Annotated in this window: 53 protein-coding genes and 2 pseudogenes (1 of these 55 only partly in view); 37 read left to right on the forward strand and 18 right to left on the reverse strand. The window is 74.9% G+C overall.

The window, feature by feature from the left end:
- Positions 1-96: 96 nt before the first annotated feature.
- Positions 97-747 (reverse strand): M23 family metallopeptidase, encoded by a 651-nt coding sequence (locus OF117_RS03785; RefSeq protein WP_263551471.1) that lies wholly within the window; start codon positions 745-747, stop codon positions 97-99.
- A 246-nt stretch (positions 748-993) separates the two neighbouring features.
- Complete coding sequence (locus OF117_RS03790) at positions 994-1,887, reverse strand: esterase/lipase family protein (protein WP_263551472.1); 894 nt, start codon at positions 1,885-1,887, stop codon at positions 994-996.
- A 188-nt stretch (positions 1,888-2,075) separates the two neighbouring features.
- On the opposite strand from OF117_RS03790, the gene OF117_RS03795 reads away from it, so the two are divergent.
- From OF117_RS03795 to OF117_RS03830, 8 genes are all read left to right on the forward strand, one after another.
- Positions 2,076-3,083, forward strand: a complete 1,008-nt coding sequence (locus OF117_RS03795; protein ID WP_263551473.1) for a hypothetical protein — start codon at positions 2,076-2,078, stop codon at positions 3,081-3,083.
- A 33-nt stretch (positions 3,084-3,116) separates the two neighbouring features.
- Positions 3,117-3,527, forward strand: a complete 411-nt coding sequence (locus tag OF117_RS03800) for a cobalamin B12-binding domain-containing protein (protein WP_263551474.1) — start codon at positions 3,117-3,119, stop codon at positions 3,525-3,527.
- A 118-nt stretch (positions 3,528-3,645) separates the two neighbouring features.
- Positions 3,646-4,809, forward strand: coding sequence for an ADP-forming succinate--CoA ligase subunit beta (gene sucC, locus OF117_RS03805; protein WP_263551475.1), 1,164 nt, complete (start codon positions 3,646-3,648; stop codon positions 4,807-4,809).
- A 99-nt stretch (positions 4,810-4,908) separates the two neighbouring features.
- A complete protein-coding gene (sucD, locus tag OF117_RS03810; RefSeq protein ID WP_263551476.1) occupies positions 4,909-5,790 on the forward strand; it encodes a succinate--CoA ligase subunit alpha in 882 nt (293 codons plus the stop codon).
- A 344-nt stretch (positions 5,791-6,134) separates the two neighbouring features.
- Positions 6,135-7,331, forward strand: a complete 1,197-nt coding sequence (locus OF117_RS03815) for a DUF6350 family protein (RefSeq protein ID WP_263551477.1) — start codon at positions 6,135-6,137, stop codon at positions 7,329-7,331.
- 64 nt (positions 7,332-7,395) lie between these two features.
- Entirely contained in the window at positions 7,396-8,007 is a 612-nt protein-coding gene (gene purN, locus OF117_RS03820) for a phosphoribosylglycinamide formyltransferase (protein WP_263551478.1), read from the forward strand.
- Complete coding sequence (gene purH / locus OF117_RS03825) at positions 8,004-9,572, forward strand: bifunctional phosphoribosylaminoimidazolecarboxamide formyltransferase/IMP cyclohydrolase (RefSeq protein WP_263551479.1); 1,569 nt, start codon at positions 8,004-8,006, stop codon at positions 9,570-9,572. The genes purN and purH overlap by 4 nt, the downstream gene beginning before the upstream one ends.
- Before the next feature lie 14 nt (positions 9,573-9,586).
- A complete protein-coding gene (locus OF117_RS03830) occupies positions 9,587-10,255 on the forward strand; it encodes a pentapeptide repeat-containing protein (RefSeq protein ID WP_263551480.1) in 669 nt (222 codons plus the stop codon).
- 148 nt (positions 10,256-10,403) lie between these two features.
- Here the strand turns inward: OF117_RS03830 and OF117_RS03835 are convergent, their stop codons facing one another.
- Complete coding sequence (locus OF117_RS03835; protein WP_263551481.1) at positions 10,404-10,934, reverse strand: hypothetical protein; 531 nt, start codon at positions 10,932-10,934, stop codon at positions 10,404-10,406.
- A gap of 100 nt (positions 10,935-11,034) precedes the next feature.
- On the opposite strand from OF117_RS03835, the gene OF117_RS03840 reads away from it, so the two are divergent.
- From OF117_RS03840 to OF117_RS03855, 4 genes are all read left to right on the forward strand, one after another.
- Positions 11,035-11,904, forward strand: a complete 870-nt coding sequence (locus tag OF117_RS03840) for a bifunctional methylenetetrahydrofolate dehydrogenase/methenyltetrahydrofolate cyclohydrolase (protein ID WP_263551482.1) — start codon at positions 11,035-11,037, stop codon at positions 11,902-11,904.
- 7 nt (positions 11,905-11,911) lie between these two features.
- Complete coding sequence (locus OF117_RS03845) at positions 11,912-12,256, forward strand: DUF3017 domain-containing protein (RefSeq protein ID WP_263551483.1); 345 nt, start codon at positions 11,912-11,914, stop codon at positions 12,254-12,256.
- A 43-nt stretch (positions 12,257-12,299) separates the two neighbouring features.
- A complete protein-coding gene (gene mdh, locus OF117_RS03850; RefSeq protein WP_263551484.1) occupies positions 12,300-13,253 on the forward strand; it encodes a malate dehydrogenase in 954 nt (317 codons plus the stop codon).
- Between the two features lie 79 nt (positions 13,254-13,332).
- Positions 13,333-14,547: an NADP-dependent isocitrate dehydrogenase gene (locus OF117_RS03855; protein WP_263551485.1), complete on the forward strand. Its 1,215-nt coding sequence runs from the start codon at positions 13,333-13,335 to the stop codon at positions 14,545-14,547.
- Between the two features lie 373 nt (positions 14,548-14,920).
- On the opposite strand, the gene OF117_RS03860 is transcribed toward OF117_RS03855, so the two are convergent.
- Positions 14,921-16,117: a CAP domain-containing protein gene (locus OF117_RS03860; protein ID WP_263551486.1), complete on the reverse strand. Its 1,197-nt coding sequence runs from the start codon at positions 16,115-16,117 to the stop codon at positions 14,921-14,923.
- A 354-nt stretch (positions 16,118-16,471) separates the two neighbouring features.
- Between OF117_RS03860 and OF117_RS03865 the strand changes: the two genes are divergently transcribed.
- A complete protein-coding gene (locus tag OF117_RS03865) occupies positions 16,472-17,803 on the forward strand; it encodes a hemolysin family protein (RefSeq protein ID WP_263551487.1) in 1,332 nt (443 codons plus the stop codon).
- 22 nt (positions 17,804-17,825) lie between these two features.
- Here OF117_RS03865 and galE read toward each other — a convergent pair whose 3' ends face one another.
- Entirely contained in the window at positions 17,826-18,815 is a 990-nt protein-coding gene (galE, locus tag OF117_RS03870) for a UDP-glucose 4-epimerase GalE (RefSeq protein ID WP_263551488.1), read from the reverse strand.
- A gap of 131 nt (positions 18,816-18,946) precedes the next feature.
- Here galE and hisC point away from each other — a divergent pair, with 131 nt between their 5' ends.
- The 4 genes from hisC to OF117_RS03890 all read left to right on the forward strand — a co-directional run bounded on the left by hisC (position 18,947) and on the right by OF117_RS03890 (position 22,987).
- A complete protein-coding gene (gene hisC, locus OF117_RS03875; RefSeq protein WP_263551489.1) occupies positions 18,947-20,071 on the forward strand; it encodes a histidinol-phosphate transaminase in 1,125 nt (374 codons plus the stop codon).
- Between the two features lie 72 nt (positions 20,072-20,143).
- Positions 20,144-21,172, forward strand: a complete 1,029-nt coding sequence (gene trpS, locus OF117_RS03880; RefSeq protein ID WP_263551490.1) for a tryptophan--tRNA ligase — start codon at positions 20,144-20,146, stop codon at positions 21,170-21,172.
- Positions 21,169-21,747 (forward strand): 2'-5' RNA ligase family protein, encoded by a 579-nt coding sequence (locus OF117_RS03885; protein ID WP_263551491.1) that lies wholly within the window; start codon positions 21,169-21,171, stop codon positions 21,745-21,747. The genes trpS and OF117_RS03885 overlap by 4 nt, the downstream gene beginning before the upstream one ends.
- A 64-nt stretch (positions 21,748-21,811) precedes the next feature.
- A complete protein-coding gene (locus tag OF117_RS03890; protein ID WP_263551492.1) occupies positions 21,812-22,987 on the forward strand; it encodes a YihY/virulence factor BrkB family protein in 1,176 nt (391 codons plus the stop codon).
- On the opposite strand, the gene OF117_RS03895 is transcribed toward OF117_RS03890, so the two are convergent.
- Positions 22,956-24,350 carry a D-alanyl-D-alanine carboxypeptidase family protein gene (locus tag OF117_RS03895; protein ID WP_263551493.1) on the reverse strand — a complete coding sequence of 465 codons (1,395 nt, stop codon included), beginning with the start codon at positions 24,348-24,350 and terminating at the stop codon, positions 22,956-22,958. The two genes, OF117_RS03890 and OF117_RS03895, sit on opposite strands and share 32 nt — an antisense overlap.
- 357 nt (positions 24,351-24,707) lie before the next feature.
- Between OF117_RS03895 and OF117_RS03900 the strand changes: the two genes are divergently transcribed.
- From OF117_RS03900 to OF117_RS03945, 10 genes are all read left to right on the forward strand, one after another.
- Positions 24,708-25,748 carry a BMP family protein gene (locus OF117_RS03900; RefSeq protein ID WP_263551494.1) on the forward strand — a complete coding sequence of 347 codons (1,041 nt, stop codon included), beginning with the start codon at positions 24,708-24,710 and terminating at the stop codon, positions 25,746-25,748.
- A 279-nt stretch (positions 25,749-26,027) separates the two neighbouring features.
- Positions 26,028-27,578 carry an ABC transporter ATP-binding protein gene (locus OF117_RS03905; RefSeq protein WP_263551495.1) on the forward strand — a complete coding sequence of 517 codons (1,551 nt, stop codon included), beginning with the start codon at positions 26,028-26,030 and terminating at the stop codon, positions 27,576-27,578.
- Positions 27,575-28,765 (forward strand): ABC transporter permease, encoded by a 1,191-nt coding sequence (locus tag OF117_RS03910; RefSeq protein WP_263551496.1) that lies wholly within the window; start codon positions 27,575-27,577, stop codon positions 28,763-28,765. The genes OF117_RS03905 and OF117_RS03910 overlap by 4 nt, the downstream gene beginning before the upstream one ends.
- Entirely contained in the window at positions 28,762-30,042 is a 1,281-nt protein-coding gene (locus OF117_RS03915) for an ABC transporter permease (protein ID WP_263551497.1), read from the forward strand. The genes OF117_RS03910 and OF117_RS03915 overlap by 4 nt, the downstream gene beginning before the upstream one ends.
- The gene (locus OF117_RS03920; protein ID WP_263551498.1) at positions 30,042-30,476 is read left to right on the forward strand and encodes a cytidine deaminase; all 435 of its coding nucleotides are present in this window, start codon (positions 30,042-30,044) and stop codon (positions 30,474-30,476) included. The genes OF117_RS03915 and OF117_RS03920 overlap by 1 nt, the downstream gene beginning before the upstream one ends.
- A 3-nt stretch (positions 30,477-30,479) precedes the next feature.
- Positions 30,480-31,772 carry a thymidine phosphorylase gene (locus OF117_RS03925; RefSeq protein WP_263551499.1) on the forward strand — a complete coding sequence of 431 codons (1,293 nt, stop codon included), beginning with the start codon at positions 30,480-30,482 and terminating at the stop codon, positions 31,770-31,772.
- A 105-nt stretch (positions 31,773-31,877) separates the two neighbouring features.
- Positions 31,878-32,834 carry an ABC transporter ATP-binding protein gene (locus tag OF117_RS03930; RefSeq protein ID WP_263551500.1) on the forward strand — a complete coding sequence of 319 codons (957 nt, stop codon included), beginning with the start codon at positions 31,878-31,880 and terminating at the stop codon, positions 32,832-32,834.
- Positions 32,828-33,649 (forward strand): ABC transporter permease, encoded by an 822-nt coding sequence (locus OF117_RS03935; RefSeq protein WP_263551501.1) that lies wholly within the window; start codon positions 32,828-32,830, stop codon positions 33,647-33,649. Before OF117_RS03930 ends, OF117_RS03935 begins: the two co-directional genes overlap by 7 nt.
- Positions 33,650-33,812: 163 nt before the next feature.
- Positions 33,813-34,886 carry an adenosine deaminase gene (locus OF117_RS03940; protein ID WP_263551502.1) on the forward strand — a complete coding sequence of 358 codons (1,074 nt, stop codon included), beginning with the start codon at positions 33,813-33,815 and terminating at the stop codon, positions 34,884-34,886.
- Positions 34,887-35,147: 261 nt separating this feature from the next.
- On the forward strand, positions 35,148-36,824 hold the full coding sequence (locus tag OF117_RS03945; RefSeq protein ID WP_263551503.1) for a DEAD/DEAH box helicase: 1,677 nt from the start codon (positions 35,148-35,150) through the stop codon (positions 36,822-36,824).
- 121 nt (positions 36,825-36,945) lie between these two features.
- Here the strand turns inward: OF117_RS03945 and OF117_RS03950 are convergent, their stop codons facing one another.
- The 4 genes from OF117_RS03950 to OF117_RS03965 all read right to left on the reverse strand — a co-directional run bounded on the left by OF117_RS03950 (position 36,946) and on the right by OF117_RS03965 (position 41,036).
- The gene (locus tag OF117_RS03950; protein WP_263551504.1) at positions 36,946-38,448 is read right to left on the reverse strand and encodes a hypothetical protein; all 1,503 of its coding nucleotides are present in this window, start codon (positions 38,446-38,448) and stop codon (positions 36,946-36,948) included.
- 98 nt (positions 38,449-38,546) lie between these two features.
- A complete protein-coding gene (locus OF117_RS03955; RefSeq protein ID WP_263551505.1) occupies positions 38,547-39,026 on the reverse strand; it encodes a universal stress protein in 480 nt (159 codons plus the stop codon).
- 1 nt (position 39,027) lies between these two features.
- On the reverse strand, positions 39,028-40,452 hold the full coding sequence (locus OF117_RS03960; RefSeq protein WP_263551506.1) for an APC family permease: 1,425 nt from the start codon (positions 40,450-40,452) through the stop codon (positions 39,028-39,030).
- Positions 40,453-40,538: 86 nt separating this feature from the next.
- Positions 40,539-41,036 carry a TOPRIM nucleotidyl transferase/hydrolase domain-containing protein gene (locus OF117_RS03965; protein WP_263551507.1) on the reverse strand — a complete coding sequence of 166 codons (498 nt, stop codon included), beginning with the start codon at positions 41,034-41,036 and terminating at the stop codon, positions 40,539-40,541.
- A 308-nt stretch (positions 41,037-41,344) separates the two neighbouring features.
- Between OF117_RS03965 and OF117_RS03970 the strand changes: the two genes are divergently transcribed.
- Together OF117_RS03970 and OF117_RS03975 are read left to right on the forward strand one after the other, a co-directional pair.
- On the forward strand, positions 41,345-41,857 hold the full coding sequence (locus OF117_RS03970) for a GAP family protein (RefSeq protein ID WP_263551976.1): 513 nt from the start codon (positions 41,345-41,347) through the stop codon (positions 41,855-41,857).
- An 82-nt stretch (positions 41,858-41,939) separates the two neighbouring features.
- Positions 41,940-43,478 carry an MFS transporter gene (locus tag OF117_RS03975; protein ID WP_263551508.1) on the forward strand — a complete coding sequence of 513 codons (1,539 nt, stop codon included), beginning with the start codon at positions 41,940-41,942 and terminating at the stop codon, positions 43,476-43,478.
- Positions 43,479-43,580: 102 nt separating this feature from the next.
- Here the strand turns inward: OF117_RS03975 and OF117_RS03980 are convergent, their stop codons facing one another.
- Positions 43,581-44,366 carry an alpha/beta fold hydrolase gene (locus OF117_RS03980; RefSeq protein WP_263551509.1) on the reverse strand — a complete coding sequence of 262 codons (786 nt, stop codon included), beginning with the start codon at positions 44,364-44,366 and terminating at the stop codon, positions 43,581-43,583.
- A gap of 134 nt (positions 44,367-44,500) precedes the next feature.
- Between OF117_RS03980 and OF117_RS03985 the strand changes: the two genes are divergently transcribed.
- Positions 44,501-45,088, forward strand: coding sequence for an SRPBCC family protein (locus OF117_RS03985; protein ID WP_263551510.1), 588 nt, complete (start codon positions 44,501-44,503; stop codon positions 45,086-45,088).
- On the opposite strand, the gene OF117_RS03990 is transcribed toward OF117_RS03985, so the two are convergent.
- Positions 45,028-45,465 carry a VOC family protein gene (locus OF117_RS03990; protein WP_263551511.1) on the reverse strand — a complete coding sequence of 146 codons (438 nt, stop codon included), beginning with the start codon at positions 45,463-45,465 and terminating at the stop codon, positions 45,028-45,030. The genes OF117_RS03985 and OF117_RS03990 overlap by 61 nt on opposite strands.
- Before the next feature lie 187 nt (positions 45,466-45,652).
- Positions 45,653-45,982, reverse strand: a pseudogene (locus OF117_RS22220) (monooxygenase family protein); the annotation flags it as partial.
- On the opposite strand from OF117_RS22220, the gene OF117_RS03995 reads away from it, so the two are divergent.
- Positions 45,906-46,088, forward strand: a complete 183-nt coding sequence (locus tag OF117_RS03995; protein ID WP_263551512.1) for a hypothetical protein — start codon at positions 45,906-45,908, stop codon at positions 46,086-46,088. The pseudogene OF117_RS22220 and the gene OF117_RS03995 overlap by 77 nt on opposite strands.
- A gap of 53 nt (positions 46,089-46,141) precedes the next feature.
- Positions 46,142-46,630 (forward strand): annotated as a pseudogene (locus OF117_RS04000) (SDR family NAD(P)-dependent oxidoreductase); the annotation flags it as partial.
- Between the two features lie 323 nt (positions 46,631-46,953).
- Here OF117_RS04000 and OF117_RS04005 read toward each other — a convergent pair.
- The 3 genes from OF117_RS04005 to deoC are packed head-to-tail and all read right to left on the reverse strand — an operon-like array spanning position 46,954 to position 50,294.
- Positions 46,954-47,820 carry an aldehyde dehydrogenase family protein gene (locus tag OF117_RS04005; protein ID WP_263551513.1) on the reverse strand — a complete coding sequence of 289 codons (867 nt, stop codon included), beginning with the start codon at positions 47,818-47,820 and terminating at the stop codon, positions 46,954-46,956.
- Positions 47,817-49,292: an aldehyde dehydrogenase family protein gene (locus OF117_RS04010; protein WP_263551514.1), complete on the reverse strand. Its 1,476-nt coding sequence runs from the start codon at positions 49,290-49,292 to the stop codon at positions 47,817-47,819. The genes OF117_RS04005 and OF117_RS04010 overlap by 4 nt, the downstream gene beginning before the upstream one ends.
- Positions 49,293-49,298: 6 nt before the next feature.
- On the reverse strand, positions 49,299-50,294 hold the full coding sequence (gene deoC, locus OF117_RS04015) for a deoxyribose-phosphate aldolase (protein ID WP_263551515.1): 996 nt from the start codon (positions 50,292-50,294) through the stop codon (positions 49,299-49,301).
- A 204-nt stretch (positions 50,295-50,498) separates the two neighbouring features.
- Between deoC and OF117_RS04020 the strand changes: the two genes are divergently transcribed.
- From OF117_RS04020 to OF117_RS04040, 5 genes are all read left to right on the forward strand, one after another.
- Positions 50,499-51,725 carry an HNH endonuclease signature motif containing protein gene (locus OF117_RS04020; protein ID WP_263551516.1) on the forward strand — a complete coding sequence of 409 codons (1,227 nt, stop codon included), beginning with the start codon at positions 50,499-50,501 and terminating at the stop codon, positions 51,723-51,725.
- Positions 51,726-51,912: 187 nt separating this feature from the next.
- A complete protein-coding gene (upp, locus tag OF117_RS04025) occupies positions 51,913-52,536 on the forward strand; it encodes a uracil phosphoribosyltransferase (protein WP_263551517.1) in 624 nt (207 codons plus the stop codon).
- 33 nt (positions 52,537-52,569) lie between these two features.
- Positions 52,570-53,460, forward strand: coding sequence for a Gfo/Idh/MocA family protein (locus OF117_RS04030; protein ID WP_263551518.1), 891 nt, complete (start codon positions 52,570-52,572; stop codon positions 53,458-53,460).
- A 117-nt stretch (positions 53,461-53,577) separates the two neighbouring features.
- Positions 53,578-54,255 carry a DUF805 domain-containing protein gene (locus OF117_RS04035; RefSeq protein ID WP_263551519.1) on the forward strand — a complete coding sequence of 226 codons (678 nt, stop codon included), beginning with the start codon at positions 53,578-53,580 and terminating at the stop codon, positions 54,253-54,255.
- 116 nt (positions 54,256-54,371) lie between these two features.
- Positions 54,372-54,773 carry a DUF805 domain-containing protein gene (locus OF117_RS04040; RefSeq protein ID WP_263551520.1) on the forward strand — a complete coding sequence of 134 codons (402 nt, stop codon included), beginning with the start codon at positions 54,372-54,374 and terminating at the stop codon, positions 54,771-54,773.
- Between the two features lie 47 nt (positions 54,774-54,820).
- Here OF117_RS04040 and OF117_RS04045 read toward each other — a convergent pair whose 3' ends face one another.
- Positions 54,821-56,452: a phospho-sugar mutase gene (locus OF117_RS04045; protein WP_263551521.1), complete on the reverse strand. Its 1,632-nt coding sequence runs from the start codon at positions 56,450-56,452 to the stop codon at positions 54,821-54,823.
- A protein-coding gene (locus OF117_RS04050) for an NAD-dependent epimerase/dehydratase family protein (RefSeq protein ID WP_263551522.1) crosses the window boundary here: on the reverse strand, positions 56,449-56,575 show its end. It continues 713 nt past the right edge of the window; only the last 127 of its 840 coding nucleotides appear in the window; its start codon lies beyond the right edge, outside the window; its stop codon occupies positions 56,449-56,451. Before OF117_RS04050 ends, OF117_RS04045 begins: the two co-directional genes overlap by 4 nt.

The following is a 56,575-nucleotide window of genomic DNA, read 5'->3' on the forward strand; positions in this document are numbered from 1 at the left end:
ACCCTCCGGGCCCCGCTCCTCGCAGCACATCGCACGCGGCTCGCCTCGTGCCGTCCCCCGGCCGGGCGGAGCCCTGCCTGCCGCTCGTCGGGAGAGCTAGACGGCCAGCCCGCGCTCGTTGAGCCACTTCTCGGGGTCGAGCGGGCGTCCGTCCTCACCGCCGCTGTGGACCTCCCAGTGCAGGTGCGGACCGGTCGAGAAGCCCTCGTTGCCGACCTTGGCGATCTCCTCGCCGGCCCGGACGACCTGCCCCGCCTCGACGGAGTAGAAGCGCATGTGCCCGTAGACGTGCACGTTGCCGTCCGGGTCCTGGATGTAGATGGCGTTGCCGTAGCCGCGCGCGCGGCCGGCACGCAGGACGACGCCGTCGCTGGCGGAGACGATGCGGGTGCCGAGCGGTGCGGCCAGGTCCAGGCCGTAGTGCATCTGACCCCACCGCATGCAGAAGCAGGTGGTCAGCCGGCCCTGCACCGGCAGCGCGGTCTTCGGCTCGCGGGCCGCCCGGGAGGCGGCCAGCTCGCCGAGGCGGGCCGCGGCCTCCGCCTCGGTGATCCCGCGCCGGACACCGGCGTCGTCGAGACCGTCGTTGACGCTGTACTCGGGAGCCATCCCGAGCCCGTAGTCCGAGGCGTCGACCGCCGCGTCGGCCGGGGGGGTGCCCAGCACGGTGGGGGAGGCCGCCACCAGCGCGCCGGCCACCAGGGCGGCGAGCCACAGCGGACCGCGCCGGCCGGGCGGGAGCGGCATGCGCCGACGGCGGGCGGCACGGACCGGGGCGCCGCCGTCCGCCCCGGACGGGACCGCGGGCGTCGCTGCCGCGGACTTCCGGGAACGGGACACGGGGCGCACCCTCTCGGTCACGGCCGGACGGCTGGACCGGCCTCGTGAGCGGACCGTAACGATGCGTCAGCGCGTCGCCGGGTAGGCGACTGCTCGTGTTGTGACTGGTGCGCTACGTGAGGAAGAGTGGGCGAGCTGCCCGGCCGGCCCGGGTCAGGCTGCCGCGGCACCGTCCATGACGGGGGGCGCACCGCGGCGCCCGGCCAGCGTCACGGCCACCTCGTCGACGACGGCCCGGTGGATCGGCAGCGACAGGTGCCCGACGCCGCGCACCAGCACGTTGCGGACGGCGAGGTCCGGGTGCTCGCAGCGGCCGGCGCTCGTCGGCAGCACCATCTGGTCGAGGTCGCTGTAGATCGCGGTGACCGGCGTCCGGCACCCCGGCGCAGGCTCCTCGAGCTCCCGGAGCACGGGGGAACCGGGCCGCAGCTGGCGCACCAGCGGGGTGGGCATCATGTGGGCCCACAGCGAGCCACGGTGCGGCGTCCCCAGGGTGACCAGCGACTCCACGCGGCGGTCACCGCCGCGGCGCTGCACGTAGTAGCGGGCGATCAACCCGCCCAGGCTGTGCCCCACCACGTGGATCCGCTCGTGGCCGGTCCTCTCGCAGACCCGCTCGACGTGCCGGCCGAGGTCGTCGGCCCCCCTCGCGACGTCGGTGAGCAGCGGGCTGTAGTTCCACGAGCACACCGACGCGAACCCGCGGCGGCGGAGGCTGTGCCGCATCACCGCGAACACCGAGCGGTTGTCGATCATCCCGTGCACCAGCAGCACCGGAGTCCGTGCGGCGAGCGGATCGGCGGCGAACAACGCCCGGACCGCGGGCCGCTGGGGGCCCGGACGGAACCGGCCGTCGACGGGCAGCGGCTCGGTCCGCGTGCCCAACGGGTAGAGCAGTGCGTGCGCGCCGGCCCAGGCCAGCTCGGTCAGCCCACCGGTCAGCGTGGCCGCCGTGAAGAGGGCGCGCAGCCCGCCCCGTGGCGGACCGTCCGGCAGGGCCTCGGTGTGCGAGGCTGGAGCCGAGCACGAGCCACTGACTGGGCGCATCGCCGGCGTTCCTCTCCGTCCGTCGGGCCGGTGGAGCGAGGGAAGAGGGTCCCCGCCGCCGGCGGCTGCACCCGGTCGTGCTCCGTTGACGTGACGGTAATGCCCTGTTGTGGCGTGGTTCACACGGACGACACCGGGCCGGTCGCAGATCGACACACGACCGTGACTTTCCGGATGGAGGAGGACGGGTGCCCGCGCGCGACCGAGGCGCCGGACCGGCCGGGCGGCGCACCGCCGGTGCGGGGATCGGCGACGACGGACTCGTCATCGGCACCGTCCCGGCCACCGCCCGGCTGACCGGGGCCCTGCTCGTGCTCGCCGGGCTGGCCGGTGGAGTCGCGCCCGTGCCGACCTACCTGGTCGTCGGCGGCGAGGAGCTCTCCCTGGCCACCGGCGCGACCGGGCTGCTCGCCGCGCTGCTCGTCCCGCTCGCGAGCGCCGCCGTCGGTTTCCTGCTGCTCCGCGCGGCCGTGCCGAAGTTCGGGCTGGCCTACGCCGCCGTCGCCGGCGCGCTGGCGGTCGGCCAGCTGCTCATCGAGTTCTACCGGGGCGACAGCTCCACGATCCGTCCGGGCGTGGAGGTGCTCGCCGGCGAGCTGGTGGTGACCAGCAGCGTGTCCGTCGGCGCCGGCTGGCTGCTGACCGTGGTCGCCCTGTGCCTGCTGGTGCTCGCCGGCGCCGTCGCCGCCGCGTCCTGGTCGCGCACGGTGATGGACGACGACGGCCGCGTCGACCCCCTCCGCCCGCTGCTGACCGGGCTCGCGGTCCTGCTCGGCGTCACCGCCGTGCTGGCGCTGGCGCTGCCGGCCGCCGACGTGCCCGACCAGCTGGTCACCGATCCGGTCACCGGCCTGCAGACCGTGGTCACCCGGGAGGGGCCGCAGGCACTGCTCGAGCGCCCCGGGCTGGCGCTGCTCGGTGGCCTCCTGCTGGCCGGCTCCGTCGTGCTCTGCGCGGTGGTCGCGCCCTCGCTGCGACCGCGCCTGGCGGCGGTCGGCGGCCTGCTGGCGCTGGCCGTGACCGTGCTCGCGGCCGGGGCGGCCGGCCTGCGCGACGCGCTGTCCTCCGCGGAGCTGTCCTGGACCGTGCCCGGCGGTGGCTCGCTGCTGGCGGGGGCCGGGTTCGCCGTCCTGACCGTCGTGGCCTGGCGGGCCCGCCGGACCCCGCCAGGGGAGGGGCCCGGACCGCGGGAGTGACCCGCGCCACCGACGGCTCATAAGCTGGCCGCCGTGGTGGACGAACGCATCCGGGTCGTGATCGCCAAGCCGGGGCTCGACGGGCACGACCGCGGCGCCAAGGTGGTGGCCCGCGCGCTGCGCGACGCGGGCATGGAGGTCGTCTACACCGGTCTGCACCAGACGCCCGAGCAGATCGTCGAGACCGTCGTCCAGGAGGACGCCGACGCGGTCGGGCTGTCCGTGCTCTCCGGGGCGCACATGACCCTGTTCGCCCGGCTGGCGGAGCTCATGCGCGAACGCGGCATCGACGACGTCGTCGTCTTCGGCGGCGGCATCATCCCGGACGCCGACATCCCGGAGCTCGAGCGGCTCGGCGTCGCCCGGATCTTCACCCCGGGCGCCACCACGACGGAGATCGTCGACTGGGTGCGCGAGCACGTCGGGACGCCCGCCGGCACCTGAACGACGGCCCTCCCGCCCCCACCCCCCTCGCACGCTCGGGGAGGGGCCAGGCAGGGGGCCACCGTCGGGGTCCGCCCGGCGCGAGTGCCCGTCCGAGCGGACGCTACGGTGCCTGCTCGTGGATCTCTTCGAGTACCAGGCCCGTGACCTCCTGGCCTCACACGGCGTGCCCGTGCTCCCCGGCGGTGTCGCGGAGACGCCGGAGCAGGCCGAGGCCATCGCCCGTGAGATCGGCGGTCGGGTGGTCGTCAAGGCGCAGGTGAAGACCGGCGGTCGCGGCAAGGCCGGCGGCGTCAAGCTCGCCGACGATCCGGAGAGCACCCGGGCCCGCGCCCAGGACATCCTCGGCTTGGACATCAAGGGCCACATCACCCACCGCGTGCTCGTGGCGCAGGCCAGCGAGATCGCGGAGGAGTACTACTTCTCCTACCTGCTCGACCGGGCGAACCGGACCTTCCTGGCCATGGCCTCGGTCGAGGGCGGCATGGAGATCGAGGAGATCGCGGTCAGCAAGCCCGAGGCGCTGGCCCGCATCCCGGTCGACGCCACCGTCGGCGTCGACACCGCGAGGGCCACCGAGATCGTCGACGCGGCCGGCTTCCCCGCCGAGGTGCGCGACCAGGTGATCGCCATCGCCGTCCAGCTGTGGGACGTCTTCAGCAAGGAGGACGCCACCCTGGTCGAGGTCAACCCGCTGGCCAAGACGCCCGACGGCACGGTGCTCGCCCTGGACGCCAAGGTCACCCTCGACGGCAACGCCGACTTCCGGCACGCCGAGACGCGCGCCGCGCTCGAGGACGCCGCCTCGGCCAACCCGCTGGAGGCAGCGGCCAAGGAGAAGGGCCTCAACTACGTCAAGCTCGACGGCGAGGTCGGCATCATCGGCAACGGCGCCGGGCTGGTCATGAGCACCCTGGACGTCGTCGCCTACGCCGGTGAGGAGTTCGGCGGCGTCCGGCCGGCCAACTTCCTCGACATCGGCGGGGGCGCCTCCGCCCAGGTCATGGCCGACGGGCTGCACATCATCCTGTCCGACCCTGGGGTCAAGAGCGTCTTCGTCAACGTCTTCGGGGGGATCACCGCCTGCGACGCCGTGGCCGACGGCATCGTCAAGGCCCTGGAGATCCTCGGTGACGAGGCGACCAAGCCGCTCGTCGTCCGGCTCGACGGCAACGCCGTGGAGGAGGGCCGGCGGATCCTCGCCGAGGCGAACCACCCGCTGGTGACCGTCGTCGACACGATGGACGGCGCCGCCCGCCGGGCCGCCGAGCTCGCCGCCTGAAGAAGGACCCCGTCCTGCTCACCCCCGCAGGCCCGGGGTGAACCTCCGGACGGGGCCACCGCAGCCCCGCCGCTCTTCTCCCGAACGGACTCACACGAGATGTCGATCTTCCTCACCGAGAACAGCAAAGTCATCGTCCAGGGCATGACCGGCTCCGAGGGCCGCAAGCACACCCAGCGCATGCTCGCCTCGGGCACGGCCGTCGTCGGCGGCGTCAACCCCAGCAAGGCCGGCCAGAGCGTCGACTTCGACGGCGCGACGGTGCCCGTCTTCGGCAGCGTGGCCGAGGCCATGAAGGACACCGGCGCCGACGTCAGCGTCGTGTTCGTCCCGCCGCGGTTCGCCAAGGACGCCGTCCTCGAGGCGGTCGACGCCGAGCTAGGCATGTGCGTGGTCATCACCGAGGGCATCCCGGTGCACGACTCGCTCTACTTCTGGTCGCACGCCCAAGGCGGCTCGACCCGGCTGATCGGCCCCAACTGCCCCGGTCTCATCAGCCCCGGGCGGTCGAACGTCGGCATCATCCCCGCGACGATCGCGCCCAACCCGGGCCGGATCGGCCTGGTCAGCAAGTCGGGCACGCTGACCTACCAGATGATGTACGAGCTGCGGGACATCGGTTTCACCACGTCGGTCGGCATCGGTGGCGACCCGGTCGTCGGGACGTCGCACATCGACTGCCTGCAGGCCTTCCAGGACGACCCGGAGACCGAGGCCATCGTCATGATCGGCGAGATCGGTGGCGACGCCGAGGAGCGGGCCGCGGCCTTCATCAGCGACAACGTGACCAAGCCCGTCGTGGGGTACGTCGCGGGCTTCACCGCGCCCGAGGGCAAGACGATGGGCCACGCCGGCGCGATCGTGTCCGGCTCGTCCGGCACCGCGCAGGCCAAGAAGGAGGCCCTCGAGGCGGCCGGCGTGCGGGTCGGGAAGACCCCGTCGGAGACGGCGCGGCTCATGCGCGAGGTCGTCGGCGGCTGAGGAAGGACCCCCCTCCTCCCCACCCTTCGCAGGCTCGGGGCGGGCCCCGGGAAGGGGGCCGGCGGAGCGGGGGCGGAAGTCGCCGGGTGGGCAGGGCCGCAGAGGAAGGACCCCCTTCCTCCCCACCCTTCGCAGGCTCAGGGCGGGCCCCGGGAAGGGGGCCGGCGGAGCGGGGGCAGAAGCCGCCGGGTGGGCAGGGCCGCTGACGCCGCCGGGCCAGCACCGCCGCTGAGGGGTACGCGGCGTCGAGAGCTGGTCGACGCCGCGTCACCGCCGGCGCGGATTCCGGTCCCGACCGGCGCGTACGACCGGGTTCGGCGCGTCGGCGTTGCGACAGTGGGGCCGTGGTCGCCCTGCTCGGACAGCTCATCCGCCCGGACGGCGACGGCCCGGACCGGTCGCGGGCCACGCTCCCGCTCCTCCTCGCCGCGCTCGCCGCGCTCGCCGTCACCGCGGCCGGGCTGACCGGGCTCGCCGTCGCGGTCGTCGTCGTCCAGACGCTCGACCCGGCCGGGGGCCCGTCGCCCGGTGGGGCCGCCGCCGTCGCCGGGCGGCTGTGGCTGCTCGCCCAGGGCGGGTCGCTCGACCTGCCGTCCGGGCCGCTGGTGCTCGCCCCGCTGCTGCTGACGCTCGGCATCGCCGCGGGTCTGGCGCGGGCCGGCCGATGGGTGGTGCGCGCCGCCGCGGACCCGTCCGCCCGCGTCACCGCCGGTGCAGCCGGCGTCCTGGCCGGCGTGCACGTCGGACTGACCGCGCTGCTCGGTGCGGCCCTCGACGCCGCCGGGGGCGGGGTGGGCGTGCTGCGGGCGGTCCTGGGCGCGGCGGTGCTCGTCGCGTTGTGCGCCGGCTGGGGCGTCGGCCGGGAGACCGGTCTGGTGGACGCCGCGTCCCGCCGGCTCCCCGGCGCGGTGCGGCCGTTGCTGCGGGGGGTGCTGGCCGGCCTGCTCACCGCCCTGGCGCTGTGCACCGCGGTGGTCGGGGTCGCGGTGGCCGCCGACGCGTCCGGCTACGCGGGGACGTCCGGATCGCTGGGCGGGGCGGGGGCCGGCGCGGTCGGGCTGCTCGCGCTCTGCGTCCTGCTGCTGCCCAACGCCGCCGCCGCCGTGCTGGGTCTGGCCGCCGGACCCGGCTTCCTCGTCGGCGAGGCCACGGTGGTGTCGGTGCACGGGGTGACCCTCGGCGGGGTGCCGGCGCTGCCGCTGCTCGCCGGCCTGCCCGACACCCAGGCCGTGCCGCTGGCGGCCATCGCGGCACAGGTGATCCCCGCGGTGGCCGCCCTCGTCGCCGGCAGCACACTCGGCCGGTGGCTCTCCGACGGCGACGGCGGATCCGTCGTCGCCGGCCTGTGGGGTGCCGCGACGGGCGCCGTGCTCGGCGTGGCCGCCGGTGCCGTGGCCTGGGTCGCCGGGGGGTCCCTCGGCGACGGTGCGCTCTCCGTCGTCGGGGCGCCGCCGCTGGCCACCGGCCTCGCCGTCGCCGCCCAGGGTGCCGTCCTGGCCGCACCCGCCGCGGCCATCGCGCGCTGGCGGGCCCGCGGCTGACCGCCCGTCGAGGCGGATCGGGGCTCGTTCCGACGTCCGTCGGGGCACCGATACTGTCCGGGACGTGCCCGCAGCCGAGCCGAGTGCGCGGGCGAGGGTCGTCGTCCTGCTCTCGGGCACCGGGTCGCTGTGCGCCGCGCTCCTCGCCGCGACCGACGACCCCGCCTACCCCGCGGAGGTCGTCGCCGTCGGCGCCGACCGGCCGGCGCCCGGCCTCGAGCACGCCCGCAGCCGCGGCATCCCGACGTTCGTGGAGGCGCTGGGCGACCACCCCGACCGGGCCGCCTGGGACCGGGCGCTGGCCGCCGACCTGGCCGCGCACCGGCCCGACCTGGTCGTGTCCGCCGGCTTTCTCAAGCTGGTCGGACCGGCCGTGCTCGACGCCTTCGGTGGGCGGCTGGTCAACACCCACCCGTCCCTGCTGCCGGCGTTCCCCGGCGCGCACGCCGTCCGCGACGCGCTCGCGGCCGGGGCACGGCTGACCGGCGCGACCGTGCACCTCGTCGACGCCGGCCTGGACACCGGGCCGGTGATCGCCCAGCGGGAGGTGCCGGTCCGGCCCGGGGACGACGAGTCGCGGCTGCACGAGCGCATCAAGACCGTGGAGCGCGAGCTCCTCGTGCAGACGGTGGCCGCGCTGGTCACCGGCGACCCGGTGAGGGAGACCCAGCCATGACCGAGGCCACCCCGACCGACCGCCTGCCGCTGCGCCGGGCGCTGCTCGGCGTCTACGACAAGACCGGCATCGAGGACCTGGCCCGCGGCCTGGCCGCGGCCGGCGTCGAGCTGGTGAGCACGGGCGCGACTGCGCGGCGGATCGCCGACGCGGGCGTCCCCGTCACCCCGGTCGAGGAGGTGACCGGCTTCCCCGAGTGCCTCGACGGGCGGGTCAAGACGCTGCACCCCGCCGTGCACGCGGGCATCCTGGCCGACCGCCGCCGACCCGAGCACGTCGCCCAGCTCGACGAGCTGGGCATCGCGCCGTTCGACCTGGTGGTGGTCAACCTCTACCCGTTCACCGAGACGGTCGCCTCCGGCGCGAGCCCCGACGAGTGCGTCGAGCAGATCGACATCGGCGGGCCCGCCATGGTGCGTGCGGCGGCGAAGAACCACCCGTCGGTGGCGGTCGTGGTCGATCCGGCGCGGTACGCGGACGTGCTCGAGGCCGCCGCGGCCGGCGGGTTCACGCTCACCGAGCGGCAGCGGCTGGCCGCCGCCGCCTTCCGGCACACCGCCACGTACGACATCGCGGTCGCCTCGTGGCTGGGCAACGTGCTCGCCCCCGACGACGACGGCAGCGGCTTCCCCGGCTGGGTCGCCGGCAGCTGGGAGCGGGCGGACGTGCTCCGCTACGGCGAGAACCCGCACCAGCGCGCCGCGCTCTACCGCGGCACGACGCCGGGCCTGGCGCACGCCGAGCAGTTGCACGGCAAGCAGATGTCCTACAACAACTACGTCGACACCGATGCCGCCTGGCGGGCCGCGCACGACCACGGCGACCCGTGCGTGGCGATCATCAAGCACGCGAACCCCTGCGGCATCGCCGTCGCCGCCGACATCGCCTCCGCCCACCGCAAGGCGCACGCCTGCGACCCGGTGTCGGCCTTCGGCGGGGTGATCGCCGCCAACCGCGAGGTCGACCTCAGCACCGCCGAGCAGATCGCCGACGTCTTCACCGAGGTGGTCGTCGCGCCGTCCTTCACCGACGACGCCCTCGCCGTGCTGACGCAGAAGAAGAACATCCGGCTGCTGCGCCTGCCCCACCTGCCCGGCGCCGGCGCGGAGCTGCGCCCGGTGAGCGGCGGGCTGCTGCTGCAGACCGGCGACCGGATCGACGCCCCGGGCGACGATCCGACGACGTGGACGCTGGCCTGCGGGTCGCCGCTGGACGCCGCCGGCCTCGACGACCTCGTCTTCGCCTGGCGCGGCGTGCGGGCGGTGCGCTCGAACGCCATCCTGCTCGCCCACGACAAGGCGACCGTCGGCGTCGGCATGGGGCAGGTCAACCGGGTGGACGCCGCCCGGCTCGCCGTCTCACGGGCCGGTGACCGGGCCGCCGGTGCCGTGGCCGCCTCCGACGCCTTCTTCCCGTTCGCCGACGGACTGCAGGTGCTGCTCGACGCCGGCGTCCGGGCGGTGGTGCAGCCGGGCGGCTCGGTGCGCGACGAGGAGGTGGTCGCCGCGGCGTCGGCGGCCGGGGTGCCGCTGTACCTCACCGGGACGCGGCACTTCGCCCACTGAGGGGAGAGGACCCCATGCCGCCCAACGCTCGCAGGCCCCCGCCGGGTCGCAGCACGGGGCCGCGCCCGCAGGTCGGCCCGCCGGAGCACGGGGCGACCGTCGAGGACGCCGACTTCGCCCGGGTCGACTGGGACTGGGCCGAGCTGGAGGGGACCACGTTCGTCCGCTGCCGCTTCCAGGACGCGCACCTGGCCGAGCTGGTGACCCGCCGGTGCGTCTTCGAGTCGTGCGTGCTCACCGGGGTGCGCATGGCCGGCGCCCGCCACACCGGCACGGCATTCCTGTCCTGCCGGTTCGACCGGGCTCGGCTGTCCAGCAGCGTCTTCGACGGCTGCAAGCTCACCGGCTCGCAGTTCCCCGGTGCCGAGCTGCGGCCGGTCACGGCGACCGGTTGCGACTGGAGCTGGACGTCGCTGCGCGGGGTGGACCTGTCGGGCACCGACCTGTCCGGTCAGCGGTTCGCCGAGGCCGACCTCACGGACGCCGACCTGCGCGAGTGCGACCTGCGGGGCGCCGACCTGACCAACGCCCGGGTGCAGCACACGAAGCTGCGCGGCAGCGACCTGCGCGAGGCGACGACCGACGGCGTCGACTGGCGCCAGGTCGCGCTGACGGGCGTCCGTCTCGACCTGCTGCAGGCGGTGCAGGTCGCCCGCGTCCACGGCGCCCTCGTATCGGACTAGGGCGCAGCCCTGTCGTGCCGAGTGGGCCACCGGAGTGGGGCTGCGCAGGCGGGCCGCAGCGGCCGAACGGGGGTCGGGGACGGCGCCTGGCCGCGGTGCGGTCCGGAGGACCGCGATGTCACGCGGTGCGGTCCGGAGGACCGCGATGTCATCCGTAGCTCCTGCCCGTGAGCAGCGCCTTCAACGCGCCGAGCAGGCCCAGACCGGCGACGGCGAGCGCGAGCCAGAAGCCGGTGCCGAAGCCGCTCAGCGACCACCCGGCACCGCCCAGCGGCACCAGTACCGCGACGGCGACGACGGCGGTCACGAGCAGGGCGAGCGCGCCCAGGAAGCGGTGCGCGCGGGCGGGGACGAACACGAGCAGGCCGAGCAGGAACAGGGCCGCACCGCCGCCGGCCACGGCGAGGGGTTGCCAGAAGCCGCTGTCGACGAGGTCGGCCGGGCTCGCGGTCAGCTCGTCGACGCCGCGCCGCACGAGATCGAGCCCGGTGACGTCGTCGTCGGCCAGCCAGCGCAGCAGCAGGCCGGCCCCGGCGGCGAGGCCGGCCAGCACCAGGAGCAGCCCGGCCAGCGGATCGGCGCGGCGGCGGGCCACCGGCGCGGTCGGGTCCTGCGGCGCGGCCGGCCAGGGCTGCGCCGTCCCGAACGGGAGGGGATCGGTGGTGTGCCGCTCGCTCATCTGCTCCTCCGGCCGGTGGGTGGGGCGGCGGGACACCCGCTGCGACCGAGCCTAGGACCGTGCCGCCGTCCGCGGTCTCCCCTCGGGCAGACTGTCCGGCGTGCCCGCGACGATCCTGGACGGCAAGGCCACGGCGGCCGCGATCCGCGCCGAGCTGACCGAGCGGGTGGCGGCCCTGGCCGCGGCCGGACGGCGCCCGGGCCTGGGCACCCTCCTCGTCGGCGACGACGCGGCCAGCCGCTGGTACGTGTCGGCCAAGCACGAGGACTGCGCCCAAGTCGGCATCGCCAGCATCCAGCGTGAGCTGCCGGCCACGGCGACGCAGGAGGACGTCCTCGCCGTCGTCGCCGAGCTCAACGCCGACCCGGCCTGCACCGGCTACATCGTCCAGCTGCCGCTGCCGCGCCAGGTCGACGAGCCCGCCGTCCTCGAGGCGATGGACCCGGCGAAGGACGCCGACGGCCTGCACCCGGTCAACCTCGGCCGGCTGGTGCTCAACGTGCCGGGGCCGCTGCCCTGCACCCCGCTCGGCATCGTCGAGCTGCTCCGCCGGTACGACGTGCCGATCGCCGGCGCCGAGGTCGTCGTCGTCGGCCGCGGCATCACCGTGGGCCGGCCGCTGGGCCTGCTGCTCACCCGGCGCTCGGAGAACGCGACGGTCACCCTCTGCCACACCGGCACGCGCGACCTGCCCGCGCACCTCCGCGCCGCCGACGTCGTCGTCGCCGCGGCAGGGGTCCCGCGCCTGGTCACCGGCGCCATGGTCAAGCCGGGCGCCGCCGTCCTGGACGTCGGCGTGAGCCGGGTGGAGGGGAGGATCGCCGGTGACGTGGCGCCCGACGTCCGCGACGTCGCCGGGCACGTCGCGCCCAACCCCGGCGGGGTGGGGCCGATGACCCGGGCCATGCTGCTGGCGAACGTGGTCGCCGCGGCCGAGCAGGCCGCCGCGCTGCAGGCGCTGTCGGCCTGAGCGCGCCGTGCCCGTGACCACCCCCGGCCGTCCCTCCCGCAGCGACTCCCGCGAGGAACGACCGCCCCTCTACGCCCGCCGGCCCTTCCTGGCCGGGCTGGTCCGGCAGCTCCCGCTGCTGATCACGCTGTCCGCCGTCGGCGCCGGCCTGCTCGTCGTCGCCGGGGGGCACTGGCGGCGGGGGCTGGTGGTCATCGGGCTGTCGCTGGTGGGGACGGCGGTGGCGCGGCTGGTGCTGCCGGTGCGGCGGGTCGGCTTCCTCGCCGTCCGCAGCCGTCCGTTCGACGTCCTGCTGCTGTCGGGGACCGGGCTGGCGCTGACCGTGATCGCGCTCTCGCTGCCCGGGGGCTGACCCGCTGCGGCGGCCGGTGGCCACCGGCGCTAGGTTCGTCGCCATGGCTGAGCAGGCCCGGCAGGGCAAGGTAACCGTCGTCGGCGCCGGTTTCTACGGCTCCACCACCGCGCTCCGTCTCGCCGAGTACGACATCTTCGAGACGGTCGTGCTCACCGACATCGTGGAGGGCAAGCCCGAGGGGCTCGCCCTGGACATGAACCAGTCCCGGCCCATCGAGGGCTTCGAGACCCAGGTCGTCGGCGTCGGCGGTGGCTCCTACGAGGGCACCGAGGGGTCCGACGTGGTGATCATCACCGCCGGTCTGCCGCGCAAGCCCGGGATGAGCCGGATGGACCTGATCGAGACCAACGCGAAGATCGTCCGGTCGGTGTCGGAGAACATCGCCCGCAGCTCGCCCGACGCGGTGGTGATCGTGGTCTCCAACCCGCTCGACGAGATGACCGCGCTGACCCAGCTGGCCACGCAGTTCCCGAAGAACCGGGTCATGGGCCAGGCCGGGATGCTCGACACCGCCCGCTTCTCCAACAACGTCGCCGAGGAGCTCGGCGTCCCGGTGTCGTCGGTGCGGACCCTCACCCTGGGCTCGCACGGCGACACGATGGTGCCGGTGCCCTCGCGCTGCACGGTGGACGGCAAGCCGCTGTCCGACGTGCTGGCCGCCGACCGCATCGAGCACCTCGTCGACCGCACCCGCAACGGCGGCGCCGAGGTGGTCGCGCTGCTCAAGACGGGGTCGGCGTACTACGCGCCGTCCGCGGCCGCCGCCCGGATGGCGCGCGCGGTGATGGAGGACTCCGGCGCCGTCATGCCGGTGTGCGCCTGGGTCGACGGCGAGTACGGCATCTCCGGGGTGTACCTCGGCGTGGAGGCCGAGATCGGCCGGGAGGGCGTGCGCCGGGTCGTCGAGGGCGATCTGTCCGACGACGAGCTGACCGGGCTGCGCGAGGCGGCCGAAGCCGTGCGCGCCAAGCAGGCCGACGTCGCCGATCTGTGAAGAAGGACCCCGTCCTCCTCACCCCTCGCAGGCTCGGGGCGAGCCTCGGGACGGGGCCACGGAGTTGATAGGAGACCGCGTGAGCAAGATCAAGGTCGAGGGCACCGTCGTCGAACTCGACGGCGACGAGATGACCCGGATCATCTGGCAGTTCATCAAGGACCAGCTGATCCTCCCGTACCTCGACGTCAACCTCGAGTACTACGACCTGGGCATCGAGCACCGCGACGCCACCGACGACCAGGTGACCGTCGATGCCGCCAACGCGATCAAGAAGCACGGCGTGGGCGTCAAGTGCGCCACCATCACGCCCGACGAGGCCCGGGTCGAGGAGTTCGGCCTGAAGAAGATGTGGCGGTCGCCGAACGGGACGATCCGCAACATCCTCGGCGGCGTCATCTTCCGCGAGCCGATCATCATGAAGAACGTGCCGCGGCTGGTGCCGGGCTGGACCAAGCCGATCATCGTCGGCCGCCACGCGTTCGGTGACCAGTACCGGGCGACCGACTTCCGCTTCCCGGGCGCAGGCACCCTGACGGTGACCTTCACGCCGTCCGACGGCTCGCAGCCGATCGAGCACGAGGTCTTCCAGGCGCCCGGATCCGGCGTCGCGCTGGCGATGTACAACCTCGACGAGTCGATCCGCGACTTCGCGCGCGCGTCGATGAACTACGGGCTCGACCGCGGCTACCCGGTCTACCTCTCGACGAAGAACACGATCCTCAAGGCCTACGACGGGCGCTTCAAGGATCTGTTCGCCGAGGTCTACGAGACCGAGTTCAAGGACAAGTTCGAGGCCGCCGGCCTCACCTACGAGCACCGGCTGATCGACGACATGGTCGCCGCGTCGCTGAAGTGGGAGGGCGGCTACGTCTGGGCCGCGAAGAACTACGACGGCGACGTGCAGTCCGACACGGTGGCGCAGGGCTTCGGTTCGCTGGGCCTGATGACCTCCGTGCTGGCCACCCCGGACGGCCGGACGGTCGAGGCCGAGGCCGCGCACGGCACGGTCACCCGGCACTTCCGCGAGCACCAGAAGGGCAACCCGACGTCGACCAACCCGATCGCGTCGATCTTCGCCTGGACCCGCGGGCTGTCGCACCGCGGCAAGCTCGACGGAACCCCCGAGGTGACCCGCTTCGCGGAGACGCTGGAGAAGGTCTGCATCGACACCGTCGAGAGCGGCCGGATGACCAAGGACCTCGCCCTGCTCATCTCCCGCGACCAGTCCTGGCTGAACACCCAGGACTTCCTGGCCGCGATCGACACCAACCTGCAGAAGGCCATGGCCTGACGGTCCGGCTCTGCCCCTCACGCGCGCCCGACTGCAGGGAAGTCGGGCCCGGATCCTCCGTCCGGTGCCCTACTTCCCTGCAGTTGCGCCGCGCAGGACCGACAGGACGAGTCCGACCACGGCGTCGGGGTCCCGCATCCGGGCGGCCGTGATGTACACGACCGTCCAGCCGGCCCTGGTCAGCGCGTCGTGGCGGCGGCGGTCGCGGCTGAGCTGACCTCCGCAGCCTGCCGCGTCCGGCGACGGGCCATGCCGTTGTCCACAGGCCCCCATTGCGGCGAAACAGGGCGCGGCCTGTTCAGAGCCCGATATCCCTGCAACGGGGCCGCTGGACGTGCTGGGGCGTCGCGGTAGGAGCCCGTCCGAGGTTCGGTCAGCCGGCGAACAGCTGGGTCCACCAGGGGCCGCCGGGGCCGTCCGCCACGCCGACGCCCAGCGTCCCCAGCTCGCAGTCGAGGATGGCGGCGCGGTGGTCCGGGCTGTCGAGCCAGACCCGCATCACCGTCGCCGCGTCGTCGGGGCCGACCGCGATGTTCTCGGCCTGCACCCCTGGCACGCCGGCACGCGCGGCCCGGTCGGACGGCGATCGCCCGTCGGGGTCCCGGTGGTCGAAGAAGCCGCGGTCCCGCATGTCGGCGCTGTGCGCGCGGGCGATCCCCGCCAGCCCGGCGTCGGCCACGACCGGTGCGCAGCCCTGCTCGGCCCGCTCGGCGTTGACCAGGGCGAGCACCGCGCGCTCGGCGTCCGCCGGGGCGAGCACCGCATCCTCGCCGCCGGCCGGAGCGGTGGTGGACGGCGCGGCCGGTTCCCCGGCGACGGGCGACGGCGTCGCCGACCGCGCCGGTGCGGCCGTGGAGGACGAGGGCGCCGGCGCCGTGTCCGCGGCCGACGCCGTCCCGGCGCGGGCCGCAGCCGGCGCGTCCACGTCGACCGGCGCCCCGTCCGCCGGCGGTGTCCCCGACGCGGACCGCCCGCCCCCCGACTGCCTGGCATCCGACGGCTCGGTCTCCGACGGCGCGGTCCCGGACGGCGCGGTCCCGGACGGCGCGGTCCCGGACGGCGCGGTCTCCGACGCCGACGTCTCATCCGCGGCGGAGGACGTCCCCTCGGCCGCAGCCGGCGTCCCGTCGGACGGGGCTCCGGGCGTCGCGACCGCGTCCGGTGCCGCGTCGCCGCCGGGCGCTGTCCAGGACGACCACGCCGACCGGTCGCCCGCCGCCGCACCCGACGACGGTCCCTCCACCGGCGCCGTCGGGGCGACCGCGGGTGACGGCGAGAGCAGGCTGGCGAGGGTCTGCCGCGCATCGGTCCCGGACACGACCGGGACGGCGAGCACGGTCACCGTGACCGCCGCGCTGACCAGCAGGAACTGCAGCGCCCGAGAAGCCGCGAACCGGCGGTCCGCCGTCGACCGGCGGCCGGTCGCCGCGGCTCCGCGGCGACCGCCGTGCCGGCCCGCAGGAGCACCGCTGCGGCGGTGGACCACCGCGGAGCGGAGCCGGTGCAGCCAGCGGTCCCGGGCGGCGGCCAGGCGGGTGGACAGCGGGAGACCCGCGGGGCGGTGGTGCACGGAGGACCTCACGGGAGCCGGGCGAACGTTGCGGCCGAGACTACCGGTGCACAAGCGGTCACCGTCAGTGCAGTGTGAGCGACGTCACGGAGCGCCCGGCTGCAGTCCGCACCGCGGCTGCCGAGGGCCGACGGGGGTGATCGAGGCCCGCCGAGTGCCGCTGCCGAGGGCCGGCCGGGGCCGATCGGGTGCGGCGCCCCGCGCCGCCGCACCCGCCGCCGGGGACGGGCCGGGGATCCCGGCGGTCGGTTCGGGGAGACTGTCCGCGACGCCCCGGCCGCCGGTGCCCGGGCAGCGTCGCCGTGGGCCGCCCGGCCCGTCCGCCGTCCATCCGACCCGAGGAGCGCGCCGCCGGTGAGCGACGTCTGGCTCAACATCGTCATGGTCGTCGTCTTCGTCCTGATCGGCGGCGTCTTCGCCGGGGCGGAGATCGCGCTCGTCTCGCTGCGCGAGTCGCAGGTGCGTGCGCTGTCCGACCGGGGGCGGCGGGGCAAGGCGGTCCAGCGCCTGCTCAGCGACCCGAACCGCTTCCTCGCCGCCGTCCAGGTCGGGGTCACCCTCGCCGGCTTCTTCTCCGCGGCCTTCGGTGCCAGCACCTTGTCCGAGCCGCTCGCGGCGTGGTTCGTCGACCTGGGTCTGGGTCCCGGGCTGGCCGACCCGGGCGCGTTCGTCCTGGTCACTATCATGATCAGCTACGTGTCGCTGGTGCTCGGCGAGCTGACGCCCAAGCGGCTGGCCCTGCAGCGCGCCGAGGGCTTCTCCCTGCTGGTGGCCGCCCCGCTGAACGCCATCGCCAAGCTGTCCCGCCCGGTCATCTGGCTGCTGTCGAAGTCGACCGACCTCATGGTCCGGCTGGCGGGCGGCGACCCGAGGGTGAGCGGTGAGGCGATCAGCCAGGAGGAGTTGCGCGACCTGGTCGCCGCGCACGAGTCGCTGTCCAGCGACGAGCGCCGGCTCATCGGGGAGGTCTTCCGCGCCGGGGATCGCGAGGTGCGCGAGGTGATGACCCCGCGCACCGAGGTCGTGTTCCTCGAGTCGTCCATGACCGCCAGCCGCGCGGCCAAGCTGGTCGGCGACTCCAACTGGTCGCGCTACCCGGTCGCCGGGCGCGACCAGGACGACGTCGTCGGGTTCGTCCACGTGCGCGACCTGTTCCTCCCCAACCACCCGGCCGGGCGCGCTGCGACCGTCGGCGATCTCGCCCGGGAGGTGAAGCGGCTGCCCGGAACGGCGGCCGTGCTCACCGTGCTCAGCCAGATGCGCCGGGAGAACCAGCACCTCGCGATCGTCGTCGACGAGTACGGCGGCACCGACGGCATCGTCACCCTCGAGGACCTGATCGAGGAGGTCATCGGCGAGATCTACGACGAGTACGACGTCGCGGTCGCCGAGGAACCGCGGCAGCCGCCCGGCGGCCCGCGCGAGGTCGACGGCCTGCTCAACCTCGACGACTTCTACGAGGCCACCGGGCTGCGGCTGGCCGAGGGCCCCTACGAGACCGTCGCCGGCTACGTGCTCGCCGTGCTCGGCCGGCTGCCGCAGGTCGGCGACTCCGTGCAGGTCGAGGGACGCACCCTGCGGGTGCTGGAGCTGGACGGACGGCGCATCGCCCGCCTCCTCGTCGAGCCCCCGCCCGACTCCCACCCCGGCAGCGAGGCGGCCGAACCGGAGCGGACCGAGGCCTGACCCGCCGCGCGCTGGCGGCTCCTCACCGGGGCCCGCCGCGGGCGTGCGAGCCGCGGGGAGCAGCGGGGTCCGTCAACTCCCAGGCGTCGCGCACGATGCCGGCCAGGTCGGTGTGCCGGGGCTGCCACCCCAGGTCCGCGCGGATGCGGTCGCTGGAGGCCACCAGCTGCGCGGGGTCACCGGCCCGGCGCTTCCCGAGCTCCACGGGCACCGGGTGCCCGGTGACCTCGCGGACGGCGTCGACCACCTGCTGCACCGAGAACCCGGTGCCGTTGCCCAGGTTGTAGACGCGGTGCTCGCCCTCGGCGGGGGCGGGCAGCGCCAGCAGGTGCGCGTCGGACAGGTCGGCGACGTGGATGTAGTCGCGGACGCAGGTGCCGTCGTCGGTTGGGTAGTCGTCGCCGTAGATGGTCAGGGACTCCCGCTCGCCCGCCGCCACCTGCAGCGCCAGCGGGATGAGGTGGGTCTCGGTGGTGTGCCGTTCTCCGAGGCCGTGCGCCGCGCCGGCCACGTTGAAGTAGCGCAGGCTCACGGCGGCGAAGCCGTGGGCGGTCGCGTAGGAGGTGAGCATCGTGTCGACGGCGAGCTTGGTGGCGCCGTAGGTGTTGGTCGGGCGGGTCGGCGCGTCCTCGCGGATCGGCACCGACTCCGGCTCCCCGTAGGTGGCGGCGGTCGAGGAGAACACGATGCGGCGGCAGCCGGCCGCCCGCATGGCCTCCAGCAGCGCGAGCGAGCCGCCCACGTTGGTCTCCCAGTACAGCTCCGGGCGCTCCTGCGACTCCCCGACCAGGCTCTTGGCCGCGAAGTGCAGCACCACCTCGGGTCGGACGTCGGCCAGCACCGGCGCCGAGTCGTGCAGCCCCACCCGGGCGAGGGCGGCGCCCTCCGGCACGGCATCGGCGTGCCCGGTGGAGAGATCGTCGAGGACGGTGACCTCGTGGCCCGCGGCCAGCAGGTCGGCCGTGACTACGCTGCCGATGTAGCCGGCACCACCGGCGACGAGAACGCGCATGGCGCCACCCTAGGGATCCCGCGCCGGCCGGCGGGCCGGGCCCGGCGGACCGGCCCGTGAACCGGCCCCGTGGACCGGCCCGCGGGCCGGGCCCGGCGAGGTGGCGCCCGACCGGTCAGGAGGCCCGAACCGTGGCGCAGCAGCGACCCCCCGTGCGGCCGGCCGTCGCCGCGCTCCCGGCGTACAGACCCGGGCGCAACCCCGCCGACCTGGCGCGGGAGATCGGCGTCGACCGCGCGATCAAGCTGGCGAGCAACGAGGTGGCCTTCCCGCCGCTGCCCGCCGTCGTCCAGGCGCTGGCCACGGCCGCCGGCGAGACCAACCGCTACCCCGACAACGGCGCCGTGGTGCTCACCGGGGCGCTGGCCGACCACTACGGCGTCGACCCGGCGCAGGTGGTCGCCGGTTGCGGCGCGGTCATGCTGTGCCAGCAGCTGGCGCAGGCCTACAACGACCCGGGCACGAGCATGGCCTTCGCCTGGCGCTCGTTCGAGATGTACCCGCTGCTGGCCCGGGTGGCCGGTGCGCGGGCGGTCCAGGTGCCGCTGGTCCCGGGCCGCGAGGGCGGCCCGGCCGACACGCACGACCTCGCCGCGCTGGCGGAGGCGGCTGACGCGACGACGCGGGTCGTCTTCGTCTGCAACCCGAACAACCCCACCGGGACGGCGGTGCGCCGTGCCGAGCTGGAGCGCTTCCTCGACGCCGTCCCGGAGACCGCGCTCGTCGTCCTCGACGAGGCCTACCGGGAGTTCGTCACCGACCCCGACGTCCCCGACGGCCTGCAGCTGATGCGCGGGCGCCCGAACGTCGCCGTGCTGCGCACCTTCTCCAAGGCCTACGGCCTCGCCGGGCTCCGGGTGGGCTACCTGGTCGCCGAGGACCCGGCGGTCGCCGAGGCGGTGCGCAAGACGCACGTCCCGTTCAGCGTCTCCACCCTCGCCCAGGCCGCGGCGGTGGCCGCGCTCGGCAGCGGTGACGAGGTGCGCCGGCGGGTGGCGGCCGTGGTCGCCGAGCGCGACCGGCTCACCGCCGCGCTGCGCGAGCGCGGCATCGACGTCCCCGACAGCCAGGCCAACTTCGTCTGGCTGCCGGTGGGGGAGGCCACCGCCGAGCTCGCCGCCGCGCTGGAGGCCCGGGCGGTCATCACCCGGCCCTTCGCCGGCGAGGGCATCCGGGTCACGGTCGGCACGCCCGAGGAGGACGACGCCTTCCTGGCCGCCCTGGACGGCGTCCGCGCCGGTGCGCGCGTGGCCTGAGGTGGGACGCGCGACGACGCGGCCGCCACGGACGGGGGACTCCGGGGCGCGCGGGCGGCGGCGGCTGGTTTGATGGCCGGCGTGCCTCTTCCCCGCGTCCTCTCGGGCATCCAGCCGACGGCGGACTCGTTCCACCTCGGCAACTACCTGGGGGCGCTGCGGCAGTGGGTGGCGCTGCAGGACGGGCACGACGCCTTCTACTGCGTGGTTGACCTGCACGCGATCACCGTCGACTGGGAGCCCGAGGTGCTGCGCCGGCGCACCCTCGTCTCGGCCGCCCAGCTGCTCGCGCTCGGTGTCGACCCGGCGCGCAGCACGCTGTTCGTGCAGAGCCACGTGCCCGAGCACGTGCAGCTGTCCTGGCTGCTGGAGTGCGTCGCGCGCTTCGGCGAGCTCGGCCGGATGACGCAGTTCAAGGACAAGAGCCAGCGGGAGGGCACCGCCGGCTCCTCGGTCGGGCTGTTCACCTACCCGGTGCTGCAGGCCGCCGACATCCTGGTCTACCAGGCCGACCGGGTGCCCGTGGGCGAGGACCAGCGGCAGCACCTCGAGCTCACCCGCGACCTGGCCACCCGGTTCAACAACCGGTTCGGCGCCACGTTCACCCTGCCCGAGGCGCACATCGTGCAGGGGACGGCGAAGATCCTCGACCTGCAGTCGCCCGACAAGAAGATGAGCAAGAGCCTGCCGCCGGCCGGCTGCGTGGACCTGCTCGACGACCCGGCGGTCACCGCGAAGAAGATCCGCTCGGCCGTCACCGACACCGGCCGGGAGGTCGTCGCCGACCCGGAGGCCAAGCCGGGCGTCACCAACCTGCTGACCATCCACAGCGCGCTGTCCGGGCGCACCGTGGCCGAGCTCGAGGAACACTTCGCCGGCCGCGGCTACGGCGACCTGAAGAAGGAGCTCGCCGAAGTGGTCGCCGACTTCGTCACGCCGGTGCGGCAGCGCACGCGGGAGCTGCTCGACGACACCGCCGAGCTCGAGCGCCTCCTCGCCGCGGGCGCGGCGTGGGCGCGCGAGGTGGCCGGCGGGACGGTGGCGACGGTGTACGAGCGGGCCGGCTTCCTCGCGCCGGGGACGACGGGCCGTCCGGCGTGAACGACGACACGTTCGTCCCGCGCGGCCCGGCCGCGCCGCGGACGGCGGTGCTCGGCATCATCGTGACGATCCCCGAGCCGTGGGCGCAGCTGCTGGTCGACTGGCGCAGGAAGGTGGGCGACCCGCAGGCCGCGCTGGTGCCGCCGCACGTGACGCTGCTGCCGCCCACCGAGGTGGCCGTCGACGACCGGCCGCTGATCGCCGAGCACCTGGCCGCGGTGGCGCGCACCCACCCGCCGTTCGACATGCACCTCGCCGGCACCGGCACGTTCATGCCGGTGTCCGACGTCGTCTTCGTCGCGGTGGCGCGGGGGATCGGCAACTGCGAGCTGATCGCCAACGACGTCCGGTCCGGGCCGCTGGCCCGCTCGCTGGCCTTCCCGTACCACCCGCACGTCACGGTGGCCCACGACGTGCCGGTCGACATGCTGGAGCTGGCCTACAGCGGCCTGGCCGACATGTCGGCGGAGTTCCGCGTCGAGCACTTCACCGAGTTCGAGCAGGCCCCGGGCGGCAGCTGGGTGATCGCCCGCGAGTACCCGCTGACCGGTCCCCGGCACCCGCTGGGCGGGTGACCTCCGGGGCAGGAGGCCCCGAGCGGCGCTGCGGGCGCCCGGCCCGGCCCGCACACTGGTCTGGATGAGCGCGCCGGCGAGCGACCCGGCCGCGCGCACGCAGCCCTGGGCCGCCCGGGCGGTCGCGCGGGTCCTGGGCGTGGTCACCGCGCTGCGCGCCCGCCTGCCGGCCTTCGACCACCTCGCCCGGGCGGGCGGCCGCTACACGCGCATGCAGGGCGACCTGATGGCCGCCGGCGTCACCTACTTCGCGTTCCTGAGCATCTTCCCGGTCGTCCTGCTGGCCGCCTCGATCATCGGCCTGGTCCTCGCGGGCAACGCCGTCCTGCAGATCCAGCTCGTCGCCGCCATCCGGGAGGCGGTGCCCGGCGAGACGGGTGAGTTCCTCGTCCGGCAGGTGCGCACCGCGATCTCGTCGTCGTCGGTGAGCGGGCTGCTCGGGCTGCTCGGGCTGGCCTACGCCGGCCTGCGCACGATGGACAAGCTGCGCATCGGCGTCCGCCGGGTTTGGACCGGCCGCCCGGTCGAGCCGGACTTCTTCAAGGACAACCTGCGCGACGTGGTCGCCTTCGCCGCCCTCGGCCTGGCCGGGCTGCTCAGCGTCGGGCTCACCGGCGGTGCGACCACCGCGACCTCGCGGGTGCTCGGCTGGCTCGGCCTCGCGGACGCGCCGGGCGTCTCGGTGCTCACCACGGTCGTCGGCATCACGCTGGCCCTGGCCGGCGGCACGGTGATCTTCCTGTGGCTGCTCAAGGTGGTCACGCACACCGACATCGGGCTGCGCGCTCTGCTGCCCGGAGCGCTGTTCGGCGCCGTCGGCTTCGAGATCCTCAAGGTGCTGGGCACCTTCTACCTGTCCCTGATCTCCCGGAACGTGACCGCGTCGACCTTCGGTGGCGCGGTGGGCATCCTCATCTGGATCAACCTGGTGGCGCGCTACGCCCTGTTCACCGTAGCGTGGACCGCGACCCTGCCGCGGCTGCGCGGCCGGACCACCTCACCGGGCCCGGCCGCGCCGGACCCCACCGGACCGGATCCCTCCGCGCCCGACGGGACCCCGTCGCCGGCACCCGGAGCGCCGGCGACCCCGCCCGCCGTACCGCCGTCCGCAGCCCCGGAGGCCGCGCCGGGCTCCGGCCCGCCGCCGCCCTCGCCGTCCCGCGTGGCCGCGGGGCTGCTCGGCCTGGGCACCGCGTTGGGCCTGCTGCTCAGCCGGCTGCTCCCGCGTCGCGGCCGGTAGACCCGGCCGCTGCGCCGTCCGCCCGGCCGCCCGCCCGGCCGCCCGCCCGGCCTCGCCGGGTGCGGCGCCGGCCGGCCAGCGCGCCGATGACCACGCCGCCGGCGACGATCGAGACGGCCGCGGCCGCCGCGGCGAGCGGGACCAGCGCGGAACCGGAGTCCGGAGCCGCGGCCGCCGCCGGCGGAGTGCCGGCGGCCGCGCCGGGTGATCCGCCGGCCCGCCCGGCGACGGCCGCGCTGCGGGGCGCGGGGGTCGGTGGGGGTTCGGTGAGCGCCGGGACGTCGGCAGGGGTGACGAGACGCCCGATGCCCGGCGTCCCGGCCGGGACGGCGAAGCCCCAGTCGAGCAGCAGCGCCGCCTGGTCGCTGGCGCGCAGCGGCACCGGCTCGGTGGCCATCACGCTGACCACCAGGCGCCGCCCGTCGCGCTCGGCGGCGGTCACGAAGGTGTGCCGCGCGGCGTCGGTGAACCCGGTCTTGCCGCCCAGGTTGCCCGGGTAGGAGCGGAGCAGCGGGTTCTCGTTCTGGATCTGGAAACCCGGCCCGCGGCCGGGCACCTCCGGCATCTGCGCGATCGGCTCGACGAGCAGTGCCGCGGTCACCGGGTCGTCGAGCAGCGCCCGGAAGATCAGCGCCAGGTCGTAGGGCGAGGACGACTGGCCGGCGGCGTCGAGACCGGACGGCGTGCGCGCCACGGTGTCGAAGGCGCCCAGCCGGCGGGCCGTCTCGTCCATGGCGGCGAGCGTCACGTCCGTCCCGCCCGCGGCGCGCGCGAGCGCGCCGGCCGCGTCGTTGCCCGACTGCATCACCAGCGCGCGGAAGAGCAGGCCGACCGGGTACTGCCCGCCCTCCACCATGCCGACCCGGCTGCCCTCGACCGCCTCGTCCTCCCGGGTGCCGACCACGACGGCGGCCGGGTCCAGCCGGGGCACGAGCGCCAGCAGGGTCAGCGCCTTGAGGGTGCTGGCCGGGGGGTGGCGCCCGTGCGGATCACGGGCGGCGAGCACCGCACCGCTGCCGGCGTCGGCGACCAGCCAGCCCGCCGCGGCCAGCCCGTCCGGCAGCGGGGGCGTGCCGTCGGCGACGACCGTGCCGCGGGTCCCGAGCGCGTCGCCGCCGACCGTGCTGCCGTCCGGCGCCGTGCCCCGCGGCGGGGGGCCGGGGGAGGGCGCGGTCGGCGTCGGTACGGCCGGGTCGACCGGAGGGAGGCGCGCGTCGACCGTCGGTAGGTGCGAGTCGGCCGCGGGGAGGTGCGGCCCGGCCTCGGCCGGTCCTGCCCAGGGCCCCGCCAGGCAGGCCAGGGCGCACACGAGCACGCACAGCAGCGGGCGCAGCAGGGCCGGAGCCGGACCGCGTCGTCGCACGTCCCGACCGTAGGGGGCGCCGGGTGGACGCCGGTGGGCGGTGCGGGCACGACGCCCGGGGGCGGTGTCCCCGCCGGTCCGGGCCGCGTCCGACGGCGCCCGGCCGGGGGCGGAGGAGCGGCGTCACCCGGGGCGGTGAGGGTTCGCAACGATCGCATCACCATCTGCCCCGACGGCCGACCGCGGTGGCGCGGCGCGGTTAGCGTGCCGTCGTCGTGCAGGCCGGACCCGCTGCGGGCGCCCGGTCGGCGGTGCACGACCCCGACCACCGGGCCGCGACGGGCACCCTCCGGTGCGGCCCCCAGAGAGGAGACCGTCTTGCGCCGAGCGCGGAGGATGAGAGCCAGCGCCCGAGGCATGGCGCTGCTGCTGGCCGGCAGCATGGCCCTCGCGGCCTGTGCCAGCGACGAGCCCGCCGGCGGCGGCGGCGGTGGTGGTGGCGGCGGTGGCGGCGAGGCCGCCGAGGAGCTGCAGATCGGTCTGGCCTACGACACCGGTGGCCGCGGCGACCGCTCCTTCAACGACTCGGCCTACGCCGGCGCGCAGGCGGCCGTCGACGAGTTCGGCGGCACCGTCCAGGACCTCAGCCCGAACGCCGACGCGTCCAACCGGGCCGACCTGCTGACCCAGCTGGCCGACGAGGGGTACAACCCGATCATCGCCGTCGGCTTCGCCTACGGCGACGTCATCGGCGAGGTCGCCGGGCAGTACCCCGGCACCACGTTCGCCATCGTCGACTCGTCGGTGGCCGAGCTGGGCCAGGACAACCTCACCGGCCTGCTGTTCGCCGAGGAGGAGGGGTCCTTCCTCGCCGGTGCCGCCGCGGCCCTGAAGTCCGAGACGGGCACGATCGGGTTCGTCGGGGGGGTCGAGACGCCGCTCATCGCGAAGTTCGAGGCGGGTTACGTCGCCGGCGCGCAGGCGGTCAACCCGGCCATCCAGGTGCTGACCGAGTACATCTCGCCCGCCGGGGACTTCTCCGGCTTCAACGACCCGGCCCGCGGCCAGATCCTCGCCCAGGGCATGTACGACGGCGGGGCCGACATCGTGTACCACGCGGCCGGCGGTTCGGGCATCGGCGTCTTCCAGGCCGCCGCGGCCTCCAACGGCCGGGCGATCGGCGTCGACTCCGACCAGTACCAGACCGTCGACGATCCCGCGCTGCAGGCGGTGATCATGACCTCGATGCTCAAGCGCGTCGACAACGCCGTCCAGGGCTTCATCGGCAACTACGTCGACGGCAGCGTCCCCGGCGGCGAGGACGTCGTGAACGACCTGCAGACCGAGGGCGTCGGGCTGGCCACCACCGGTGGGCAGATCGACGACATCCAGGACCAGGTCGACCAGTACCGCCAGCAGATCATCGACGGGGAGATCGAGGTCCCGACCACCCCGTGACCCCTCCGCCGGTGCGGGCCCCGCGGGTCCGCACCGGCGTCCCCGCCGCGACGGCGGTGCGCCGCCGGGTGCGGACGGCGGTGCGCCGCCGGGGTGCGGACGGCGGTGCGCCGCTCGCCCGGACCGGGCCTCCCGGTGCTCCTCCCGGTGGAGGATCATGCGGCCACGGCTCCCTCCGGGACCCGCACCGACCAGCCGCCGGGTCCCGGCCGACCCCGGGCCCCCGGTCCAGCGACGCGCCGCCATCCGCGGTCGCACGACGAGGAAGAGGGCCGGCCCATGGCCGCAGGAGGAGCGCCCGACGGCGCGCCCTACGCGATCGAGCTGCGGGGGATCACCAAGCGCTTCCCCGGTGTGGTCGCCAACAAGGACATCGAGCTGCGGGTGGCCCGCGGCGAGGTGCACGCCATCGTGGGCGAGAACGGGGCGGGCAAGTCGACGTTGATGAAGACCCTCTACGGGATGCACCGGCCCGACGAGGGGCACGTCCTGCTCGACGGCAGGGAAGTGCACTTCAAGAGCCCCGCCGACGCCATCGCCGCCGGTATCGGCATGGTGCACCAGCACTTCATGCTCGCCGACAACTTCACCGTGCTCGAGAACGTCGTCCTCGGCAGCGAGCCGACGTCCGGGGGCCGGCTGGACCTGGCCGAGGCCCGCCGGCGCATCCGCGACATCTCCGACCGCTACCACCTCGACCTCGACCCCGACGCGCTGGTCGAGAACCTCGGCGTCGGAGCCCGGCAGCGGGTCGAGATCGCCAAGGTGCTCTACCGCGGGGCGACCACCCTGATCCTCGACGAGCCGACCGCCGTGCTGGTGCCCCAGGAGGTCGACGAGCTGTTCGGCAACCTCGCCGAGCTGACCCGCGAGGGTCTGACGGTCATCTTCATCTCGCACAAGCTCGACGAGGTCCGCCGCGTCGCCGACTCGATCACGGTCATCCGGCGCGGCACGACCGTCGGCACCGCCGACCCCAGGACGACGACGGTCCGCGAGCTGGCCGAGATGATGGTCGGCGCCGAACTGCCCTCACCGGAGACGCGCACATCGACGGTGCGCGAGACGCCGGCGCTGCGGCTGTCCGGGGTCACGGTCCCGACCCTCACCGGCCGCCCGGCCGTGGACGACGTCTCGCTGACCGTCCGCGAGGGCGAGGTCGTCGGCATCGCCGGCGTCGAGGGCAACGGCCAGGCGGAGCTGGTCGACGCGATCATGGGGCTGCGGCCGCTGACGGCGGGGACGGTGCTGCTCGGCGAGGACGACATCACCGCCTGGGGCACCCGGCAGCGCCGCGAGTCCGGCCTCGGGTTCATCCCCGAGGACCGGCACCGCCAGGGCATGCTGCTCGACGCGCCGCTGTGGGAGAACCGCATCCTCGGGCACCAGACCCGCCCGCCGGCGGTGCGCGGCCCGTTCATCGACCGCCGCGGGGCACGGGCGGACACCGCGCGGATCATGCGCGAGTACGACGTCCGGGCGCCCGGGCCGGACGTGCTGGCCGTCGCCCTCTCCGGCGGCAACCAGCAGAAGCTGATCGTCGGGCGGGAGATGAGCGCGAAGCCGCGCCTGCTCGTGGCCGCGCACCCCACGCGAGGGGTCGACGTCGGCGCGCAGGCCGCCATCTGGGAGCTGCTCAAGGACGCCCGCGCCGAGGGCATGGGGATCCTGCTGGTCTCCGCCGACCTCGACGAGCTGATCGGCCTCTCCGACACGCTGCAGGTCATGCTGCGCGGCCGGTTGGTGGCCACGCTCGACCCCAAGGAGCTCACCCCCGAGGAGCTGGGCGGCTACATGACCGGGGCGCACACCGCGGCGGGTGCGGCATGACCCTCCTCCGCCGGGTGGGTCTGGCGCTGTTCGCCCCCGTGCTGGCCGTCGTCGTCGCCCTGCTGATCTCCACGGCGGTGATGGCCGCGCTGCGGGTGGACCCGTTCCAGGTGTTCGCCGTGATGCTCGACCTCGGCGACACCCCCTCGCAGCAGGTGACCGCGATCGTCGTCGTCCTCAACCGGGCCATCCCGCTGTTCCTGGCCGGACTGGCCGTCGCGGTGGCGTTCCGGATGGGCCTGTTCAACATCGGCGTCGAGGGCCAGTACAGACTGGCCACGATCATGGCCGCGGTCGCGGGCGCCGCCGTCGCGCTGCCCGGCCCGCTGCACGTCCTGCTGATCGTCGTGGTCGCCATGGCGGTCGGTGCCTTCTGGGCCGGGATCGTCGCCGTGCTGAAGGTGACCCGGGGCGTGAGCGAGGTGATCAGCTCGATCATGCTCAACTTCGTCGCCCTGGGGCTGGCCTCGTTCCTGCTCACCGGTCCGTTCCGCGGCAGCCCCGAGGGCGCGTCGATCATCAGCACCGCGGAGATCCCCGAGTCCGGACTGCTCGGCGGGCTGAACGGCCTGTTCGACGCGATCGGGCTGGCCAACCCGCCGCGGCAGCTCTACGGCTTCCTGCCGATCGCCGTCCTGGTCGGCGTGGCGCTGGCGGTGCTGCTCGGCCGCACCCGGTTCGGCTTCGACCTCAAGGCCACCGGGCTGTCGCCGTCGGCGGCCAGTGCCAGCGGCGTCGACGCCCGCGCCATGGTGGTGAAGGCGATGCTGCTCTCCGGGGCGGTCGCCGGGCTGATCGGTCTGCCCGACCTGCTCGGCCAGACCGGCGCCTACACCACCGACTTCACCTCCGGCCTGGGCTTCCTCGGCATCGCCGTGGCGCTGCTCGGACGCAACAAGCCGGTCGGCATCGCGCTCGGCGCGCTGCTGTTCGCCTTCCTCGACCGGGCCCTGGTGCCGCTGCAGATCCAGCAGTTCCCCGCGTCGGTCGTGACGATCATCCAGGGCACGATCGTGCTGGCCGTCGTCGTGGCCAACGAGATCGCCCGCCGGCTCACCCGGCGCTCCGCCGAGCGCGGTGGTGCGGAGCCGTCGTCGGCGCCCGAGCCCGGCACCGGAGCCGTCGGCCCGCCCGGCGATGCCTCGGCCGAGGGCCGGCCGAGCACCCGGCGGGAGGTCCAGGCGTGACCGCCACCGCCGGGGCCCGCGCCCCGCGCACCGGCCGCGGACCGCTCACCGACCTGCTCACCGGCGGGGGGCGGACCCGCCGCGTCATGTGGCTGGTGCTGGCCGCGCTGGTCGTGCTCTCGCTGGTCCGCGTCGTCAGCGGCGAGGAGGCGCTGACCTCGGCGTCCACCTTGCGGGCCGCCCTGCTGCTCGCCGTGCCGATCGGGCTGGCCGCGCTGGGCGGGCTGTGGTCCGAACGCGCCGGCGTGGTCAACATCGGCCTCGACGGCATGATGATCCTCGGCACCTGGGGGGCCGGCTGGGCCGGCTACCAGTGGGGCTGGGCGGCCGCGGTGCTCGGCGGGCTGCTCTTCGGCGTGCTCGGCGGCCTGCTGCACGCCGTGGCCACCGTCACCTTCGGCGTCGACCACGTCGTCTCCGGCGTGGCCATCAACATCCTGGCCGCGGGCGTCGTCCGGTTCCTGTCCGAGCTCTTCTACACCGACAACCCGGCCGGTGGCGGCGTCACCCAGTCGCCCCCGGTGGCGGGCGACCCGCCGTCGTTCTCCCTGCCGGTGCTGTCGTCCGGGCCGGACCTGCTCGGCACCCTGGAGCGCCAGCAGTGGTTCCTGCTGAGCGACCTGGCGGGCATCGCCAAGGGGCTGACCAGCGGCTTCGGTGTGCTGACCCTGCTGGCGGTGCTGCTGGTCCCGGTGTCGTGGCTGGTGCTCTGGCGCACCGCCTTCGGGCTGCGGCTGCGCTCCTGCGGCGAGAACCCCGCGGCGGCCGACTCCCTCGGCGTCCCCGTGTACCGGCTGAAGTACGTCGCGGTGATGATCTCCGGCGGGCTCGCCGGCCTCGGTGGGGTGTTCCTCGTCTTCATCGCCGACATCTACCGCGAGGGGCAGGTCAACGGCCGCGGGTTCATCGGCCTGGCCGCGCTCATCTTCGGCAACTGGCGGCCCGGCGGCCTGGCCGCCGGCGCCGGGCTGTTCGGCTACGCCGACGCGCTGCAGCTGCGCAGCCGGACCGCGGTCGTCGCGCTGCTGCTGCTGGTGGCGCTGCTGCTGCTCGCCGTCGCGGTGTGGCAGGCGGTGCGGCGTCGGCCGGTGCGGGCGGCGCTCTCGGCCGTCGTGGCCGTCGCGGCGTTCGTCGCGTGGGCGGTCGTCGAGGAGCTGCCGCCGGGGATCGTCTCCTTCACCCCGCACCTGACCACCCTGCTGGTGCTGTCGCTGGCCTCCCAGCGGTTGCGGATGCCCAAGGCCGACGGACTGGTGTACCGGCGGGGTGAGCACTAGTGGCGGTCGACCGGTCGCAGGTGGACTGGGAGGCGCTGCGCGCCGCGGCGCGCGAGGCGATGACGCACGCCTACGCGCCGTACTCGCGGTTCCCGGTCGGGGTCGCCGGGTTGGTGGACGACGGCCGGGTGGTCACCGGGTGCAACGTCGAGAACGCCTCGTACGGGCTCGGCCTGTGCGCCGAGTGCGGCATGGTCAGCGACCTCGCCCGCACCGGCGGCGGGCGGCTGGTCGCGGTCGCCTGCGTCGGCGGCGACGGGCGGCCGTTGATGCCCTGCGGGCGGTGCCGGCAGCTGCTGTGGGAGCACGGCGGGCCGGACGTGCTGCTGGAGACCGTGTCGCTCGGCATCGTGCCGTTGCGCGAGGTGCTGCCTGACGCGTTCGGCCCCGACGACCTGGCGGCGGCAGGCGTGCTGCCCCCCCGGGAGGCCTGACGCGTGGCCGACTTCGACGCGATCGACGTCATCCGCACCAAGCGGGACGGCCGGGAGCTGTCGCCGGAGCAGATCCGCTGGGTGATCGGGGCCTACACCGCCGGGCGGGTGCCCGACGAGCAGATGAGCGCGCTGCTCATGGCGATCTTCTTCCGCGGCATGGGCGGCGGGGAGCTGGCCGCCTGGACGCAGGCGATGATCGACTCCGGGGAGCGCAAGGACCTCTCCTCGCTCGGCCGGCCCACCGCCGACAAGCACTCGACCGGCGGTGTCGGCGACAAGACCACGCTGCCGCTCGCGCCGCTGGTGGCGGCGTGCGGGGTCGCCGTCCCGCAGCTGTCCGGGCGCGGGCTCGGGCACACCGGGGGCACGCTCGACAAGCTCGAGTCGATCCCGGGCTGGCGGGCCGACGTGCACGAGGAGGCCTACCTCCGGCAGCTGCGCAACGTGGGCGCGGTGATCTGCGCGGCCGGCGCCGATCTCGCGCCGGCCGACAAGCTGCTCTACGCGCTGCGCGACGTGACGGGGACGGTCGAGTCGATCCCGCTGATCGCCAGCTCGATCATGAGCAAGAAGATCGCCGAGGGCGCCGACGCGCTGGTGCTCGACGTGAAGACCGGCTCGGGAGCGTTCATGAAGGACGCCGACTCCTCCCGCGAGCTGGCGCGCACGATGGTCGGGCTCGGCGAGGCGGCCGGCGTCCGCACCGTCGCGCTGGTGACCGCGATGGACCGGCCGCTCGGTCGGGCGGCCGGCAACGCCGTCGAGGTGGCCGAGTCGGTCGAGGTGCTCGCCGGCGGCGGCCCGGCCGACGTCGTCGAGCTGACCCTGGCGCTGGCCCGCGAGATGCTCGCCGGTGCCGGGCGGTCCGACGTCGACCCCGCCGACGCGCTGGCCGACGGCCGGGCGATGGACGTGTGGCGCCGGATGATCACCGCCCAGGACGGCGATCCCGACGCGCGGCTGCCGCAGCCGACCGAGCGGCACGTGGTGACCGCCCCGGCCACCGGCACGCTGACCCGGCTCGACGCGTACGCGCTGGGCGTGGCCGCGTGGCGGCTGGGCGCCGGGCGGGCGCGCAAGGAGGACCCGGTCTCCGCGGCCGCCGGGGTGGTGTGGACCGCCGGCGTGGGGGAGCGGGTCACCGCCGGGCAGCGGCTCCTGGAGCTGCACACCGACGACGCGGCCCGGATCCCGCGTGCGCTGGAGGCGCTGGACGGCGCGGTCGGAGTCGACACCGCCGACGAGCCGCTGCCCCTGGTCCTCGACCGCGTCACCGCGGATGACCTGTCCTGAGCCCGACGAGCGGAGCCCGGAGGGTCGCGATGTCATGTGCGGCCCGGCGGGCCCGGTGTCATGTGCGGCCCGGAGGGCCGCGATGTCATGGGAGACTGGCTCCCCGTGACCAGCACGACGGCGGCGCACCGCGGTGTCCGCCCGCACCCCGGCGAGCCGCTGGACCCCGACGCGGCCATCTCCGTCCGCGGCCTCGTCAAGCGCTACGGGGCCGCGACCGCGGTCGACGGGCTGGACCTCGACATCCGCCGCGGCGAGATCTTCGCGCTGCTCGGCCCCAACGGCGCCGGCAAGACCACCACCGTGGAGATCTGCGAGGGCTACCGCAACCGCGACGCCGGCGAGGTGCGCGTGCTCGGGGAGGACCCGGCGTCGGCGGGGCGGCGGTGGAAGGCGCAGCTGGGCATCGTGCTGCAGTCCGGCGCCGGGGACAGCCAGCTCACCGTCCGGGAGCTGGTGCGGGCGCAGGCGTCGTACTACCCGGACGCCCGGGACGCCGACGAGGTGCTCGAGCTGGTCGGGCTGACCGAGAAGGCGCGGGCCCGCGGCCGCACCCTGTCCGGCGGGCAGCGCCGCCGGCTCGACGTCGCGCTCGGCATCGTCGGCCGCCCCGCGCTGCTCTTCCTCGACGAGCCGACCACCGGCTTCGACCCGGAGGCCCGCCGCCAGTTCTGGTCGCTGATCCGCTCGCTGCGCGACGACCTGGGCACCACGATGCTGCTCACCACGCACTACCTGGACGAGGCCGAGGCGCTCGCCGACCGGGTGGGCGTGATCGCCCGGGGCCGGCTGGCGGAGGTCGCCGTCCCCTCGGCCCTCGGGGGCCGGGGGAGCGCCCCGGCGGTGGTGACCTGGCGCGAGGACGGCGTCCGGCGCGAGCGGGCCACCGCGACGCCGACCGCGCTGGTGCGCGAGCTGGCCGAGCGCTTCGGAGGCGAGGTGCCCGAGCTGGCCGTGGCCCGGCCCACCCTGGAGGACGTCTACCTGCGGATGATCGGCAAGCGGCCGGAGGCGGCCGACGACGCGGGCGCCCGCGACGAGCGGGAGGACCCGGCATGGTGACCACCACGCGGACGGCGCCGCTGCCGTCGCTGGCCAGCGTCTACCGCACCCGCGCGGTGGTGGAGCTCAAGGAGTTCTCCCGCCAGCGGGAGGCCGTCGTCTTCACGCTGCTGTTCCCGGTGCTGCTGCTGCTCGTCTTCGGGGCGATCCTCGACTACGACATCGGTGGCACGGTCGGCGTCTCGATCGGCTTCGTCCAGTACTTCCTCGCCGGCGTGACCGCGGCCGGCATCCTCGGCGCCAGCCTGCAGAACATGGCGATCAGCATCGCGACCGAGCGCTCCGACGGCACGCTCAAGGGGCTCGCCGGCACGCCGATGCCCCGGCACGCCTACTTCGTCGGCAAGGTCGCGCAGGTGCTCGCCGTCACGGTGGCGATCATCGCCGTCCTGCTGCTCGTCGGCGTCGCCTTCTACGACGTCGAACCGCCCCGCGGTCGCGACTGGCTCACCTTCGCCTGGGTCGCCGGGCTCGGGGCGGCGGCCTGCACGCTGCTGGGTATCGCGATCTCCAGCCTGGCCAAGAACGGCCGGTCCGCCTCGGCCACTGTGACGCCGATCGCGCTCGTGCTGCAGTTCATCTCCGGGGTGTTCTTCCAGTTCAGCCAGGTGCCGGAGTGGCTGCAGACCGTCGCGGCGATCTTCCCGCTCAAGTGGATGGCGCAGGGCCTGCGTGCGGTGTTCCTGCCCGACCAGCTCGCCGCCGTCGAACCGGCCGGCACCTGGGAGCTGGGCCGCGTCGCGCTGGTGCTCGCCGCCTGGTGCGTCGTCGGCCTCGTGCTGTGCGTGCTCACCTTCCGCTGGCAGGACCGGTGACACGGTCGCCCTCCGGGCTCCGACCGCGGCCAACGGCCGTCCCCCTGTCGCGTGGAGCCCGGCCGTCGCACCGCGTCGGGGAGCCTCCGGCCCCCGCGCCGCGGCCCGACCGCGGCCAACGGCCGTCCCCCGTCTCCAGTCGCTGCGTGGGTAGCTTTGCGTGGTGCCCGCCGAACTGACCCCCGAGTCGATCCGCCGGGCGCCGAAGGTGCTGCTGCACGACCACCTGGACGGCGGGCTGCGACCCGCGACCGTGCTCGAGCTGGCCGACGAGGCCGGCTACCGCGGGTTGCCCGCCGACGACGAGGACGGGCTCGCGCGTTGGCTCAGGCAGGCCGCCGACTCCGGCTCGTTGGACCGCTACCTGGAGACCTTCGCGCACACCGTCGCCGTGCTGCAGCGCCCCGAGGGGCTGCACCGGGTGGCGCGCGAGTGCGCGGTGGACCTGGCGGCCGACGGCGTCGTGCACGCCGAGGTCCGCTACGCCCCGGAGCTGTCGACGCAGCGCGGGTTGCCGATCGAGGCGGCCGTCGAGGCGATGCTCGACGGCTTCGCCGCCGGTTGCCGGGAGGCCGCGGCGGCGGGCACGCCGATCAGCGTCGGCGCGCTGCTCTGCGCGATGCGGCAGGAGGACCGCTGGGCCGAGGTCGCCTCCCTCGTCGTCCGGTACCGCGACGCCGGTGTCGCCGGCTTCGACCTGGCCGGACCCGAGGACGGGTTCCCGCCCGACCGCCTGCCCGAGGCGATCGCGGTGCTCGACCGGGCCGGGGCGCGCCGCACCGTGCACGCGGGCGAGGCGGCCGGCGTGGCGAGCATCCGGGCCGCCCTCGACGGCGCCGGCGCCGAGCGCATCGGGCACGGCGTCCGCATCGCCGACGAGGTGCCCGACGACGGGCCGCTCGGCCCGCTGGCGCAGCGGGTGCTCGACGAGGAGGTGCCGCTGGAGGTCGCCCCGTCGTCCAACGTGCAGACCGGCGCCTATCCCTCGCTGGCCGAGCACCCGGTCGACCGGCTGCACCGGCTCGGCTTCGCGGTCACGGTCAACACCGACAACCGGCTGATGAGCGGGGTGTCGGCGACGAGCGAACTGGCCGACGTGGCGGCCACCTTCGGCTGGTCCTGGGACGACGTGCAGCGGGTCACCGAGCGGGCGGCCGCCGCGGCCTTCCTGGACGACTGCGCCCGGCGACGGCTGCTCGACGACGTCGTCCGCCCCGGCTTCGCCGCCCTCCGCTGACCCGTGCGGGGCAGGTGACGCTCGGGGCAGGGTGACGCTGCCCACGTCGTCCGGGGGAATCGCGGCGTGATCACCGCTGCTACGGTGGGTGTACCGGCACTCGCCGGTCATCCTCCCGGACGGTCCGTCCGGGCATGTGCGCATCCGTGCAGATCACCGGGTCGACCGACGCCGGGGATCGCCAGTGAGGACGCCGACCATCGGCGGCCGCGCGAATCGCCACGGGACGCGCCCGAGTCTGCATCGGAGTCCCACCCCCGCATGACCCTGAACGACGCGGCCATCGAGGCCGCCGCCGTCCCCACCCCCGACGAGAACGTGACCGACCCGGCCGCCGAGCCGGCCGGCCCCACGTTCGCCCAGCTGGGGCTGCCCCAGCAGCTGGTGACCGCGCTGGAACGCCGCGGCATCCGCCACCCCTTCGCGATCCAGGCCTCCGCCCTGCCCGACGCGCTCGCCGGGCTCGACGTGCTGGGCAAGGCCGCGACCGGTTCGGGCAAGACGCTGGCCTTCGGCCTGCCGGTGCTCGCCCGCCTCGGCGAGGAGGTCCGCCGCGGCCCCCGCGCCCCCCGCGGGCTGGTTCTCGTGCCCACCCGCGAGCTGGCCCAGCAGGTCAGCGACAACCTCGCGCCGCTCGGCCAGGCGATCGGCGTGCACGTCACCACCGTCTACGGCGGCGCCTCGATGTACCGCCAGATCCAGCAGCTGCGCCGCGGTGCCGACGTCGTCATCGCCACCCCCGGCCGGCTGCTCGACCTCATCGGCCAGGGCGAGGCCTCGCTCGACGAGGTCGTCGTCACCGTGCTCGACGAGGCGGACTTCATGGCCGACCTGGGCTTCCTGCCCGCAGTCACGGAGCTGCTCGACCAGACCGACCCTTCCGGCCAGCGGCTGCTGTTCTCGGCCACCCTGGACGGCGAGGTCGACACCCTGGTCCGCCGCTACCTCAAGGACCCGGCCCGGCACGAGGTGAAGCGACCCGGGGACGACGCCCCGCCGGCCGAGCACCGGGCCTACTCGATCGCGTTCCGCGACAAGGTCACCATCACGCAGGAGCTGGCCGCCCGTCCCGGCCGCACGCTGGTGTTCGCGCGCACCCAGCTCGGCGTCGACCGGCTGACCGGGCACCTGCAGGACGCCGGGATCAAGGCGCAGGCCATCCACGGCGGGCTGCCGCAGTCGGCCCGGCGCCGGGCGCTCGAGGCGTTCACCGACGCCCGCTCGCCGGTGCTGGTGGCCACCGACGTCGCCGCCCGCGGCATCCACGTGGACGACGTCTCGCTGGTGCTGCACTACGACCCGCCGGCCGACACGAAGACCTACCTGCACCGCTCCGGCCGCACCGCGCGCGCCGGCGCCCAGGGCGTCGTCGTGTCGCTGCTGCTGCCCGACCAGGTCGGCCAGGCCAAGCGCCGGTTCCGGCAGGCCAAGGTCGACCCGGCGGTCAGCCGGCTGCGGCCGGGCGACGGGCCGATCGTCGAGCTCGTCGCCAGCGGCGTGCCGGTCGAGCCGGTCGTGCGCCCGGCGCGCGAGCCGCGGCGGTCCGGAGGCCCGGGCGGACGTCGTCCGCGTCGGGACGGCGACCGGCCCGGCGGCCACCGCGCCGGCCCCCGCCGCTCGTGGGGCGACCGCGACCGCCCGGCGCGCGAGGACCGGGACCGCAACTCGGGCGACCGGTTCGCCCGGGACGACCGCGCGCGCCGCGACGGCCGCCCGTACGGGGACCGGCCGCACGGCGATCGGCCGCACGGCGACCGGCCGCAGGGCCGCGACGACCGGTACCGGCGCGACGACCGGCCGCGCCGGGACGACCGCCCCTACGGCGATCGTCCGCGCCGGAACGAGCGCGCGTCGACCGAGCGCGGTGGCTACGGCGAGCGCCGTCCGCGGTGGTCGGCCGAGCGCCGGGCGGACCGTCCCACCCGGCAGCACGACTGATCCACGCGCACGTCAGCGGCCGTCCCCGGGTTACCGGGGGCGGCCGCTGACGTGCACGGGCCGGCGCAGGGTCCCGGGTCCCGCCCGGAGCTGGTGGGGGTGGGGAGGCCCGGGTCCCTTCTCAGTCGCGGAAGACCAGGCTGCTGCCGACCGCGGTGACCACCTCGTCCCACTCCCCGCGCAGCGCCGCGGCGTCCTCGGCCCGTAGCGGCTGCCCGGGCTCGCGCTCGCCCCGGGCCACCGCCCGGGCCAGGGCGGTGCCGGGGGAGAGCAGCTGGTCGACCCGGCGCAGACCGGCGTACTCGGCGATGTCGCGCACCCCCTCGACCGGCTGGCCGAACACCCGGTGGTCCACCAGGCCGCCGGCGCCGTCGGCCACCTCGGCGAGCACCTCGGACAGCGCCACCAGGTCGTAGCGGTCCTGCTCGGCGGGCAGCGGCAGCGTGTCGGTGTCGACAACCTCCGGCCACGAGGCGATCTCGGTCAGGTCGTGCGGCTCCTTGCCGGCGCAGAAGCGGGCGAGGTCGAGGGGGGTCGCGAACAGGAAGACCTCGCCGTCGCGGCCGAGGAAGCGGGCCACGTCGTCCACGTAGCAGCGCAGCGTCAGCCCGGCACCTTCCGGCACCACGACCTCCACCGGCAGGATGCCGACGGCCTCCCAGAACTCCGCGGCGGCCGCGACCGCGGCCGGGCTGGCGGTGATCCGGCTGTGGCCGCGGATCGTGCTCACCCCCGCCGTGGCCGCCTCCGCGGGCGCCGCGGCGGTCGAGCCGGCCGCCGGACGGCGCTCCGGGGAGGCGGCGGGCGTCCTTCCGGCCCCGCGTGCCGCGCCGGCCGTCGCGCCGCCCCGGCCGGCGTCCTCGTCGGCGACGTCGGACTCCTCGTCGACGTCCTCCGCCTCGACGTCCTCCGCCTCGACGTCCTCCGCCTCGACGTCTTGCTCCTCGGCGTCCTCGTCGACGTCCTCATCGGCGGCCGGCGGGTAGTCGTCGAGCGACGCGGTGCCGCCGCCGGTCCAGTCCACGTGCGCGGACAGCTCCTCGACGACGTCCTCCCAGAGCTCATCCAGCGTCCGGCCGACGCCGGCCCAGGCGGCCTCGCCCGACCGGCCGACGAAGGCGTCCACGCCCAGGCCGAGCGATCCGATCTCCGGCTTCGCGACCAGCTCGGCCACCGCCTCGAACTGGCCCTCGTCCTCGTCCTCGTCGTCGGTCTCCTCGTCCTCGTCCCCGGAGGTGTCGAGGCACTCGGCCAGCCGGCCGACCATGTCGACGGTGGCGGCGAGCTCCTCGACGGCCCAGCGGTCGGGGCTCTCCGCGGCGATGTCGTACACGCCGTCGAGGTCGTAGCGGTGCTCGTCGTCCGGGGTCAGGTCGTCGGCGCCGAGGCCGGTGACGACCGGCCAGACCGGGTGGTCGGCGAGGTCGTGGTCGGTGCTGGTGCGGCAGAACGCCGCCAGCGCCGCCGGGGTCGGGAAGAGCAGCACCGTGGCCGTGTCGTCGTCACTCGTGCCGAGGAACGCCTGCCACTCCTCGCCGTCCTCCTCCCACGGCGGCGCCCAGAGGGTGTACCCGGTGCGGTCGTCGAGGGTGAGGGCGATGGGGACGATGCTGGGCCTGGCCACGGGATCCGATCCTGCCCGAAGGGCAGGGGGGTCCGCGCCCCGGTTCACCGGGTCCCTGGCGTGTCCGGTGAACCGAGCCCTGCCTCCGTGGAGCAGGCTCACGGCTTCCGCGGGACGGTCCTCCTCGGCCGGCGTGCGGGGCGGACGACGAGGACCGGGCACGGTGCGTAGTGCTGGACCCGCTCGGCGGTGCTGCCGACGAGGAACGCGTCGCTGATCCCGCGTCCTCCGGCGGCCACCACGACCAGGCCGGCGTCGGACTCCTCCGCCGCCTCGATGATCTCGGCGGCGGGCGACCCGCTGCGGATCTGCTTGTCGACCGTCGGCCCCCAGCCGTCGAAGACGGCCGCCACCGCATCGAGGGCACCCTGCGCCGCCTCCCGGAAGCTGCCCGTCCACTCGCCGGCGTGGCGCTGCTGGGTCTCGGAGATCTCGTCGGCGAAGGCGACCGACGCCAGCGGGCGGATGACCGCGACCACCGAGATCGTGGTGATCTTCGCGGGGTCCGCGAAGGACCTCAGGTGGCGGGCCGCGGCGAGCGATTGCGGCGACCCGTCGGTGGCGACGACGACGTGCATCTCAGGCGTCCGTCCGCGAGGCGGCCTCGGGATCGCCCCGCGTGGTGCCCGCGGGGCGGTCCCGCGAGCCGAACGAGTACTCGATGAGGAACAGCACGACGCCGACCGCGATCAGACCGGCGCACCAGATCAGTGATGACGGGTCGTCGTAGACGGCGAACCCGAGGATGGCCAGGTTGCCGATCAGTCCGAGGACCAGCAGGGGCGTGTTGGCCCGGTAGGTGCGCCCGTCCTCGTCCTGCCCACGCAGCTTGAAGCATGCGACGATCACCAGGGCGTAGATGGCCAGGAGCAGGACGACGGTCACCAGGGCGAGCGTGTTGACCAGGTCGATGCCACCGGCACTGACGAAGATGCTGCCGGCGATCAGCAGGGTCGCGACCACCGCCGCGCTGAAGAGCAGCCCGACCCACGGGCTGCGGCGGGTGGCGTGGATCTTGGCGAAGACGCCGGGGACGACGTCCTCCTTGGCCATGCCGTAGAGGATCCGCGGCTGGGTGACGATGGTGACCAGCGTGGTGTTGGTGATCGCGATCAGCGCGATGACGGAGAACAGCGTGGTCATGAAGTCGGTCGAGAAGGGCAGGATGCCCTGCCTCACGACCTCGAGCAGGGCTGCATCGGAGCCCGCCAGCTGGTCGGTCGGCACGGTGAGCGCGGCGGCCATGGACACCAGGACGTAGACCAGTCCCGCGACGACCATGCCGCCGACCAGCGACCGCGGGAAGGAGCGGTACGGGTCGATCGTCTCCTCCGCGACGTTGGCCGTGTTCTCGAAGCCGGTCATCGCGAAGAACGAGAAGGCGATGCCGGCGAGGACCGCGAGCGCCGGGTTGCCCGAGACGCTGATGTCGGCCAGGACCCCGAAGTCGGCGTCGCCCCGGGCGATGAACCAGACGCCGATCAGCATGATGATGAGCAGGCCGGCGACCTCGACGAAGGTCATCAGCATGTTCATCACCACCGACTCGGTGATGCCGATGAAGTTGACGATCACCAGCGCCAGCAGGAAGACCAGGGAGACCAGCAGCGCGGGCGGGCTCTCCCACAGCGTGGCGAAGTAGGAGGCGAACCCGGTGGCCAGCGACCCCGTCGCCGCGAAGCTGGCCGACAGGAACGACACGGTGACCAGGAAGGTCAGCGCCGTGCTGCCGAAGGCCTTCTTGATGTAGAGCGCGGCACCGGCGGCCTGCGGGTACTTGGTCACCAGCTCGGCGTAGGCCGACCCGGTGATGGCTGCGACGGTGACGCCGAGGGCGAACGCGATCCAGAACGCTCCGCCGACGGCGGCGGCGACCAGGCCGATCAGGACGTAGATCCCGGAGCCGAGGACGTCGCCGAGAGTGTAGAAGAACAGCTGCGCCCCGGTGATGGACCTCCGGAGACCGCCGCCCTCGTCGACTGCGGTGGTGCGGGGCTCGGCCACGGGTCCCTCGCTTCGGCGTCGAGCGCGAGCTGATGACGGATGATCGTGCTCCTCCTCCCGGCCCGCTGCTCGGCGAACGCCGAACCTCAGCCGGGGCCGATCTCGGCGCGCGTCAGGCCGTGGGCGTCAGCCGTGGGTGTCAGGTGCGTCGCTGGCCCCAGCGGCCCTGCTGCGGTGGACCGGTCCTCGCCCTGCGCGGCCACGATGTCGAGCACCCTGGCCGCGCCTGCGGCGCGGATCAGCTCGTCCTCCAGGTCTACGACGCAGGCGAAGACTGCGGGCTCGACGCCGCTCGGCCCGACCTGCGCCGAGGCGCGTCGCACGATCGCCTCCTCGGCCCGGTCGCACAGCACCGTCACCCGGGCACCGGCGGACGAGCCCGAGACGAGGAACCGCCGGACGTTCGTCGCACCGCCCACGGCCAGGACTCGCACGCCCTCGCCGGCCAGGTCGCGGCCACGACGGACGGCGACCGCCTCGAGCGCTGCGCGGTCGCTGTCCCCTTCGATGACGAGGACCGCCGACGTCCCCGCAGCGGTGCGCTGCTGCTCGTCGGCCGCGGACGGTCGGACGAAGGCATCCATCCCGGGGACGATCCACGGCCGGGGCGCCGGAGCGGCAACCGCGTTCGGAGCGTCAGCTCTGCCCGACGGTGGTGGACGCGTCGGCGGCCGGGACCGGGTCTCCAGCTGGCGGAGCCACTGCCCGAGAGTGCGCTCGGCGAGGTCGGCCCGCGCTCTGCCGCTGGTCGGTCTCGCCCTCGTGGACAGCATCAACCCGTCCGCGCTCGTCGCGGCCGCGGTCATCCTGACCTAGTCGCGACCCGAGCACCGCATGCCGGGGTTGCTCGCCTACGTCGCCGGGTGTTCGTCAGCTACCGGCCCTCGGGCTGCTGGTGCTGGCCGGCATCGACGGCCTCCTGGGCCTGGCCCGCGACCTCGCGGAGTCCCGGACGCTGCTCGTCGGGCAGGCGGTCGCCGGCGGCCTGCTGCTGCTGTACGCCGTCCTCGCCCCGGCGACCGTGGATGCCCGCACGCGACGCCGACGCGACGAACTGCTGCGTAAGGCGCTGCGCCCGGGGCTGCTGTTCGTCTACGGCGGGTACGTGACCGCGGCAGAGCTCGTCACCGCCCTGCCGTACTTCGCCGCACTGGCCCTGCTCGGGGACGCCGCCCTGCCGTTCCCGGCCACCCTCGCCGTGCTGGTCGTCTACTGCCTGGTCTTCGTGACCCCGCCGGTGGGCGTGGCCGTGCTGTACCGACGTCGCCGCGAGCGGATCGACGCCTGGGTGGGACGACAGGGCGAGAGGCCGGGCGGTCGCGGCCGCGAGGCCCTCCTGTGGATCGCCGGCATCGCCGGGTTCGTCCTGCTGTCCCGGGCGCTCGCCGGTCTCGGGGTCCTGTAGCGCTCAGTTCCGGCCGGCCGGCCGGTCACACCTGACGGCGAGCCGCGAAGACGAGGGCGGGTGCCCTCAGGAGAGGTGGGCCGTGGACGACCGGACGACCGCAGCAGGTGGGACGACGACCAGCGCTCCGCGGCTGGACCTGCGCAGCGGCACCCAGCGGACGTTCGCGCACGTCCTGGCGAACGCCCTGCTGGTCTCGGTCGTCAACTACACCCTGTGGTTCGCGGTGACGTTCTGGGTCTACCTGGAGACCCGCTCGGTGTTCGCCACCGGTCTCATCGCCGGCATCTTCCTGGTGGCGACGGCGTCCACCGGCATCTGGTTCGGCAGCATCGTCGACCACCACCGCAAGCACCGGGTGCTCCAGGCCTCCGCGGCCGCGTCACTGGCCATCTACCTGGTCTGCCTGGCCGGCTACCTGATCACGCCGGCCGGGGTGTTCCGCGACCCGGCCAGCGTGCGGCTGTGGGTCTTCGTGGTGCTGCTCATGCTCGGCGTCATCGCCGGCAACCTGCGCACGATCGCGCTGCCCACCCTGGTCACCCTGCTCGTTCCCGAGGGGCTGCGGGACCGGGCCAACGGGCTGGTCGGCACTACCTCCGGGGTGTCGTTCCTGGTCACCTCGGTGATCAGCGGCCTGCTCGTGGCGGCCGGAGGCATGCGGTACGTGCTGCTGCTCTCCGTCGTTGTCCTGGCCGGCTCGCTGCTGCACCTGGCCCGGGTGCGGATCCCCGAGCGCCGCGTGGTCACCTCGGCGGCCGCCCAGGGCGAGTCGGACGCTGCTCTCGACCCCGGGCGCGGGGTCGACGTCCGGGGCACGCTGCGGCTGGTCCGCGGCGTTCCTGGCCTGCTCGCGCTGATCGCCTTCTCCTGCTTCAACAACTTCCTCGGCGGGACGTTCATGGCCCTGATGGACGCCTACGGCCTGTCGCTGGTGTCTGTGCAGGTCTGGGGTCTCCTGTGGGGTGCGCTGGGCGGGGTGATGATCGTCGGCGGTCTCGCCGTCGCCCGCTTCGGGCTCGGCGCGAACCCGGTCCGCACGCTGCTGCTGGTCAACGTCGTCCTGTGGCTCGGGACGGCGCTCTTCCCGCTGCGCTCCTCGATCGTCCTGCTGGCGCTCGGCATGACCGTCTTCCTGTTCCTGATGCCCTTTGCGGAGGCCTCGGAGCAGACGGTGCTCCAGCGGGTGGTGCCCTACGAGCGGCAGGGCCGGGTGTTCGGCTTCGCGCAGAGCGTGGAGCAGGCCGCCTCGCCGCTGACCGCCTTCCTCATCAGCCCGATCGCGCAGTTCGTCGTCATCCCGTTCATGACCGACGGCGCCGGTGCCGGCGCGATCGGCGGCTGGTTCGGCACCGGTCCCGACCGCGGCCTGGCCCTCGTGTTCGTGGTGACCGCACTGGTCGGCCTGCTGGCCACCGTGCTCGCCCTGCTCAGTCGTCCCTACCGCCGCTTGTCCGCCGCCTACCGCACGTCCGGCCCGTCCACGGTCACCGACGAGGAGCCGGCGGTCGAGGTGACCGTGGCCGCGCCCGCCCGGCTGCTCGAGGAGGCCGTGGAGGTCGCGGTCGAGCGCCACCCCGCCGAGGCGGCGCCACCGGCTCCGGGGTCCGGAGCCCGGTGACCCGCGCGGTTCCGGCGTCGCGACACCGCCGTACCGCGGAGGCTGCATCGCGCCGGCGCGAGCCCGAGGCTGCATCGCGCCGGCGCGAGCCGGCGGGACCGGCTAGCGGGTGCGGAGGACGTCGGTGAGCAGGTCGGCCATGGCACGCGGCTCCCAGCTGTGCTGGGCGCCGGCGACCTCGGCGCGGGTGGCATCGGGGAGGGCGGCCGCCAGTGACGCGGCCGCGGCCGGCATCTCGTCGAAGGTGTCCTCGCCGACGACGAGCAGCGTGGGTACGTCGAGCGTGCCGAAGAGCTCGCGGTGCGGTGCCGACATGGCCCATTCCAGGGCCTGGGCGTCGGCGCGCAGGCTCTCCGCGTGGGCGACGAACGGCTCCCAGAGCGGCGAGGCCCGCAGGCCCTCGAGCACCTCGAGCGGGATGTCCTTCATGTAGTGCGACACCGCGCCGGGGCGGTCGCCGGCGTCGAGCAGCCGGTACAACTCCGCGGTCCACTCCGGCACCCCGTCGGCAGCGGGGTCCAGCGGGGCCTCGAAGAGGACGAGCCGGTCGACCGGCAGGCCCTCGGCGGCGGCGCGGAGGGCGATGGCGCAGCCGGAGGAGTGACCGCACAGCGCCGCCCTGCCTCCGGCGATGTCGATCAGGGCGCTCACGGCGGCCAGCTCGTCGGTCAGGTCCACCCGTCCCTCGCGGAAGGAGTCGGCACGGCCGACGCGGTCGTGGACGACCGTCGTGAACCCGCGCTCGGCGAGCAGCTCGGCGGTCTCGGTGGTCTGCGGGTCGATGGCGCGGAACGGCCCGGCCCCCGCGACGAAGACGACGGCGGGGCCCTCGCCCCGGCGGTCGTACCCGATGGTGTCGCCGCGGGAGGACGTCACGTGCTCGGTCATGGGCGCTGCTCCGTCGCCGCAGGGATTGGTCACGGATCAGACGCGCCGGGGTCGGGGAACTCATCGCGTGCGCCGTGACGGCCGTGGAGCAGGGGTATGACTCCGCCGCCGAAGATCCACTGCGCTCCGCCGCCATGGCGCACGACACGTACACGGTGGAGCGGTCGGCGACGGTGGCCGCGCCACCCGAGCGCGTGTACGAGCGGATCGTCGACCTCCACCGGTGGACGGCGTGGTCACCGTGGGAGGAGGTGGACCCGGCCATGCACCGCGAGTACTCGGGTGCCGAGTCCGGGGTCGGCGCCGTGTACGCCTGGTCGGGCAACCGCAAGGCCGGCGCGGGCCGGATGACCGTCGTCGAGGCCACCGAGTCCTCGCGGGTGTGCATCGACCTGGCCTTCGACGAACCGTTCAAGGCCCGCAACGACACCCGCTTCTCGATCGAACCCGACGGAGCCGGCTCGCGGGTCACCTGGACCATGACCGGCCGCGAGACTGTCGGCGTCCGGGTGATGAGCCTCGTCAAGCCGATGGACGCGATGGTGGGCCCGGACTTCGAGCGAGGCCTGACCCGACTGCGTGGGGTGGTCGGACGCCGGCCGAGCGCTGAGCGCAGTCGGGTCCCGGCCGTGCGGAGTCCCTCCGGTCCTGCCGACCGGCGTCAGCCCTTCTGCAGCGCCTCGGCGAGCATCACGAGGATGCCACTGGGGCCTCGGACGTAGGTGAGCTTGTACGCGTCCTCGTAGGTGGCCACGCCGCGCAGCGGGTGGCAGCCGTGCCGCGCTGCGATGCGGAGCGCCTCGTCGATGTCGTCCACGGCGAAGGCCACGCGGTGCATGCCGATCTCGTTGGGCCGGGTCGGTTCGGTCTCGATCGCGGCGGGGTGGACGTATTCGAACAGCTCGAGGCGGCCGCCGCCGTCCGGCGTCTGCAGCATGGCGATGCGGGCGTGGTTGCCGTCGAGACCGACGGCGGTGTCGGTCCAGTCCCCGCTGACCGTGTCGCGGCCGAGGACGATCAGCCCGAGGTCGGTGAAGAACGCGATGGCCGCCTCGAGGTCCCGGACGGCGATGCCGACGTTGTCCAGCTTGATGGCCATGCGTCGACGCTAGGTCAGCGGTCCGCACGGCGTCGATCTCCCGGAGCTCGGGACCGCGTGTACGGACAGCCACTTCGCGATGGCGAAGGAGGCGGTGGGCGCGCGCTCCCGGCGACGCTGCAGCGGCCGCCGTGATCACCGGTGGACGTCGTCGCCCGGGCGCGAAGGCCGCCAGGCCCATGTGCTTCGGGACATCGTCGTGGACCGCTGCCATGCCGCCGCGCACCAGGTACGTCTCGTGCCAGAAGCCGGTCCCGCCGGTGTCGCGGAGAAAGCCCCGCCACCAGGTGCGGTGGGGGTCCGACCGGGTCCAGGTCTCGAGGGAGTCGAGGTCGCGCCAGCACTGGCGCATGCCGACGTGCAGGGGGACCGCCGATTCCAGCAGCGCTTCGTGGTCGAGCAGGCCGTCCGGCCGCTCGGTGGCCGAGCGGCCTGGTCGCATGACACGAGTGGTTGTGCGGTTCCTGCCCGCGACGGTGCTGACCGGAGCCGGGGTGGGCCTGATGATGGCCTCCATCGGCTCCGCCGCGGTCGTCGAGCTGGGCCGGGTCCGCGCCCGGGACGTCGGGACGCCGGCGCCCGCGTCCGCACCGGTTCCCGCCATCACCGCGGTGCAGCGGTGAACGGCACGCGCACCGCCGCGCGGCTCCGCGGCCGCTACGGCCCATGCGCCGTGGTGACCGGCGCCTCCTCCGGCATCGGGCAGGCGTGCGCCGGGCACCTGGCCGCCACCGGCCTGGACGTGGTGCTCGTCGCCCGCCGCGCCGACCTGTTGGCCGGGCTCGCCGAGCGGCTGCACGCCGAGCACGGCGTGCAGACCCGGGTACTTGCCGTCGACCTCGCCGGGGCGTCCGGACCCCGGCAGGTCGCCGTGCAGACCGCGGATCTCGATGTGGGCCTGCTGGTGCAGGCGGCGGGGTTCGGCACGGCCGGGTCCTTCCTGGACGCCGACCTGGCCGAACAGCTGGAGATGCTGGACGTGAACTGCCGGGCCGTGCTGGGCCTGGCGCACCGGTTCGCGCCCCGGTTCACCGCCCGGCCCCGGGGTGGCGGGATGGTGTTGTTCGGCTCGCTGGTGGGCCGCCAGGGGGCGCCAGGGGCGGCCCACTACGACGCCACTAAGGCCTGGGTGCAGGCCCTCGGCGAGGCGCTGCACGTCGAGCTCGGGCCGCGCGGCGAGCAAGGTCCTCGGCGGCTCGCTGGCCCCGCTGCCGCGACCGCTGCGCGCCCGCGTCATGGGCCGGGTCATGAGGTCGCTGACCGCATGACCCGGCCCCCGGGTAGGGCACGGCGCTCAGGCTGGCTCGACGGGCCGTGCGAGCCGGCGGAACAGGTCGATGTCCGGATGAGGAACCTGCATCGGGGAGGCAGCGCTCGGACGACGCCGTCCGCGGGCCCGTCCCGCAAGGCCCGCCCGGTGATCATCCCCGCGGAGGTGCGCTCTGCAGGACCCCGGGACCGCCGTCGGGCCGGCGCCCGCGTCGCCCGTCAGACCCCCATGGGGTGCCAGACCGTCTTCGTCTCCAGGAACGGCGTCAGGCGCGACAGGCCCGGGTCGGCGGCCCAGTCCGGCTCGGTCTCCGGGGCCCGGACGACGCGCTTGACCGTCCCCGCGGCCGACCGCTCCAGCTCCAGCCGCAGCCGCACCGGCGCGCCGGTCAGGTCGATCGCATCGACGTCGGCGTGCTCGGCCAGCCAGGGCCCGAGCTCCGCGGCGTCGCCGGTGAGCAGGTTGACCACCCCGGCCGGGACGTCGCTGGTCGCCAGCACCTCGCCGAGGGTCACGGCAGGCAGCGGCCGCTCCCGCGACGTCACGACGACCGCGGTGTTGCCGCCCGCGAGCACCGGCGCCAGCACGCTCGCCAGGCCGAGCAGCGACGACTGCTGCGGGGCCAGTACGGCGACGACGCCGGTCGGCTCGGGCAGCGAGAAGTCGAAGTACGGCCCGGCGACCGGGTTGGCCCCGCCGAGGACGGCGGCCAGCTTGTCGGTCCAGCCGGCGTACCAGACCCAGCGGTCGATGGCGGCGTCGACGGCGGCGCGCGCCCTGGACGTCGACAGTCCTTCGCCGGCCGCGACCTCCTCGGTGAACTGCGGCGCGCGGCCCTCCATCACCTCGGCCACCCGGTAGAGCACCTGGCCGCGGTTGTAGGCGGTCGCCCCGGACCACTTCGCGAAGGCACCGCGGGCGGCGACCACGGCGTCCCGGGCGTCCTTGCGGGACGCCCAGGCGGCGTTGGCCAGGAAGTGCCCCTTGGCGTCGGTCACCTCGTACGACCGGCCCGACTCCGAGCGCGGGAAGGCGCCGTTGACGTAGAGCTTGTACGTCTTGCGGACGGCCAGGCGATCACTCATTCGGCGGCACCCTTCAGGTATGCGGCGAGTCCGTGCCGGCCGCCCTCGCGCCCGTACCCGGACTGCTTGTAGCCACCGAACGGCGACGTCGGGTCGAACTTGTTGAACGTGTTGGCCCACACGACGCCGGCGCGCAGCTGGTCGGCGATCTTGAGGATGCGGGAGCCCTTCTCCGTCCAGATGCCGGCCGACAGCCCGTAGGTGGTGTTGTTGGCCTTGGCAACCGCCTCGTCCGGTGTCCGGAAGGTCAGCACCGACAGCACCGGGCCGAAGATCTCGTCGCGGGCGATGCGGTGCGCCGGGGAGACGTCGGTGAACACCGTCGGCGGGAACCAGTAGCCGCGGGCGGGCAGGTCGCAGGCCGGCTGCCAGCGCGAGGCGCCCTCGGCCTCGCCGACCTCCGACAGCTCGCGGATCCTCGCCAGCTGCTCGGCGGAGTTGATCGCGCCGATGTCGGTGTTCTTGTCGAGCGGGTCGCCGATGCGCAGGGTGCCGATCCGCCGCTGCAGCGAGGCGACCACCTCGTCGTGCACGCTCTCCTGCACCAGCAGCCGGGAGCCGGCGCAGCAGACGTGCCCCTGGTTGAAGAAGATGCCCTGCACGATGCCCTCGACGGCCTGGTCGATCGGCGCGTCGTCGAAGACGATGTTGGCCGCCTTGCCGCCGAGCTCGAGGGTCAGCTTCTTGCGGGTACCGGCGACCGCGCGGGCGATCGAGCGGCCCACCTCGGTCGACCCGGTGAAGGCGACCTTGTCGACGTCGTCGTGCTCGACCACCGCCCGGCCGGTGTCACCGGCGCCGGTCACGATGTTGACCACACCGGGCGGCAGGTCGGCCTGCCGGCACACCTCGGCGAACAGCAGCGCGGTCAGCGGCGTCGTCTCCGCCGGTTTGAGGACGACGGTGTTGCCGGTCGCCATCGCCGGCGCGACCTTCCACGCCAGCATCAGCAGCGGGAAGTTCCACGGGATCACCTGGCCGGCGACGCCGAGCGGCCTCGGCCCGGGGCCGAGGCCGGCCCAGTCGAGCTTGTCGGCCCAGCCCGCGTGGTAGAAGAAGTGCGCCGCGGCCAGCGGGACGTCGACGTCGCGGGACTCCCGGATCGGCTTGCCGTTGTCCAGCGACTCCAGGACGGCGAACTCTCGGGCGCGCTCCTGGAGGATCCGCGCGATGCGGAACAGGTACTTGCCGCGGTCGGCCGGCCGCAGCGGACCCCAGACCCTGGTGAACGCCCGGCGCGCGGCCTTCACAGCGCGGTCGACGTCCGCCTCGCTGCCGGCCGCGACCTCGGTGAGCACCTCCTCCGTCGCCGGGTTGACGCTCTTGAACGCCTCGCCGGTGCCGTCGACGAACTCGCCGTCGACGAACAGGCCGTAGGAGGGCGCGATGTCGACGATCGACCGCGATTCGGGAGCGGGCGCGTACTGGAAGGGGCTGGGCGGGGTCGGATCAGTCCGGGTCGTGCTGGTCATGGCGTGTCAGTCCACCGTCACGTGGTCAGGGCCGGAGTAGTGGCCGGTGCGCAGCTTCTGGCGCTGCAGCAGCAGGTCGTTGAGCAGGCTGGAGGCGCCGAAGCGGAACCAGTCGGGGGAGAGCCAGTCGGGGCCGGCGGTCTCGTGCACGAGCACGAGGTGGCGGACGGCGTCCTTCGTCGTCCGGATGCCCCCGGCCGGTTTGACGCCGATCTGCCGGCCCGTGGCTGCCCGGAAGTCGCGCACCGCCTCGAGCATGACCAGGCAGACCGGCAGGGTGGCGGCGGGGGACACCTTGCCGGTGGAGGTCTTGACGAAGTCCGCGCCGGCGAGCATCGCCAGCCACGAGGCGCGGCGGACGTTGTCGAGGGTGACCAGCTCGCCGGTCTCCAGGATGACCTTGAGGTGCGCGTCGCCGCAGGCCTCCCTCACCGCGACGACCTCCTCGTACACGTCGAGGTAGCGGCCGGTGAGGAAGGCGCCGCGGTCGATGACCATGTCGATCTCGTCCGCACCGTTCGCGACGGCGTCCTTCACGTCGGCCAGCTTGACCTCGCGGCTGGCCCGGCCGCTGGGGAAGGCGGTGGCGACGGCGGCGACGTGGATGCCGGTGCCGGCCAGCGCCTCGCGGGCCACGCCCGCCAGGTCGCCGTAGACGCAGACGGCGGCGACCTGCGGGCAGGTCGCGTCACCCGGGTCGGGACGGCGGGCCTTGGCTGCCAGCGAGCGCACCGTGCCCGGGGTGTCGGCCCCCTCCAGCGTGGTCAGGTCGACCATCGAGATCGCCGTGTCGATCGCCCACGCTTTCGCGGTCGTCTTGATCGACCGGCTGGCCAGCACGGTGGTGCGGGCCTCCGCGCCGACCTGGTCGACGCCGGGCAGCCCGTGCAGGAAGGCGCGGAAGGCGGCGTCGGACCGGGTGACGTCGCCGTAGGGCGCCGGCGGTTCGTCGACCGTGCGCGGCGACGTCGCCGGCGCATGGGGGTCGAGCAGGTTGGTCATGCCGATCATTGTCCCCTGCGCCGGTGCGGCGCCGGACGTCGCTCACCCCGAGGGAGCACCCAGCCGGGGTGGCACGGCGGTCGCCGGAGCGCAAGGGCTCACCGGGACCGGTGGACGGGCGGTTGACCTGGGGATTCGGGCTGCACGGGCACTGGATGAGCGGTAGACTTCGAACACGTGATCGAGCGGATGCCAGGAGGTTCAGTGGGAGACCTGGCTCCCGTGCTCGATGCCCTCGCGACGGACGACCTCTTCGCCATGGGCGCACCCGAGCTGCTCGAGCGCGTCCGCGCGCTGGTCGCCGCCCGCAACCGGCTCGACGCCGAGCTCGCGCGCACGGTGCGCCGCGCGGAGCTGGCGCAGGCGCCCGAGCACGACGGCATGACGACGATGCCCTCCTGGCTGCGCGGGCACTGCCGGCTGTCCGCGGCCGCCGCCGGGCGCCTGGTGCGCAACGGCCGCGCGGCCGAGCTGCTGCCGGCGGTCGCCGCCGCGCATGCAGACGGCTCCGTCACCGCCGACCAGATGGCTCTGTGCGCGCCCGCCGTCACGCCGGAGCGCCTGGCGCTCGCCGCCGACCTGGGCGTCGACCTCGGCGGCGTCGACGCCGTGTTCGCGGAGGTCGCGGTCGCGCAGCCGCACGACGAGCTGGCCGCCGCGGTGCGCCACTACGAGCAGCGGCTCGACGAGGACGGCCCGGAGCCCGATCCGACGGAGGGCCGGACCTTCACCCTCGCCAGGCATCCGGACGGGCGGGTCACCGGCAGGTTCGACCTCGACCCGGTCGGCGGCGAGAAGGTGTGCGCGGTCATCGAGTCGACGGTGCAGGCGGGCCGGTCCGCCGGTGACGACCGCACGAGGTCGCAGCAGCAGGGCGATGCCCTCGTGCAGTGGGCCGACAACACCCTCGCGGCGGGCGACCTGCCGTTGCTGAGGCAGGTCCGGCCGCACGTGGCGCTGAAGGTCGACCTGGCGAGCTTGGTGGACCCGGCCACCGGTCCCGGCGCCGCCACGACCGGCTTCGGGGCGACGCTGTCGGCAGCCCACGCCCGCTGGGTCGCCTGCGACGCCGACATCACCCGGATCGTCCTCGGCCCCGAGGGGCAGCCGCTCGACGTCGGCCGGACCCAGCGCCTGGTCACCGCCGGAATCCGCAAGGCCGTCGAACACCGGGACGGGCAGTGCATCTTCGCCGGCTGCTCCGCCCCGACCTGCTGGTGCGAGGTCCACCACGTCCTGGCCTGGGCGTTCGGTGGTGAGACGTCGCTGGACAATTCCGCGCTGCTGTGCGAGCGGCATCACACGCAGGTGCACTCCGGCTTCCGCGTCGAGCGGGACGTGGCCGGCCGATGGCACACCTATCGACCCGACGGCAGCGAGATCCTCGTCCTCCGCCTGCCCGGCGACGACCGCCTGCCCCGCGCGGGCTGACCGGCCGGCAATCGGGCGGGCTGACCGGCCGGCAGTCGGGCGGGCTGACCGGCCGGCAGTCGGGCGGGCAGTCGGGCGGGCGGTCGGCGGCCTTCCGCGGGCCGACCGGGGCGCGGCGGGTCCGGGGCCTGGCCGGTCCAGCCGGCGACCGCCCGAGCGGGCAGCTGAGGCCGCTACGGTGTCCGCCGTGCAGCTGACCGTCGTCGACCACCCGCTGGCCCGCGCCCGCCTGTCGCGGATGCGTGACGAGCGCACCGACAACGCCACCTTCCGGGCGGCGCTGCGCGATCTGACGCAGATGCTGATGTACGAGGCCACCCGGCAGCTCCAGCTGCTGGAGGAATCGATCACCACCCCCGTCACCGGGACGACCGGCTACCGGCTGGCGACACCACCGCTCATCGTGCCGGTGCTGCGGGCAGGACTGGGGATGGCCGACACCGCGCACCGCATGCTGCCCGAATCCCAGATGGGCTTCGTCGGACTGGCGCGCAACGAGGCGACCTTCCAACCGGAGGCCTACATGGCCTCGCTGCCGGAGACGCTCGATGGCCGCGAGGTCTTCGTGCTCGACCCGATGCTGGCCACCGGCGGCTCGCTGGTGCACTGCTGCGGCCTGCTCACCGAGCGGGGCGCCACCTCGATCACCGTGCTCTGCGCGCTGGCCGCACCCGACGGGCTGCGCCGGCTGGAGAAGAGCGGCCTGCCGCTGCGCGTGTTCACCGCGAGCGTCGACACGGGCCTGAACGAGAAGGCCTACATCGTCCCGGGTCTCGGTGACGCCGGCGACCGCCAGTTCGGCGCGGTCTGACCGGGCGGCCGAGCCGGCTCCGGGACGCCCGCCGTGCGCTTCGCGGTCCTGGGCACGGGCTTCTGGGCCCGCGCCGTGCACGCCGCCTCCCTGGCGCAGCACCCCGACGCCGAACTGATCGGCATCTGGGGGCGCGACGCGACCAAGGCGGCCGTGGCCGGCGAGGAGTTCGGCGTCCCCGGCACCACCGACCTGCAGTCGCTGCTCGACGAGGTCGACGCGGTCTCGATCGCCGTCCCGCCCGACGTGCAGGCATCCCTCGCCGTCACGGCTGCGTCGGCCGGCCGGCACCTGCTGCTCGAGAAGCCGATCGCTCTCACCGTCCCCGACGCCGACCGGGTGGTCGAGGCGGTCGCCTCGGCGGGGGTCGCATCGGTCGTCTTCTTCACCTTCCGGTTCCAGGCGGCGACGTCGACCTGGCTGACCGAAGCGGGTCGCTCGCGGCTGGCCGGTGGGGCGGGCAGCTGGCTGAGCTCGCTGGCCGGGACGCCGTTCGGGGACTCGCCGTGGCGCGGCCGGCACGGCGCGCTCTGGGACATCGGCCCGCACGCGCTCTCGCTGCTCGTCCCCGCGCTGGGGCGGGTGACCGCGGTGCAGGCCGGGGCCGGGCGGGGCGACACGGTGCACCTGGTCCTCACGCACGCCTCCGGTGCGGCCAGCACGGTGACGGTCACGCACGCGGCCGCGCCGCTGTCGGAGGGCGTCGAGTTCTTCGTGCACGGCGACACCGGCCGCCTGACGCTGCTGCCCGACACCGCCTCACCGCGGGAGGCCCACCGCGCGGCCGTCGACGAGCTCAGGGCGGCCGCGCTCACCGGAGGGGCGCACCCGTGCGACGCCGCGTTCGCCCGGGACGTGACCGTCGTCCTCGCCGCGGCCCAGCGGGCACTCGCTTCCGGCTGCCGGGAGCCGGTCCCCTCCTGACGGTGGGTCCGGTCCGCGGCATCACCCGCTCGGTCGACAGCCCGCGGCGGAATTCGGCAGGGGCGCCGTCCGTGCGCCAGGCTGCATCGTCGGAACATCCTAGGGACGGGAGCGGGCATGACCGGAGCGCAGTGGTACGTGCGGCGCGGGCGGATCACCCGCCGGACGTGGTGGCTGCACTACACGCTGCCGATCGCGGCGCTGAGCCTGCTGGCGTCGCTCGCCGACGCCTCCTTCGGCTACCCGGCCTTCGAACCGGCGGAGCCGGGCTCGGTGTACTCGGTCACCGGGGGGCCCTTCGGCACAGTGGTGTCCTTGGCGACGCTCGTCCCGTCGATCAGCTCCTCGGTCACCCGGCTGCACGACCGCGGGCACTCGGCGTGGTGGCTGCTCTGGTCGCTCCTGCCGGTTGTCGGCTGGATCCTGCTCTTCGTGCAGACGGGCTTCCTGCGCGGGGACGGCGGCCCGAACCGGTACGGCCCGCCGCCCGACCGCCCGCTCGGCGGCCCCGCCGCCGGACCCGGCCATCCGGCGGGCCCGGGGTACCCGCCCGGCTCGGGCTACCCGCCCGGCTCGGGCTATCCGGCGGGTCCGGGTTACCCGCCCGGCTCGGGCTACCCGCCGGGTCCGGGCTCCCCGCCGGGCTCGGGCTTTCCGCCGGGCTCGGGCTATCCACCCGGCTCGGGTTACCCGCCGGGCCCGGGCTCCCCGCCGGGCCCGGGCTACCCGCCGGGTCCGGGCTACCCGCCCGGTCCCGAGCACCCGCCCGGTCCCGAGCACCCGCCCACGCGCTGAGCCCCTCCCGAGCTGCCCCGTCACCCGGTCAGGTGTTCCAGCCCGGCTGATCCGGCGGCGGCGGGCCTCTTTCGCGATGGTCGTGGTCGACGATGTCGTCGATGGAAGGGAGCGACATGAGGTTCTCGGACTGGTATGTGCGTCGCGGCCGCATCAGCCGGCGCACCTGGTGGCTGCACTACTTCCTGCCCCTGGCCGCGCTCGGCGTGCTGGCCGGCATCGCCGACCTCGCGGTCGGATCGGCGACGCTCGAGAGCTCGGCCGGCGGTGGCCAGGCCAGCGCCTCCTTCACCGCCGGCTGGATCACCGCCGTCGCCTGGCTCGTGACCCTGGTCCCCGCGCTGACCTCCGAGGCCGCGAGGCTGCACGACCGCGGGTTGTCGGCCTGGTGGCTGCTGCTGAACCTGCTGCCGCTGATCGGCCAGCTCGTGCTGCTCGTCCTGGTCGGCTTCCTCCCCGGTGACCGGGGCGCCAACCGGTACGGGCCGCCGCCGGACCGGTCGAACGTCCCCGTCTGACCCGAGCGGAGTGCCAGGAGCGAGGAAACCTCGCTCGTGGCACTCCGCTACAGGCCGAGGGCGGCGGACATCTCGGCCCGCAGCTGGTCGAGCTCGTCCTCGCCGCGGCCGCGGGCGGCGATGAGCCCCGCGTCGTCGTGCACCGGCACGACCGTCTCCAGGTAGGCCTTCAGCTTCGGCTCGGTGCCGCTGGGCCGCACGACCACCCGGACGCCCTCGCCGAGCAGCCGCACCGCGTCGACCGCCGGCTCGCCGTCGAGCAGGTCGGCGAACTCCACCGGCCGGCCCAGCAGCATCGTCGGCGGCGCGGCCCGCAGCCGCGCCATCGCGTCGGCGATCAGCGTCAGGTCCTCGACCCGCACCGACAGCTGGCCGGTGGCGAACAGCCCGTGCTCCTCGGCCAGCTCGTCGAGGCGGTCGAGCAGCGTGCGGCCCGCCGCTTTCAGCTCCGCGGCCAGCAGTCCCACGGCCAGCGAGGCCGAGATCCCGTCCTTGTCGCGGACGACGTCCGGCGCGACCGCGTACCCCAGCGCCTCCTCGTACCCGTAGACCAGCGGCGCCTCCGGCGTGCCGGCGCGGACGATCCACTTGAAACCGGTCGGCGTCTCGGCGAACCGGACGCCGTGCGCCGCGGTCAGCGCGTGCAGCAGCGACCCGCTCACGAGCGAGGCCGCGTAGGTGCCCCGCACGCCGCGGCGCAGCAGCCAGTCGGCCAGCAGGGCGCCCACCTCGTCGCCGGTGAGCCGCCGGCCGTCGCACACCACCGAGCACCGGTCGGCGTCCGGGTCCTGGGCGATCGCCAGGTCGGCGCCGGTGCGGCCGGCCACCGCGACCAGCAGGTCGACCGCGCCCGGCTCCTCCGGGTTCGGGAAGGCCACCGTCGGGAAGTCCGGGTCGGGCGCGTCCTGCTCGGGCACGCCCACCGGCTCGGCGAAGCCCGCGGCGGCGAAGGCCAGCCGGGTGGTCGACGCGCCGACGCCGTGCATCGCGGTGTAGGCCACCCGCAGCGCCGCGCGGGCGTCGGCGGGCACCCGCTCGGGGTCCAGCGCGCGCACCACCGCGGTCACGTAGTCGGTGAGCACGTCCTCGCCGAGCGTCGTCCACCCGTCGGCGCGGGGGACCTCCCGGGCCGGGCCGACGGCGGCGATCGCCGCCTCGATCCGCCGGTCGGCCGGCGGCACCAGCTGCGCGCCCTCGTCCAGGAAGACCTTGTATCCGTTGTCGTCGGGCGGGTTGTGGCTGGCCGTCACCATCACGCCCGCCACCGCGGCCAGGTGCCGGACGGCGAAGGCGAGCACCGGCGTGGGCAGCGGCCGCGGCAGCACCCGGACGTCGAAGCCCGCGGCGGTCAGCACCGCGGCCGAGGCGTGCGCGAACTCCTCCGACCGCCGCCGCGCGTCGAACCCGACGACCACGGTGCCGCCGTCGAGCCGCTCCTCGTGCAGGTGGGCGGCCAGCCCGGCGGCGGCGCGGATGACGACGGCGGCGTTCATCCCCGCCGGCCCGGCGCGCAGCGGGCCGCGCAGCCCGGCCGTCCCGAACGTCAGCGGCCCGGTGAAGCGTCGCCGCAGCTCGTCCTGGTCACCGGCCGCGAGCAGCGCCTCAATCTCGGCGCGGTCGCCCTCGTGCGGATCGTCGTCGGCCCAGGTCCTCGCCCGGGCGAGCAGGTCGGCGTTCACGGGTGCTCCCCGCCCGCCGCACGGGCCTCGACCGCCTCGGCGTCGTACCCGGGCAGGGTGAACTCACCGCCGACACGGGCGTGCACCGGGTCGGTGGGGTCCGGCTCGCCGTACGCCTCGACC

It is taken from the genome of Geodermatophilus sp. YIM 151500, assembly GCF_025716945.1.
Lineage (GTDB): Bacteria > Actinomycetota > Actinomycetes > Mycobacteriales > Geodermatophilaceae > YIM-151500.

Excerpts from the sequence above, each read along its gene's own strand:
- OF117_RS03785 (WP_263551471.1), bottom strand. The coding sequence starts at position 747 with ATGCCGCTCCCGCCCGGCCGGCGCGGTCCGCTGTGGCTCGCCGCCCTG.
- OF117_RS03790 (WP_263551472.1), bottom strand. The coding sequence starts at position 1,887 with ATGCGCCCAGTCAGTGGCTCGTGCTCGGCTCCAGCCTCGCACACCGAG.
- sucD (WP_263551476.1), top strand. The coding sequence starts at position 4,909 with ATGTCGATCTTCCTCACCGAGAACAGCAAAGTCATCGTCCAGGGCATG.
- purH (WP_263551479.1), top strand. The coding sequence starts at position 8,004 with ATGACCGAGGCCACCCCGACCGACCGCCTGCCGCTGCGCCGGGCGCTG.
- OF117_RS03830 (WP_263551480.1), top strand. The coding sequence starts at position 9,587 with ATGCCGCCCAACGCTCGCAGGCCCCCGCCGGGTCGCAGCACGGGGCCG.
- OF117_RS03835 (WP_263551481.1), bottom strand. The coding sequence starts at position 10,934 with ATGAGCGAGCGGCACACCACCGATCCCCTCCCGTTCGGGACGGCGCAG.
- mdh (WP_263551484.1), top strand. The coding sequence starts at position 12,300 with ATGGCTGAGCAGGCCCGGCAGGGCAAGGTAACCGTCGTCGGCGCCGGT.
- galE (WP_263551488.1), bottom strand. The coding sequence starts at position 18,815 with ATGCGCGTTCTCGTCGCCGGTGGTGCCGGCTACATCGGCAGCGTAGTC.
- trpS (WP_263551490.1), top strand. The coding sequence starts at position 20,144 with ATGGCCGGCGTGCCTCTTCCCCGCGTCCTCTCGGGCATCCAGCCGACG.
- OF117_RS03890 (WP_263551492.1), top strand. The coding sequence starts at position 21,812 with ATGAGCGCGCCGGCGAGCGACCCGGCCGCGCGCACGCAGCCCTGGGCC.
- OF117_RS03900 (WP_263551494.1), top strand. The coding sequence starts at position 24,708 with ATGGCGCTGCTGCTGGCCGGCAGCATGGCCCTCGCGGCCTGTGCCAGC.
- OF117_RS03905 (WP_263551495.1), top strand. The coding sequence starts at position 26,028 with ATGGCCGCAGGAGGAGCGCCCGACGGCGCGCCCTACGCGATCGAGCTG.
- OF117_RS03910 (WP_263551496.1), top strand. The coding sequence starts at position 27,575 with ATGACCCTCCTCCGCCGGGTGGGTCTGGCGCTGTTCGCCCCCGTGCTG.
- OF117_RS03935 (WP_263551501.1), top strand. The coding sequence starts at position 32,828 with ATGGTGACCACCACGCGGACGGCGCCGCTGCCGTCGCTGGCCAGCGTC.
- OF117_RS03945 (WP_263551503.1), top strand. The coding sequence starts at position 35,148 with ATGACCCTGAACGACGCGGCCATCGAGGCCGCCGCCGTCCCCACCCCC.
- OF117_RS03955 (WP_263551505.1), bottom strand. The coding sequence starts at position 39,026 with ATGCACGTCGTCGTCGCCACCGACGGGTCGCCGCAATCGCTCGCCGCG.
- OF117_RS03965 (WP_263551507.1), bottom strand. The coding sequence starts at position 41,036 with ATGGATGCCTTCGTCCGACCGTCCGCGGCCGACGAGCAGCAGCGCACC.
- OF117_RS03980 (WP_263551509.1), bottom strand. The coding sequence starts at position 44,366 with ATGACCGAGCACGTGACGTCCTCCCGCGGCGACACCATCGGGTACGAC.
- OF117_RS03985 (WP_263551510.1), top strand. The coding sequence starts at position 44,501 with ATGGCGCACGACACGTACACGGTGGAGCGGTCGGCGACGGTGGCCGCG.
- OF117_RS03990 (WP_263551511.1), bottom strand. The coding sequence starts at position 45,465 with ATGGCCATCAAGCTGGACAACGTCGGCATCGCCGTCCGGGACCTCGAG.
- OF117_RS03995 (WP_263551512.1), top strand. The coding sequence starts at position 45,906 with ATGACACGAGTGGTTGTGCGGTTCCTGCCCGCGACGGTGCTGACCGGA.
- OF117_RS04005 (WP_263551513.1), bottom strand. The coding sequence starts at position 47,820 with ATGAGTGATCGCCTGGCCGTCCGCAAGACGTACAAGCTCTACGTCAAC.
- OF117_RS04010 (WP_263551514.1), bottom strand. The coding sequence starts at position 49,292 with ATGACCAGCACGACCCGGACTGATCCGACCCCGCCCAGCCCCTTCCAG.
- deoC (WP_263551515.1), bottom strand. The coding sequence starts at position 50,294 with ATGACCAACCTGCTCGACCCCCATGCGCCGGCGACGTCGCCGCGCACG.
- OF117_RS04035 (WP_263551519.1), top strand. The coding sequence starts at position 53,578 with ATGACCGGAGCGCAGTGGTACGTGCGGCGCGGGCGGATCACCCGCCGG.
- OF117_RS04040 (WP_263551520.1), top strand. The coding sequence starts at position 54,372 with ATGAGGTTCTCGGACTGGTATGTGCGTCGCGGCCGCATCAGCCGGCGC.